The sequence below is a fragment of the Sporomusa rhizae genome, from assembly GCF_041428845.1.
Taxonomy (GTDB): Bacteria; Bacillota; Negativicutes; order Sporomusales; family Sporomusaceae; genus Sporomusa; species Sporomusa rhizae.
Genome location: NZ_CP156925.1, coordinates 2,551,543 through 2,609,213, shown reverse-complemented (window position 1 = coordinate 2,609,213; position 57,671 = coordinate 2,551,543). Strand labels below are relative to the sequence as shown.

54 protein-coding genes and 1 riboswitch (2 of these 55 only partly in view) are annotated in these 57,671 nt (G+C 40.9%); of the genes, 1 reads left to right on the top strand and 53 read right to left on the bottom strand.

Annotation, left to right across the window (positions count from 1 at the left end; all coding sequences use genetic code 11):
- From SRRS_RS12115 to SRRS_RS12065, 11 genes are all read right to left on the bottom strand, one after another.
- On the bottom strand, positions 1-70 hold the 5' portion of the coding sequence (locus SRRS_RS12115; RefSeq protein WP_371369128.1) for a PHP domain-containing protein. 752 nt of this gene lie to the left of the window's left edge; 70 of the gene's 822 nt are visible here — the first part of the coding sequence; it begins with the start codon at positions 68-70; its stop codon lies beyond the left edge, outside the window.
- The gene (locus SRRS_RS12110) at positions 67-1,569 is read right to left on the bottom strand and encodes a leucyl aminopeptidase (RefSeq protein WP_371369127.1); all 1,503 of its coding nucleotides are present in this window, start codon (positions 1,567-1,569) and stop codon (positions 67-69) included. The genes SRRS_RS12115 and SRRS_RS12110 overlap by 4 nt, the downstream gene beginning before the upstream one ends.
- 107 nt (positions 1,570-1,676) lie before the next feature.
- Positions 1,677-1,937, bottom strand: a complete 261-nt coding sequence (locus tag SRRS_RS12105) for a stage V sporulation protein S (protein ID WP_075755210.1) — start codon at positions 1,935-1,937, stop codon at positions 1,677-1,679.
- 186 nt (positions 1,938-2,123) lie between these two features.
- On the bottom strand, positions 2,124-2,645 hold the full coding sequence (locus tag SRRS_RS12100) for a hypothetical protein (RefSeq protein WP_371369125.1): 522 nt from the start codon (positions 2,643-2,645) through the stop codon (positions 2,124-2,126).
- Between the two features lie 164 nt (positions 2,646-2,809).
- Positions 2,810-4,354: a ribonuclease Y gene (rny, locus tag SRRS_RS12095; RefSeq protein ID WP_371369123.1), complete on the bottom strand. Its 1,545-nt coding sequence runs from the start codon at positions 4,352-4,354 to the stop codon at positions 2,810-2,812.
- Positions 4,355-4,522: 168 nt separating this feature from the next.
- On the bottom strand, positions 4,523-4,972 hold the full coding sequence (locus SRRS_RS12090; RefSeq protein WP_371369121.1) for a regulatory protein RecX: 450 nt from the start codon (positions 4,970-4,972) through the stop codon (positions 4,523-4,525).
- The gene (recA, locus tag SRRS_RS12085; protein ID WP_371369811.1) at positions 4,972-6,030 is read right to left on the bottom strand and encodes a recombinase RecA; all 1,059 of its coding nucleotides are present in this window, start codon (positions 6,028-6,030) and stop codon (positions 4,972-4,974) included. The genes SRRS_RS12090 and recA overlap by 1 nt, the downstream gene beginning before the upstream one ends.
- 132 nt (positions 6,031-6,162) lie before the next feature.
- The gene (locus SRRS_RS12080) at positions 6,163-7,737 is read right to left on the bottom strand and encodes a DEAD/DEAH box helicase (protein WP_371369120.1); all 1,575 of its coding nucleotides are present in this window, start codon (positions 7,735-7,737) and stop codon (positions 6,163-6,165) included.
- Between the two features lie 13 nt (positions 7,738-7,750).
- Positions 7,751-8,998, bottom strand: coding sequence for a competence/damage-inducible protein A (locus SRRS_RS12075; RefSeq protein WP_371369118.1), 1,248 nt, complete (start codon positions 8,996-8,998; stop codon positions 7,751-7,753).
- 122 nt (positions 8,999-9,120) lie between these two features.
- Positions 9,121-10,455 (bottom strand): 30S ribosomal protein S12 methylthiotransferase RimO, encoded by a 1,335-nt coding sequence (gene rimO, locus SRRS_RS12070; RefSeq protein ID WP_371369117.1) that lies wholly within the window; start codon positions 10,453-10,455, stop codon positions 9,121-9,123.
- Positions 10,456-10,465: 10 nt separating this feature from the next.
- Complete coding sequence (locus tag SRRS_RS12065; protein WP_371369116.1) at positions 10,466-11,497, bottom strand: ABC transporter substrate-binding protein; 1,032 nt, start codon at positions 11,495-11,497, stop codon at positions 10,466-10,468.
- Positions 11,498-11,703: 206 nt separating this feature from the next.
- On the opposite strand from SRRS_RS12065, the gene SRRS_RS12060 reads away from it, so the two are divergent.
- Complete coding sequence (locus SRRS_RS12060; RefSeq protein WP_371369114.1) at positions 11,704-12,087, top strand: hypothetical protein; 384 nt, start codon at positions 11,704-11,706, stop codon at positions 12,085-12,087.
- 76 nt (positions 12,088-12,163) lie between these two features.
- Here the strand turns inward: SRRS_RS12060 and ltrA are convergent, their stop codons facing one another.
- From ltrA to frr, 42 genes are all read right to left on the bottom strand, one after another.
- On the bottom strand, positions 12,164-13,546 hold the full coding sequence (gene ltrA / locus SRRS_RS12055) for a group II intron reverse transcriptase/maturase (RefSeq protein WP_371369113.1): 1,383 nt from the start codon (positions 13,544-13,546) through the stop codon (positions 12,164-12,166).
- Positions 13,547-13,975: 429 nt separating this feature from the next.
- Complete coding sequence (locus SRRS_RS12050; RefSeq protein WP_371369111.1) at positions 13,976-15,874, bottom strand: YgiQ family radical SAM protein; 1,899 nt, start codon at positions 15,872-15,874, stop codon at positions 13,976-13,978.
- Between the two features lie 28 nt (positions 15,875-15,902).
- On the bottom strand, positions 15,903-16,664 hold the full coding sequence (locus tag SRRS_RS12045; RefSeq protein ID WP_371369109.1) for a helix-turn-helix domain-containing protein: 762 nt from the start codon (positions 16,662-16,664) through the stop codon (positions 15,903-15,905).
- Between the two features lie 5 nt (positions 16,665-16,669).
- A complete protein-coding gene (gene mnmH / locus SRRS_RS12040; RefSeq protein ID WP_371369108.1) occupies positions 16,670-17,713 on the bottom strand; it encodes a tRNA 2-selenouridine(34) synthase MnmH in 1,044 nt (347 codons plus the stop codon).
- A 58-nt stretch (positions 17,714-17,771) separates the two neighbouring features.
- The gene (locus tag SRRS_RS12035; RefSeq protein WP_371369809.1) at positions 17,772-19,877 is read right to left on the bottom strand and encodes a DNA translocase FtsK 4TM domain-containing protein; all 2,106 of its coding nucleotides are present in this window, start codon (positions 19,875-19,877) and stop codon (positions 17,772-17,774) included.
- 177 nt (positions 19,878-20,054) lie between these two features.
- Complete coding sequence (locus SRRS_RS12030; protein WP_371369106.1) at positions 20,055-20,288, bottom strand: YlzJ-like family protein; 234 nt, start codon at positions 20,286-20,288, stop codon at positions 20,055-20,057.
- Positions 20,288-21,079 carry a ClpP family protease gene (locus tag SRRS_RS12025; protein ID WP_371369105.1) on the bottom strand — a complete coding sequence of 264 codons (792 nt, stop codon included), beginning with the start codon at positions 21,077-21,079 and terminating at the stop codon, positions 20,288-20,290. Before SRRS_RS12025 ends, SRRS_RS12030 begins: the two co-directional genes overlap by 1 nt.
- Positions 21,080-21,374: 295 nt before the next feature.
- Complete coding sequence (locus SRRS_RS12020) at positions 21,375-23,039, bottom strand: ribonuclease J (protein WP_371369104.1); 1,665 nt, start codon at positions 23,037-23,039, stop codon at positions 21,375-21,377.
- A gap of 282 nt (positions 23,040-23,321) precedes the next feature.
- Positions 23,322-24,203 carry a 4-hydroxy-tetrahydrodipicolinate synthase gene (gene dapA / locus SRRS_RS12015; protein ID WP_371369102.1) on the bottom strand — a complete coding sequence of 294 codons (882 nt, stop codon included), beginning with the start codon at positions 24,201-24,203 and terminating at the stop codon, positions 23,322-23,324.
- 13 nt (positions 24,204-24,216) lie between these two features.
- Positions 24,217-25,437, bottom strand: coding sequence for an aspartate kinase (gene dapG / locus SRRS_RS12010; protein WP_371369100.1), 1,221 nt, complete (start codon positions 25,435-25,437; stop codon positions 24,217-24,219).
- 10 nt (positions 25,438-25,447) lie between these two features.
- Entirely contained in the window at positions 25,448-26,479 is a 1,032-nt protein-coding gene (locus SRRS_RS12005) for an aspartate-semialdehyde dehydrogenase (protein WP_371369098.1), read from the bottom strand.
- A gap of 52 nt (positions 26,480-26,531) precedes the next feature.
- Positions 26,532-27,326 carry a 4-hydroxy-tetrahydrodipicolinate reductase gene (gene dapB / locus SRRS_RS12000; RefSeq protein WP_371369096.1) on the bottom strand — a complete coding sequence of 265 codons (795 nt, stop codon included), beginning with the start codon at positions 27,324-27,326 and terminating at the stop codon, positions 26,532-26,534.
- Positions 27,327-27,526: 200 nt separating this feature from the next.
- Positions 27,527-27,698: riboswitch (Lysine riboswitch) on the bottom strand.
- Positions 27,699-27,799: 101 nt separating this feature from the next.
- Positions 27,800-28,492, bottom strand: coding sequence for a general stress protein (locus tag SRRS_RS11995; RefSeq protein WP_371369094.1), 693 nt, complete (start codon positions 28,490-28,492; stop codon positions 27,800-27,802).
- 66 nt (positions 28,493-28,558) lie between these two features.
- A complete protein-coding gene (locus tag SRRS_RS11990) occupies positions 28,559-28,834 on the bottom strand; it encodes a YlmC/YmxH family sporulation protein (protein ID WP_371369092.1) in 276 nt (91 codons plus the stop codon).
- Between the two features lie 10 nt (positions 28,835-28,844).
- Positions 28,845-29,168, bottom strand: coding sequence for a hypothetical protein (locus tag SRRS_RS11985; protein WP_371369090.1), 324 nt, complete (start codon positions 29,166-29,168; stop codon positions 28,845-28,847).
- 85 nt (positions 29,169-29,253) lie between these two features.
- Entirely contained in the window at positions 29,254-29,697 is a 444-nt protein-coding gene (gene dut, locus SRRS_RS11980) for a dUTP diphosphatase (RefSeq protein WP_371369088.1), read from the bottom strand.
- 12 nt (positions 29,698-29,709) lie between these two features.
- A complete protein-coding gene (locus tag SRRS_RS11975) occupies positions 29,710-30,963 on the bottom strand; it encodes a M16 family metallopeptidase (protein ID WP_371369085.1) in 1,254 nt (417 codons plus the stop codon).
- 309 nt (positions 30,964-31,272) lie between these two features.
- Positions 31,273-32,148, bottom strand: a complete 876-nt coding sequence (locus SRRS_RS11970; protein WP_371369083.1) for an N-acetylmuramoyl-L-alanine amidase — start codon at positions 32,146-32,148, stop codon at positions 31,273-31,275.
- 30 nt (positions 32,149-32,178) lie between these two features.
- The gene (locus SRRS_RS11965) at positions 32,179-33,408 is read right to left on the bottom strand and encodes a glycosyl hydrolase family 18 protein (RefSeq protein WP_371369080.1); all 1,230 of its coding nucleotides are present in this window, start codon (positions 33,406-33,408) and stop codon (positions 32,179-32,181) included.
- A 124-nt stretch (positions 33,409-33,532) separates the two neighbouring features.
- A complete protein-coding gene (locus SRRS_RS11960; RefSeq protein ID WP_371369077.1) occupies positions 33,533-34,255 on the bottom strand; it encodes a polysaccharide deacetylase family protein in 723 nt (240 codons plus the stop codon).
- A gap of 114 nt (positions 34,256-34,369) precedes the next feature.
- Positions 34,370-36,475 (bottom strand): polyribonucleotide nucleotidyltransferase, encoded by a 2,106-nt coding sequence (locus tag SRRS_RS11955; protein WP_371369074.1) that lies wholly within the window; start codon positions 36,473-36,475, stop codon positions 34,370-34,372.
- 136 nt (positions 36,476-36,611) lie between these two features.
- Positions 36,612-36,878, bottom strand: coding sequence for a 30S ribosomal protein S15 (rpsO, locus tag SRRS_RS11950; RefSeq protein WP_371369071.1), 267 nt, complete (start codon positions 36,876-36,878; stop codon positions 36,612-36,614).
- A 133-nt stretch (positions 36,879-37,011) separates the two neighbouring features.
- Complete coding sequence (locus tag SRRS_RS11945; protein ID WP_371369068.1) at positions 37,012-37,941, bottom strand: bifunctional riboflavin kinase/FAD synthetase; 930 nt, start codon at positions 37,939-37,941, stop codon at positions 37,012-37,014.
- A gap of 179 nt (positions 37,942-38,120) precedes the next feature.
- The gene (gene truB, locus SRRS_RS11940; RefSeq protein ID WP_371369065.1) at positions 38,121-39,002 is read right to left on the bottom strand and encodes a tRNA pseudouridine(55) synthase TruB; all 882 of its coding nucleotides are present in this window, start codon (positions 39,000-39,002) and stop codon (positions 38,121-38,123) included.
- Between the two features lie 2 nt (positions 39,003-39,004).
- Positions 39,005-39,967, bottom strand: coding sequence for a bifunctional oligoribonuclease/PAP phosphatase NrnA (locus SRRS_RS11935; RefSeq protein WP_371369063.1), 963 nt, complete (start codon positions 39,965-39,967; stop codon positions 39,005-39,007).
- A gap of 4 nt (positions 39,968-39,971) precedes the next feature.
- Positions 39,972-40,328 carry a 30S ribosome-binding factor RbfA gene (rbfA, locus tag SRRS_RS11930; protein ID WP_371369062.1) on the bottom strand — a complete coding sequence of 119 codons (357 nt, stop codon included), beginning with the start codon at positions 40,326-40,328 and terminating at the stop codon, positions 39,972-39,974.
- A gap of 29 nt (positions 40,329-40,357) precedes the next feature.
- On the bottom strand, positions 40,358-43,147 hold the full coding sequence (infB, locus tag SRRS_RS11925; RefSeq protein WP_371369060.1) for a translation initiation factor IF-2: 2,790 nt from the start codon (positions 43,145-43,147) through the stop codon (positions 40,358-40,360).
- A gap of 37 nt (positions 43,148-43,184) precedes the next feature.
- Positions 43,185-43,490 (bottom strand): L7Ae/L30e/S12e/Gadd45 family ribosomal protein, encoded by a 306-nt coding sequence (locus SRRS_RS11920; RefSeq protein WP_371369058.1) that lies wholly within the window; start codon positions 43,488-43,490, stop codon positions 43,185-43,187.
- Complete coding sequence (gene rnpM / locus SRRS_RS11915; RefSeq protein ID WP_371369056.1) at positions 43,487-43,750, bottom strand: RNase P modulator RnpM; 264 nt, start codon at positions 43,748-43,750, stop codon at positions 43,487-43,489. Before rnpM ends, SRRS_RS11920 begins: the two co-directional genes overlap by 4 nt.
- Positions 43,747-44,826 carry a transcription termination factor NusA gene (nusA, locus tag SRRS_RS11910; protein WP_371369054.1) on the bottom strand — a complete coding sequence of 360 codons (1,080 nt, stop codon included), beginning with the start codon at positions 44,824-44,826 and terminating at the stop codon, positions 43,747-43,749. The genes rnpM and nusA overlap by 4 nt, the downstream gene beginning before the upstream one ends.
- A 28-nt stretch (positions 44,827-44,854) precedes the next feature.
- On the bottom strand, positions 44,855-45,313 hold the full coding sequence (gene rimP / locus SRRS_RS11905) for a ribosome maturation factor RimP (RefSeq protein WP_371369052.1): 459 nt from the start codon (positions 45,311-45,313) through the stop codon (positions 44,855-44,857).
- A gap of 229 nt (positions 45,314-45,542) precedes the next feature.
- Entirely contained in the window at positions 45,543-49,223 is a 3,681-nt protein-coding gene (locus SRRS_RS11900) for a PolC-type DNA polymerase III (protein ID WP_371369050.1), read from the bottom strand.
- A 37-nt stretch (positions 49,224-49,260) separates the two neighbouring features.
- Positions 49,261-49,932, bottom strand: a complete 672-nt coding sequence (locus tag SRRS_RS11895) for an MgtC/SapB family protein (RefSeq protein ID WP_371369049.1) — start codon at positions 49,930-49,932, stop codon at positions 49,261-49,263.
- Between the two features lie 159 nt (positions 49,933-50,091).
- Complete coding sequence (locus tag SRRS_RS11890; RefSeq protein ID WP_371369808.1) at positions 50,092-51,807, bottom strand: proline--tRNA ligase; 1,716 nt, start codon at positions 51,805-51,807, stop codon at positions 50,092-50,094.
- Between the two features lies 1 nt (position 51,808).
- A complete protein-coding gene (gene ispG / locus SRRS_RS11885; protein ID WP_371369047.1) occupies positions 51,809-52,879 on the bottom strand; it encodes a flavodoxin-dependent (E)-4-hydroxy-3-methylbut-2-enyl-diphosphate synthase in 1,071 nt (356 codons plus the stop codon).
- Between the two features lie 14 nt (positions 52,880-52,893).
- Positions 52,894-53,925: an RIP metalloprotease RseP gene (gene rseP, locus SRRS_RS11880; RefSeq protein WP_371369046.1), complete on the bottom strand. Its 1,032-nt coding sequence runs from the start codon at positions 53,923-53,925 to the stop codon at positions 52,894-52,896.
- A gap of 25 nt (positions 53,926-53,950) precedes the next feature.
- Positions 53,951-55,111: a 1-deoxy-D-xylulose-5-phosphate reductoisomerase gene (locus tag SRRS_RS11875; RefSeq protein ID WP_371369044.1), complete on the bottom strand. Its 1,161-nt coding sequence runs from the start codon at positions 55,109-55,111 to the stop codon at positions 53,951-53,953.
- Positions 55,112-55,330: 219 nt separating this feature from the next.
- Positions 55,331-56,155 (bottom strand): phosphatidate cytidylyltransferase, encoded by an 825-nt coding sequence (locus SRRS_RS11870; protein WP_371369042.1) that lies wholly within the window; start codon positions 56,153-56,155, stop codon positions 55,331-55,333.
- 11 nt (positions 56,156-56,166) lie between these two features.
- Positions 56,167-56,949, bottom strand: a complete 783-nt coding sequence (locus SRRS_RS11865; protein WP_371369041.1) for an isoprenyl transferase — start codon at positions 56,947-56,949, stop codon at positions 56,167-56,169.
- A gap of 114 nt (positions 56,950-57,063) precedes the next feature.
- Positions 57,064-57,231: a DUF362 domain-containing protein gene (locus SRRS_RS11860; RefSeq protein ID WP_371369040.1), complete on the bottom strand. Its 168-nt coding sequence runs from the start codon at positions 57,229-57,231 to the stop codon at positions 57,064-57,066.
- Positions 57,231-57,434, bottom strand: coding sequence for a hypothetical protein (locus tag SRRS_RS11855; RefSeq protein WP_371369038.1), 204 nt, complete (start codon positions 57,432-57,434; stop codon positions 57,231-57,233). Before SRRS_RS11855 ends, SRRS_RS11860 begins: the two co-directional genes overlap by 1 nt.
- A gap of 4 nt (positions 57,435-57,438) precedes the next feature.
- A protein-coding gene (gene frr / locus SRRS_RS11850) for a ribosome recycling factor (protein WP_371369036.1) crosses the window boundary here: on the bottom strand, positions 57,439-57,671 show its 3' end. Its footprint extends 328 nt past the window's final position; 233 of the gene's 561 nt are visible here — the last part of the coding sequence; its start codon lies beyond the right edge, outside the window; the stop codon is at positions 57,439-57,441.

The window sequence follows — 57,671 nt, the reverse complement described above, 5'->3', positions numbered from 1 at the left end:
GCTGAACTACTTCCAGTGGTGACAAACGCCCGTCTGAAGCAGATGTATGGATGTGAAGATCCGCGATCATAACTGCCCCAAATTTACAGCTAATTGTATTAACGTCCGTACACCGACACCTGTTCCACCTTTTAGATTATAACCTTTATCTTTATCAACATCAGAGGTTCCCGCTATATCAATGTGTATCCAAGGTGTCTTATCTGCAAATTGACCTATAAACATACCAGCGGTAATAGTTCCGGCCGGCCTTCCGCCACTATTTTTCAAATCAGCAATGGAACTTTTAATTTGCTCTAAATACTCCTTGTCATTCGGTAATTCCCACATCTTTTCTCCGGCTTGCTGAGCCGCATTAAGCATTGTTTGGCACCATTCACGGTCATTCGTAAGAACGCCGGAGTAAACGTCACCAAGACCGACAACACATGCCCCGGTTAGTGTAGCTATATCAATAAGTTTTGTAGCCCCAAGTTTTTTGGCATAGGTAATAGCATCCGCTAAAATCAACCGTCCTTCGGCATCTGTGTTTAATACCTCAATAGTTTTACCACTCATTGAGGTAACAATATCTCCTGGTTTACAGGCTGTTCCTGATGGCATATTTTCGGTGCATGGCACAACAGCAATAACATTTACTTTTGGCTTTATTTGTGAGATAGCAAGCATTGCAGCTAAAACTGCACCGCCGCCAGCCATATCCCGTTTCATTTCATCCATACTTTGGCTAGGTTTGAGAGATATTCCGCCACTATCAAAAGTAATCCCTTTTCCGACGTACGCAATCATTTCTTGCTGTAACGGATCCCCTTGATATTTTAAGACAATTAGTTTCGGGGCTTCACTACTTCCTTGAGCAACTGCCAATAGTGCCCCCATTCCGTGTTTCAGCATGTCTTTTTTTTCAAGAACACTTAATTCTAGCCCGTATTTATTGGCAATATCGCCGGCATGCTCCGACATTTTTGTAGGAGTCATGTACATAGCCGGATGGTTGATCAAATCTCTGCCATAATTTACGCTTTCAGCGAATATTTTACCAAAGTAAAGTCCTTCTTTGATTGCAGCAAGTTTCGTTTTATCGTTTTCAACAATTATCAAGTTATCAATCTTGTTATTCTCTTCACGGGTTGTTTTGTAGTAGTCAAATTTATATAACCCCATAATTGCACCCTCAACAACTGCCTGCGCGGCTTGGCGACTTTCTAAATCACCGCTGCCTGCCCCGTGTACAATTGTTGCTACTGTTTTGGAACGCAACTTTCTTGCAGTTCGCATGGCAATAGCAGTCGATGCTCGTACTTTGTCCAGTGATAACTCACCTTTTTTACCTAGTCCGAGGATAATAATCCGTTTAGCACCTATCGCACCAAATGTATGTACTACTGTGGTTTCACCAAATTTGCCACATCCCGGATTATCCCGGATTATTTTTCTTATATGACAGTTTAAAGCTTTATCTACAGCTCCGGTTGCACCACCAGGGGCCGTTACATTTTTAAATAAATTAACAATAAGTGTATCACACAAAACATCGGTTACTGAACCATTTATAACTTCAATATTCATTTATTCACCCCTCAAAAATCTGTTATTCTGAATATATTATGCCATAAAACTACTTCTTAAAACAATAAAACCTGCTCACCACTGAACAGGTTTTAGGTATTATCTATTTAACGGGGTTCTACTATTAACTTGATAGCTGTTCTTTCTTCCCCATCAATAAGTATGTCTGTAAAGGCAGGGATGCAGATTAAATCAACTCCATGCGGTGCTACGAATCCCCTGGCAATTGCTACTGCTTTTACAGCTTGGTTAAGTGCTCCTGCACCGATTGCCTGAATCTCAGCACCACCACGTTCTCTCAATACTCCAGCTAAAGCTCCTGCTACAGAATTAGGATTAGATTTTGCTGATACTTTCAAGACGTCCATGTTTTTATGTGCCCTCCTTTGATTAAAAAAAACGTTATTAGTCCCTATGTATTAGATATATTCGGTGTACGGGAAAAAATTCCTTTTTTCATATCCAAAAAAATCTAATTATTACAACAAATTCATGTTTTTATCCAGGGACTACCCTTCAGAGGGGGCTAAACCCCACCTAAAGCTACGTCTACTTTATTTATTAAACACAAAAACACGTCCGTCCTCGCGAATACCGATCAGATTATGGCGTTCATTATATTGTTTACGCATGCTCTCTAACAAATCTTCAATTACCTCTTCCTGTAAAAGGAGATCTTCTTCCAAGATAGAGTCATTTTGATCTGCAGTCAACCGATCAGCAAAACGCTCACGAAGAAGCTTAACCGTCAGGCCTATCTCTCCTTGTGACATGGTGTGTACATCTCGCATGATTGTTAACATCGCAACCTGTTCATACTTACTTAATTCAACATCAATTTTGCTGTCGGTAATGCCTTGAAGTAAGTGGTAGGTTGCTATGCTATTAATAATCAACTGCTTGACACTCTCAAAATCGCCAGCAGTAGGAATACCAGAAATCATAAATGTAAATTTTAACGAATTTGTTTCTGGATTGAAATTAATGGTTCCAATCTCGGGGTAACGTACTAACATAGATATAAGAAGATTAGCTCCATCAGAAACTTGTTCATTGTTCTGGAAGAATTCGGGCATACACTTTCACCGTCCAAAAAAAATAAAATAAAATTGCTTTGCTATGTTTCTGATTAACTTATTCTCTAGAAGAGATTTAAATCCTGCTTTTAAATTGTTGGGAAAAAAGCTAAAAAACGGTTCTACCCAAAGGTAAAACCGTTTTAACTGACTTTATTTAAATTCTACTTGGCATAATCAACAGCGCGAGTTTCGCGAATAACTGTTACTTTAATTTGGCCTGGATATTCAAGTTCACTCTCGATTTTTTTGACAATATCCCTTACCAATCTAACTGCTGACAAATCATCAATCTTATCTGGCTTAACCATAATCCGAATTTCACGACCTGCCTGTATAGCAAATGACTTTTCTACGCCATCAAATGATTCAGCGATTTCTTCCAATCGTGTTAATCGCTTAAGATAGCTTTCCAAGGTCTCTCTGCGAGCTCCCGGCCGCGCAGCGGATACAGCATCAGCTGCCGCTACAAGTACAGCCTGGACAGTTTTGGGTTCTTCATCACCATGGTGAGCACCAATTGCATTAATGACTTCAGCAGCTTCACGATACTTTTTAGCTAAATCAGCACCAATTGTAACGTGAGGTCCTTCTACTTCATGGTCAACTGCTTTACCGATATCATGAAGCAAACCAGCACGTTTAGCTAACATTACATCTACACCGAGTTCGGTTGCCATAACTCCAGCTAAATGTGCAACTTCAATGGAATGCTTAAGTACATTTTGACCATAACTAGTGCGGAATTTTAATCTTCCGAGAAGTTTTATCAGTTCTGGATGCAGACCATGAACTCCAGTTTCAAAAGTAGCCTGTTCGCCTGCTTCCTTAATTTTCTGTTCAACTTCTTTTTGAGCCTTTTCAACCATTTCTTCAATGCGGGCTGGATGAATGCGACCATCAACAATAAGCTTTTCCAGTGCTATTCTAGCAACTTCCCGCCTCACAGGATCAAATCCCGATAAAATAACCGCCTCGGGCGTATCATCAATAATCAAATCAATACCAGTAAGCGTTTCAAGGGTTCGGATATTGCGACCTTCTCGGCCAATAATCCTGCCTTTCATTTCATCATTAGGCAAAGCCACTACAGATACAGTAGTTTCTGCAACATGGTCAGCAGCACAACGTTGAATTGCTAATGAAATAATTTCTTTGGCTTTTTTCTCCGCTTCTTCTTTAGCCTGTTGTTCGAGTTCCTTGATAAGCATAGCCGTTTCATGCTTAATCTCTTCTTCTACATTGGCAAGCAATAAGGTACGAGCATCATCTGAGGTCAACCCTGACAGTCTTTCAAGTTCAGTAAGCTGCTTGGCATAAAGCTCATTGATCTTTTCTTGGCTTTTATCCAAGTCAGATTCCTTGCGACTGAGTATCTCTTCTTTCTTTTCCAAAGAGTCGATTTTACGGTCAAGATTTTCTTCTTTTTGTACTAAACGCCGTTCCAGACGCTGAAGTTCTGTGCGACGTTCCTTTATCTCCCGCTCAAGTTCGCTTCTTAGCTTATGAATTTCTTCTTTAGCTTCAACCAAGGCTTCTTTTTTCTTGGATTCGCCGGCCTTATCTGCATCTTCCAATATTTTTCTGGCTGCAGTTTCAGCAGAAGCGATTTTGGCCTCGGCAATATTCTTTCGTACCCAATAGCCTGCGCCAGCACTCAACAGTCCGACTAAAATTGCGGTTAAAATAATTTCTACTATACGTTCCACCTCCTTTATTTACTGTATTAAGGGTAAAGCCAAGTTAAACTTGGCTTTTAAAAGCAGCTTTTTTGATGCTTAAAACAGCATATAAGCTCTCCTAAAAGTTTACCTAAGTAGATTTCAACTTAATTACACGATTGGATAATTTTATTGTAAATGTTTTTCAAATGTGTGTCAAGGAGACATGTCCCTAAGACGCTCTAAAACTTTGGTCACAGTGGTTGCCTTAAACCCTTTACCCGACAGGTGTCGTATTATTTTACGCATGTCACGACTGCTATCCCGAGCCAGCACTTTTGCTGCCAAATTCATAGCTGCCTGGTATTCTAACATTTCATCCCAATCAGCTAATTTTTCCCTAATTAACTCTGTAGATAATCCCCGACGTTTCAATCTTATGTAGACTTCTTTTAAGCTATACTTGTTTACTTCGGCATATTTAGTTAAAAGCATATCACAAAGCGCGGTATCATTTAGATAACCGCGCTCAATGGCATATTCAATGGCTTGATTTACTGCAGCTTGTTTATAGCCTTGATTTAACAGCTTTTGCTCAAGTTCACACTTGCTGTAAGGTCTGTACCTTAGCAGTTTAATAGCAGCTTCGGATATATTGGTATTCATTAGGCTTCAAAAACCTCATCATTATCTTCACCAAAAGCATCATCTTTACTTAAAGCATTATCCAGCTTAGCATCACCAGCAAGTAAAACATCACGGATCTTCTTATCAATTTCGTCGGCAAGGTTACGATTTTCTTTAAAGAATTCCTTAACATTCTCCCTACCTTGCCCTAAGCGCTGTCCATTATAAGAAAACCATGCCCCACTCTTATTAATAATATCAAGCTGAACCCCAATATCAACCAAGCTTCCCTCACGGGAAATACCTTCTCCATACATTATATCGAATTCGGCCTGTTTGAATGGAGGAGCTACTTTATTCTTAACAACCTTAACCTTTGTGCGGGTGCCGACAACATCGTTACCCTGTTTCAATGTTTCAGCCTTACGAACATCTAAACGCACTGACGAATAGAACTTCAAGGCACGTCCGCCGGTAGTTGTCTCGGGATTACCAAACATAACCCCGACTTTTTCACGAATTTGGTTAATAAAGATGGCGGTAGTACGTGATTTACTGATAATCCCTGTAAGCTTACGTAAAGCTTGGGACATAAGCCTAGCATGCAAACCAACATGGGAGTCTCCCATATCACCGTCAATTTCATTTTTGGGCACCAACGCAGCTACCGAGTCAATAACAATAACATCAATAGCAGCACTCCGCACCAATGCTTCGGCAATTTCAAGAGCTTGTTCACCGTTATCCGGCTGGGAAATTAAAAGATTGTCAATGTCAACACCAAGCTTTTTGGCATAAACCGGGTCAAGCGCATGTTCAGCGTCAATAAAAGCAGCAATTCCATCCATTTTTTGAGCCTGCGCGATAATATGTAAGGCTACTGTTGTCTTACCTGAAGACTCAGGTCCAAATATTTCAATGACCCGTCCCCGTGGTACTCCACCGACCCCGAGAGCAATATCTAGCGGTAAAGAACCGGTAGGAATAACCTCGATATTCATTTTGGCAGCGGCCTCACCAAGCTTCATAATGGCGCCTTTACCAAAATCTTTTTCTATTTGACGCATAGCCATTTCAAGCGCTTTAAATTTATCCATTTCACGATTTTTCTCAAAATCTTTTATCTTATCCATGCATAAACCTCCCCCGACAACTCTAATAACAGTATACAAACATTTGTTCGTTTTGTCAATAATATTGCGCAGTGAGGTAATATCTAAAAATTAATATTAGCGCCCCTTGGCCGGTTCAATATTAATACGATAGCCTTTTATTGTATTTTTGTTCATAACTGACAATACTCTTTCGGCCACCGTTTCAGGCACTTCAACAAAAGTAAACTTATCGTAAATATTTATTACTCCGATAATACTGCCTTCAATGTCAGCTTCTTCGGCTATTGTACGCACAATATCCTGCGGCTGAATTCTTTGTGCTCTTCCAGCATTAATAAATAAGCGCACCATCCCAGGTTCGGCGCCGGTATTACCAAACTGATTTTTTTCAATAACAGCTTGTTCTTTGTAACCTTCTTGAAATAATTTTAAAGCAGCTGCGGCAATATCAATAGGATCATAGTCGGCAGCTAAATCAGCTATGATATTGCTGTACGCATCAAAGCCACCTCTAATAATCGTCTGTGTAAGTTGATTTTTTATAACTTCGGTCTGACGTTCCAGAATATCGGCAGGTGAAGGTAATTGCCGCCTCAATATTCTTGTTTTGACTTCTTTTTCAATGATCTTAAGTTGTCTATATTCACGGGGCTGAATAAAAGTAACTGCAACCCCCTTTTTACCGGCACGACCCGTACGCCCGATACGGTGAACATAGGACTCAGGATCTTGAGGAATATCATAATTAATAACATGGGTAATCTGTTCGATATCCAGTCCGCGTGCAGCAACATCTGTAGCAATAAGTATATCCAGTTTGCCATCCCTGAATTTTTTCATAACTCTATCGCGCTGAGCTTGGCTAAGATCGCCGTGCAGCCCATCCGACATATAACCACGTGCTGACAGTGACGCAACTAGATCATCAACGCCCTTCTTAGTCCGGCAGAAAATAATAACCCGCCCAAAGGTTTCCGAATCGAGTACTCGGCAAAGACCGTCAAGTTTATCGCGGGTTTCATAGTATATCTGATCAATAAGCGGAACAGTGAGCTGTTCTTTACTGATAGTTACTGTTACCCTGTCCTTCATATACTTATTGGCCAAGGCCATAATTTCAGACGGCATGGTGGCTGAAAATAACAATGTTTGACGTTCAGAGGGAACGTGCTGCAGTATACTTTCCAAGTCGTCGACAAATCCCATATCCAGCATTTCATCAGCTTCATCGAGCACCAACATTTTTACATTATCTAATTTAATGGTATTGCGGCGAATATGATCAAGTAACCGGCCAGGGGTCCCTATTACAACTTGGACACCGGATTTAAGTGTTCTAATTTGTCTTTCTATCGCTTGTCCACCATAGATCGGCAATGTTTTAATCCGCTTGAATTTACCGATTTTAGCTAATTCTTCGGATACCTGAATAGCCAATTCCCGCGTAGGGGTTAATACAAGTGCTTGTATCTGTCTGGCTTCAGTAATTCTCTCCATAATGGGTATACCAAATGCAGCTGTCTTACCGGTACCAGTCTGTGCCTGTCCTAGAACGTCATTGCCAGCCAACACCAGTGGAATAGTCTGACTTTGAATAGGTGATGGCTCTTCAAAACCCATCTCCGTAATCGCAGCAGCAGTCTTTCTACTCAAAGATATATTTCCAAATAAGGTTACCGCGTCTTTCAAATATAACAACCTCCTATATACTAAGCAAATATTGTCTCAAATGATTTAGGGCCGCTAAAGCCGTCCGATGTTTTATATTCGTACGTGTTCCATTAAAATGGTGTTCAAAACACGTAAGGCCGGCAGGACCGTCAATAGCAATGTAAACAAGTCCAACAGGTTTATCGGCAGTCGCTCCACCCGGGCCGGCAATCCCCGTAACGGACAGGCCAATCCCTGTCTGGAATTTCTCCCTGATGCCTTGTGCCATAAATTCAGCGGTTTCGCGACTTACAGCTCCTTTTACGGCGATTATATTTTCTGGAACACCCACTTGTTCTATTTTGACAGAATTACTATAACACACGATTGAACCTGTCAAATAGCCTGAACTACCAGCAACATCGGTAATAAGGCTGGTAACGAGACCACTTGTACAAGATTCGGCCAACGCTATTGACAAACTTTTATTCAATAATAAATTGCCAACAACCATTTCTAAAGTCTCTTCATTTGTTCCAAAAATATATTCGTCAAGCTCGGGACGAATTTTATTTTCAAGAGCATCAATTAGTTTTAAAGCCTCCGCCTCATTCTCTGCTCTTGCAGTAATTCGCACGTGAATCTCACCATTTCTAGCTAATAAAGCTAGCGTAGGATTGGATTGGGCTAAAATATATTTTTTTATTCTTTCTTCTAATGATGATTCGCCGATCCCATATGTACGAAGAACTCTTGATACGATAGATCCCTGAATACCAAAACGTTCTATTAAATAAGGAACAATCGATATCTTAAACATAGCTGATAATTCGTGAGGTGGTCCGGGTAAATTTATAATTATTTTCCCTGTTGACTCTTCTTCAACTATAACGCCTGGTGCTGTACCGCAAGTATTGTCAACAATTTTCGCCCCTTCAGGCATCATCGCTTGCCGCAAATTATTATCCGGCATGCAAAGATGTCTTTCAGCAAAATACTTTTCTATCCTCTCTGCGCTTGCTTGATGCAAATACATTTTCCTCTCAAGCAATGAAGCGGTTACTTCTTTAGTAATATCGCCTTGGGTTGGCCCCAATCCCCCACTAGTTATAACAATATCAGCTCGTTCTAACGCTGCTGTTAGAACATTACGCATTCTTTCCCGGTTATCTCCGACAGTTGTCTGATATAATACGCTAAAACCAAGTTCATTTAAACGGGCAGCTAAAAAAGGCGCGTTAGTATTTACTATTTGGCCTAAAAGCAATTCAGTTCCGGTGCTTACTAATTCAACAATCATCTCATTCCCTCCTAACACTAATTGCATTCGCGTACAAATTGGCAATTCCTTTATGATTTAACAAAAAATAGCAGAGCTTGGCAGCCTCTACTATTTTAAGCTTGCATTATATTATTATGCAGCTAGTCTAGCTTCCTCTCCGCCAATAAATCATAAGTAAATCCTTGTACAATCTCTGCTCGAACCATATCTCCCGGAACTAGACCTGCTGCGTTTTCTACAAAAATGCGACCATCTACATCAGGAGCTTCGCGATAAGACCTGCCAAATGCTACTTCAGGCTGTTCCTTATTATGACCTTCAATTAGTATTGTTAGTACTTTCCCTTCCATAGCATGATTCAATTCTTCAGATATCCGGCACTGTAAAGCCATCAATTCATGATATCGCTCTTCTTTAATATCGTCAGGTATTTGCTGCTCAGATTTTCCCGCGGGAGTATCTTCTTCTTGCGAGTAGGTAAACACACCAACACGCTCAAATTTCTGTTCAATCATAAATTGTTTTAATGATTCAAAATGAGTATCTGTCTCACCTGGGAAGCCAACTATAAAGGAAGTACGAATAACTACCCCGGGGATGGAAGAGCGGATCTTGTTTAACAATTTTTCAATATCAGCGCGCGTATCACGGCGATTCATAGCCGACAATATCTCATCATCCGCATGCTGCAGTGGTAAATCAATATATTTGCAGATCCTAGGTTCCTTAGCAATGAGTTCGATCAGCTCATCACTAAAATACTTCGGATAACAATAGAGAAGGCGGATCCACGCAACTCCTTCAATTTTTACCAACTCTTTAAGTAATGTAGTTAGTTGCGGCTTTTCATTTTGGTCGCGCCCAAAACTAGTTGTATCTTGCGCAATAAGGTTTATTTCTTTTACACCCTTCTCGGTAAGTTGTTTTACCTCATTAACAATCGATTCAACTGTACGGCTCCGATACTTTCCGCGTACTAGGGGAATTACACAATAGGAACAACAATTGCTGCATCCTTCCGCTATTTTTACATAAGCACTATAGGAAGGAGTAGTAGTAATCCGGCTCATGTTCTCGTCATAAATAGTGTCTAGATCACCAATGAGTAAAACACGTTCACCAGCTAAAACTGCGTTAACGGCTTCCATAATCCTATGCCATGCACCGGTACCCACAATTGCCGATACTTCATGCAATTCATCTAACAGCTCCTGTTGGTAACGCTGACCAAGACATCCGGCAACAATAATACCACGACATTTGCCTTCCTGTTTAAACTCAGCCATCTGCATGATAGTTGATATAGATTCTTCTTTTGCCGAGTCGATAAAGCCACAGGTATTAACAATTAATATATCGGCATCTTGAGGGTTATCTGTAATTACAATATCATTATCGGCCAAAATTCCTAGCATTATTTCAGTATCTACCAGGTTTTTGGCGCATCCCAAACTAATAAATCCCGCTTTAAGCATTATTGTCCTCCTAGTTTATTCCCAGCCGGGCTTGAACCCATTTATCAAGTAATTTGCGTTGCTGTTCTATCGTATACATATCATGATGATCTAATAACTTTATATTTTTTGCGGAATTATCCAGATTTGTTCGTAGTTCCGGATTAGTCGGTAAAAAATAGAATTTGTGCTGAGCCATTATGGTCTGAGGTTCAGCCTGGGTAAGCCAATCTATAAAACGCTTGGCTTCAGTAGCATGAGCAGCTCCTCTAATTAGCCCCGTTCCTGTCAATAAATAAGCAGTGCCATCCTCAGGATATATAATTTTTACCGGAAAACCATCTTTTTCATAGCGCATAGTTTCGCTACGTACGGCAACAGCAATATCAACTTCTCCCATACTCGCCATCCGGGCTGGTGTCGCTAAAAATTTTGCATATTGAACAATATGAGGATGAATTTTTTTTAGAAAGTTTAAAGTCTGCTCTTCACCATTAGCAGCAACCAAAGTATATAAAAGATTTGCGGCAGCATCCGCTGCAATAAAATCAGTCATACCCAATCTCAAATTGGTATCCGCCGACAAGTCGGACCATTTTGCCGGTTTTTTAGTAACTGAATTAAAATAATCTTGATTTACCGCGAAAACTATAGGATCATACCAAATGCCTACCCAATAGCCGTCTGTATCCTGGAACTTGCTCGGTATTATGTCGGTATACTCTGATTGGTACGGTATCAATAGTGCACTATTTCGAGCTTGCTTCAGCATTCTACGATTAGTAAGAATAAGGTCTGCCTGAGGGCTGGCCGCCTCATCAATTAAGCGATTAAATAACTCCTTTTCGTTAAGAGGAGTAATATTCACCTTAACTTTAGCACTTTTCTCATATTCTTGCGCTAATACAGCTACTTCTTCAACTGGCAACGTTGTATAAACATTAATACTGGTTAGTGCATTTTTATTATCTTTGCCGGCATAACCTACTAAATAAGTAGTACCAGTAATTGTCAGGATAACCAAAAAAAACGATATCCAAAGTAATGGTAAATAACGTCTCATATTGCCTCCGCTTCCTAGTTCACTTAAATTGACAGATAAGGCAAACATATATACTATACCCTTTATTTATTCTTTATGCAAGCCTTAAATTCCTTTTACACATAATGCAGTTATTTAAAACCGATTCCGTCTGGCCTGAAAAGTAATTGATTTTAAAAAAGGTCGTTGTATGATAGAATTAAAATACTATGAAAGGAGTTGTTACCTTGCAAGATAAACTTTCTTTTTGGTCTTTTCTCCATCCGGATTTGACCTTACGATTACTGATTATCATTGGTTTTTTACTCTTAGTAGCAATTGGTTATGCGTTTGGCATTTACGATGGATTTATACATAATGACACAACTGCTACTTTCAACTCTTTGGCCGCTCTACTCTTGTACGCCATTCCCGCCTGGGGCTTACTGAAACTCAAGCGTTGGGCACGTTTATTTGAATTAGTCCTATCCATAATATTTGTAGTCATCGGATTTATAGTCATGTTTGGTTACAATATGACTATGGGTGTTATAACAGTTGTCCCGCATGGACTAATTGCAATATATCTTTTATCTGATGATTGCCGCCGCGCATTTGGCTTAATCGAGTAGGAGCTAAATAATTAATTTATTTAGCGACCTCTCACACCACCGTACGTACCGTTCGGTATACGGCGGTTCAATAATTTTAACGTAAATGAAATGCCTCGTATTTCTTCGCTATGTTCATATAGCCTAGAGATTCGAGGTATTTGTCTGTTAGTGTCCTTTGTAAAATAGCACTTCCCGCAACACGCCAATACCCTAACCGTGTATTGGCATACTGCCAAGCTCTATTCCTATCCAGTCCCAGCTTTTGTAGATTCACAAACTTAGTCTGAACTTTCTTCCATTGCTTCCATAGATACATTCGCAGCCTGCGCCGTATCCATTTGTTCATTTCTTTCATGTTATTGCTCATGTTTGCAATGGAAAAGTAGTTCAACCAGCCTGTTGTATATTTCCTCAGTTCTTGCAGTGTGTCTTGGATTGCCCACCCACGACTTCGGTTGGTTATTTCCTTGATCTTCTCTTTGAAACGTTTCAAGACTTTCCCATGCGGACGTATTCCGATTTGTCCCGCTACCTTATGCAATGCAAATCCCAGAAACTTCACCCTCAGCGGACTGCCGATTTGGCTTTTCCGCTGATTTACTTGTAACTTCAAAGTTCCCTCAAGGAATTTCACACAACTCGCCATGACCCGCTTGGCTGCACGTTCCGTCCTGACATAGATATTGCAGTCATCTGCATATCTTACGAACTTATGTCCGCGCTTCTCCAGCAGTTGGTCAAATTTCGTCAGGTAGATATTGGATAGCAGTGGTGACAGGTTTCCTCCCTGCGGGGTTCCCGATGTACTGGGGCTGACTATACCGCCTTCCATGACTCCACTTTTCAGGTATTTCCGGATTAAGACGATGACTCGTTCATCCTTGATTTCTTCACGGAGCATGTTGATAAGCATGTCATGATTTACCGTATCGAAGTACTGCGCCAGGTCAATGTCTACTACTTTCGTGTATCCTGCCCTATAGTATGCTTCGGCTTGCTTTATCGCCTGATGCGCATTTCTGCCTACTCGAAAACCATAACTTCTTTCTGAAAATTTCTTTTCAAAGATGGGCGTTAACACTCGGGTTATGGCTTGTTGTATTAACCTGTCTAGTACGGTCGGTATTCCTAGCTTTCGGGTTCCTCCATCCGGCTTAGGTATTTCTACCCTTCTCACGGGTTGAGGGGTGTATCTTCCGGTTCGCAGGGATTCAAGAAACTCTTCTTTATTGTCTTTCAGCCACTGCTTCATATCTCCAACCTGCATGCCATCCACTCCGCCTGCACCTTTCTTGCGCAGTACCTGGGCATATGCTGCATTGAGATTGTTTCGGTCTAGTATTTCTTCTAACAGATTTACGCGGTTCTCTTTTGCATCTTCCAGTGTCGTCATGCTCCGCGCTCCCTTGTTACTCTCTGCTTCCAGCATACCCTGGCAAGGGCAGCCCATTTTACTGGTTTTCTGCTCTCTTAACATGACTTCACCTTCCTTTGCTCAAGAACTCGATTATTGTTCAGTCCTTCTCGAAAAACCTTCGGTACTATGACCTCTGCTGACTTCTCACAGTAAATCTTATTTCAACCATGCTTCGATTGAGTTATCTTCACATGTCTGTGAGATCTCCCCGGGTAAGAACGCAATCTTTCTCTCCATCTATCTGCCACATTTACAGCGCAAACTTTCGGATAGTTTCGGGCTTCGGTTTGTTATGCAACCTTACCCAGTTTACACTGCCTTATATGTGATTTCTGTTCGTCAGACCAGAGATTTGCCGCCGACTTCCTTCAGATTCCACCTCGCGGTGGACACCCTTGTCTTGAGCTATGCGCTTGGCACTATCTACCCGCGCTCGGGACTTTCACCCGTTAGATTGCGCCCATGCCGGGCGCACATAAACAAAGCAGACTAGATTTTTCTAGTCTGCTTTGTTTTACTATGTTGGGTTCTAGAGGGAGCCAAACGCCGTTTTTTGTTCCAATTTTCAGGTTGCGATACAGCAATATTCTGCTTGTTCCGTGGCGGCCGGATTAAGCATTTTGCTTCATATCCGATTAAATCTTGCCGGCCAGCTTTGACAAGAGCTTCCCGCACTAACTCATAATTTTTAGGGTTCCGATACTGCAATAATGCTCTTTGCAATCGCTTATCATGTGGAGTTTTGGCAACATATACCTTCTCTTCTGTTAGTGGATTAATACCCGTATAATACATACAAGTTGACAGACTGCCAGGGGTAGGAATAAAATCTTGAACTTGCTCGGGATTATAACCGGTATCCCGAAGGAATTCAGCCATTTCAATGGCTTCTTTAAGGCCAGAACCAGGATGACTGGACATAAAGTAGGGAACTAGATATTGTTCTTTCCCTAAATCTTTATTAACTTTTTCATAGGCTTTTTTAAATTTCAAATAGGTTTCTTTTCCAGCTTTGCCCATTAATTTTGTGACCTTGGGTGAGATATGCTCAGGAGCTACTTTTAACTGGCCACTGACATGATGTTCACACAATTCACGCAAAAATTCCATATCGTTCGCAGCCATCAAATAGTCATACCGCAATCCTGAACGGACAAAAACTTTCTTTACTCCCGGAATTTTTCTGATTTCCCTAAGCAGTTGTAAATATTCAGTATGACTCGTATCTAAGCTTTTGCAGGCATTAGGAAATAAGCATTGTTTGCCTCGACAGGTTCCTCGATCCATCTGATGCTCACAGGCGGGCTGGCGAAAATTAGCGGTAGGACCACCTACATCATGAATGTATCCTTTAAAATCTGGCATTTTAACAATTTCTTGGGCCTCACGCAATATAGACTCTGTACTTCTTGCCTGGATTATCCGGCCTTGATGCGCATATAGGGCGCAGAAAGAACAACTGCCATAACAGCCGCGATGGCTAACGATACTAAACTTAACTTCTTGTATAGCTGGAATACCACCAGCCGCTGTGTACGAAGGATGATATGTTCTTTGATACGGCAAATCATATATTTCATCCATCTCCGGAGTAGTAAGCGGCATAGCGGGCTGATTCTGTACTACAAACTGCTCACCATGACCTTGAGCCAAAGTTTTACCCCGGATAGGATCCTGTTCTAGATATTGAAACTTAAACGCATTTGCAAAATCTTTTTTACTATTGACAACATCTTGATAGCTTGGTATCTCGATATAATCCCAGAGATGCTCTAGCGTTTCGGTACGATAGCACGTTCCTGCTATATCCCGGATATTTTCAATACTAATGCCGGCTGATAATTGCGCGGCTACCTCTTTAATTTGTTTTTCTCCCATACCATAGATCAACAAATCGGCCCTGCTATCAACTAAAATTGACCGGCGTACACTGTCTGACCAATAATCATAGTGGGCAAACCGTCTCAAGCTGCCTTCAATTCCGCCAATAATAAGCGGAGTATGTTTCCAAATTTCCCGGATACGATTGCAATAAACAATTGTCGCCCGTTCTGGCCTAAGTCCTGCTTGGCCACCGGGCGAATAATTATCGGTACTGCGATATTTTTTTGCCGCTGTATATTTATTAAGCATGGAATCAAGATTGCCAGCTGATACTAAAATTCCAAGTTTAGGCTTTCCTAAACGTTTGAAATCATTTGTTGATCTCCAATCCGGCTGAGCAATTATTCCTACCTTGTAACCTGATTTTTCCAATAGCCTGCAGATAATAGCTGGTCCAAAACTAGGATGATCAACATATGCATCCCCGCTCACAAATAAAAAGTCCAGTTGATCCCAGCCCCGTTTGGACATATCGTCCTTAGTCATTGGTAAAAAATTTGTCATATCGGTATGATTAACCTCATTCCTATTACTATTGTGCAACACCTGTCAACGTAAATGTTTTAACGACAACGTCTCCATTTCCGCCAATTTTTCCTACTGGGCTACTATTGTACGTTAGATCAACAGCACCCGCATTACCAAATTTAGCGACCAGTTTGTTGGATGCTTCCCAAGTCAATGCTTCGCCACTTTTAGGAGTTCCTTCATATATCTCTTTACCATCTGCTATTATTTGTGTCCAACATTGGGAATTATATTTTGCTGTTACAACCACTTTATTTGCTGTTTTTGTCGGTGCCACAGATTGATTAGTTGGAGTTTGCGGGGGAGTCTGCTGCTGCATTGGTTGCTTAGGCTGTTCCGGTTGCTGCTGGGCGGTCGATTGAGGTGGTACTGGCGCCGGTTTTTCACTTCCGTTTGACCACCAAACTAATCCGGCTACTATGCCAGCTGCAACAACTACAACTCCAAGCCATTTCAAAGCGTTACCACTCTTTTGAGAAGTTGCTGCGACAGGTTCTTCCTGGATTGCTGGTGGTGGAGCATCTTCTGTTGTCTGCACTTTACTTTGACGATATATATCCATTACTTGTTGCGCGTCAAGTCCCAAAAAAGTAGCATAGTTACGGATAAAACCCTTTAAATACACTTCACCAGGGATAATCCCGTAGTTTCCTTCCTCGATAGCATTAAGATACAAGGCCCTAATACTTATAGCATTTTCAACATCTTTAATTGATAGGTCTTTTTTTAAACGTTCGGCGCGTAAAAGTTCCCCTACTGTTTGCAAAACAACTACCTCCCCAACTGTTGTAAGTATTGGACTATTTTTTCAGTCGCCTGCTCCATGTCATTAGCCTTAACCCATAAATCGTAATTATCTATGTCTGATTTTTCGTAACCGTACATTGGATCGTAGTAGTCTATAAGAAGTGTTCTTACAATTTCTTGTATTTTGCCTGTGTTAAAATCAGTCAATAGCTGGTCTGTTTTTTTATTGCCAAGGCGTCTGCGCAACGATTCTATGCTAGCAGCTATTGCTTGGCAATTATCGTTGTATATATCCAAATATTCTTCAATTAACCGTTCTACTCTTACTTCTATATCAGTAGATATCAATATTTTTTTACCTTGCTTCATAGCATCAAACAAACAATCTGGCAGATATACGTTGCCTATACGTTTACTTTCGCACTCAACAACTATATACGGCTTATTATTTAGCTTTTCAAGCGCTGTTAGTAAGGCAGCGTCAAAATTTTGCGCAGTCGCCGGCTTACCTAAGCCAATCTGGCCAAAAACTGATCCCCGGTGATTAGCCAGGCTTTCCAGGTCGATTACGGGAATATCACGATCAGCTAATCTTTTTAAAATTGCGGTCTTCCCAGTTCCCGTTGAACCGCAAAGAACTACTACTCGCGGCTTGACTTCAAAATCGTTTAGTTTAGTTAAAAGGTATTGACGATACGCTTTGTAACCACCCAACAGTTGTGATGCAGAAATCCCCATCATTTCGAGTATGCTTACTATGGATTTAGAGCGCATACCTCCTCGCCAGCAATATACTATAACTTGTTGTCCGCTTTTATAGAACTGGCGAATTTGCCCAACAATACTTGGCAACTTTGCTGAAACATAAGCTAATCCTAGCTCTTTTGCCTCTTCGGGTCCAACTTGTTTATAAGTTGTGCCAACCTCAACTCTTTCGCTATTCTCAAATAACGGAATATTTATAGCATTAGGAATGTGCCCCACTTCATACTCGACAGGGGAACGCACATCAATAAAGACCGGATTGTCAAGGGTTACGGCCTCTTCTACTCTAATAATACTATGCAAATTAAATCACCACTACTATTCTACCCTGTCCCCAAATGCTATAAGCATAAAAAGAGAGTTATTTCTTAAAATATCTTGAATAAACTTGTTCTGATGTCATGATAATTTCTCGTGCTTTACTGCCAAGATTGGGTCCCACAATCTTCATCTCTTCCATTGTATCAATGAGTCTTGCGGCACGTGTATAGCCGATACGAAATTTGCGCTGCAACATGGATACCGAGGCTTGCCCCGTTTCAAGCACCATAGAGACAGCTTCTTCAAGAAGCTCATCTTCAAAATGGGTCGTTTCCTCTTTACTGGAACTGCCTGTTTCAACTGTGGTTATGCCATCGTTATATTCAGGTTCTGCTTGTTCCTTAATGTAAGATACCAAGTCTTCCACTTCGCTATCCCCGATAAAGGCCCCCTGTATCCTTATTGGTTTTGAAGCCCCTACAGGGTAAAATAGCATATCGCCTTTTCCTAAAAGTTTTTCGGCTCCGGGCATATCCAGAATTGTTCGCGAATCTACCTGAGATGAAACAGCAAAAGAAATCCTTGAAGGTACATTGGCCTTAATAGTACCGGTAATAACATCTACGGAGGGACGTTGCGTTGCAAGCACCAAATGTAATCCGGCTGCTCTTGCTTTTTGAGCTAACCGGCAAATAGCGTCCTCTACGTCAACTGGAGCAACCATCATCAAATCGGCAAGCTCATCAATAATTATTAAAATTAGCGGCAACTGCCCTTCCGGGTGAAGTTCATTATAGCGGGCAATATCACGTACTCCTGAAGTCGCAAAAACTTCATAACGGCGTTCCATTTCTTGTACTGACCAGTTTAGAGCTGATGCTGCCTTTTTTGAGTCAGTTACAACCGGAGTTAATAGATGTGGAATCCCATTGTAATTCGACAATTCTACCATCTTAGGGTCAATGAGCACTAATTTCACTTGGTCGGGACGAGATTTAAATAGAATACTTGTTATTAACGTATTGATACAAACACTTTTACCAGAACCAGTTGCGCCCGCAACTAATAAGTGCGGCATCTTTGCCAAATCAGCAACAATTGGCTGACCTGCAATATCTTTTCCTAAACCTACCGTCAATCCGGAAGAGGATCGTTGAAATTCATCTGTTTCTAGCACTTCTCGCAACGCAACACCGGATAGTTCTTTGTTAGGCACTTCAATTCCGATAGCGGCTTTGCCGGGAATAGGCGCTTCAATGCGGACTCCTGACGAGGCCAGCTTTAGTGCTAAATCATCCGCTAGGTTAACTATCTTACTTACTTTTACACCAGGTGCCGGCTCAAGTTCATACCGGGTAACAGTAGGCCCTTGGCAAGTATTTATAACCCGGGCGCTGACGCCAAAACTGTCCAGGGTTTGTTCTAATATACGTGCATTATCAGTAACCTCTTTAGGCACTTTATTGAGGCGTGGACGATTAGGCTTTTTCAAAATTGAAACAGGAGGTAAGCCGTAATCGTTATTTGTGGACGCCGGAGACTTATCAACTGCAAATGAAACCTGCTCAGACTGCACCTTAGGAATACTGCATTCATCTTTAGGCTTAGGGTTTTCTTTTTTAGTGGGACACAGGTCAAACTCAGGCTGGTTATCCCTTTGCTGATCGTAGAATTTAGGCTGACTTGGCGGTTCCTCTTGATCAGAGAAAACGTTTTCCGCCGAGGCCGCTATAGCTTCCTTAGCCGAGGCTAAACTCTCAACTGCCCGATCTTTAGCAGTTACTAGCGTTTCAGCTAATGACCACTTTGTAGTCATAATAATGGAACAAAGCATTAACGCAGAAAGTACAATAATTGAACCATGTACTCCCAATAATTTACGTAAGGAAAAAAGTATCATACCCCCGGTAAATCCACCGCCGGAAACTAAGCTATCGGGCAGTATTTCCTGGCCTACAGGAATTTTAATATGATGATAAATAGCTAAAGTCACAACATATAGCAATAATAGGCCCCAAAATTTGATTGTGTAACAAATTGAATTTTTTGCGACAATATATTTTAGCCCGACAATAAATAGTACTAAAGGTACGATAAAAGCACCTATTCCGAACGTATATTTGAGCATTTTAGCAATAAATAGCCCTAATGGACCAACATTTAAACCTAATATGCTAATGAATGCCAGCAGCCCACCGGTCACCATAGTAATACCAAATAATTCATGCCTTAATTCAGGAGTTAAATGGGTCAACCATTTAGGCAAAACATACCACCTCTAAAAGTTTCTGTTCTACACAACGACAAAAACTCCTTTATTTTAGATGAAAAACTTGGTTAGCCGAGTATAAAACCAGTTTTTTATAACAAAGAAACGCTCTCGTTATGAGAGCGTTTCTATCACCGGTTTATAAGCGATAACGGTACCGGGCTGTAAGTCGCCTGATAGATAGTCTTCGGGATTGGTGGAGAGCAAACGAACTACCCTTAGTTGAGTAGGTGACAATCTTTCCGCCATTACTTTTTGACCATAGTAGTCGATTTCTTCATAGGCAGAAGCTTGACTGTTCGAGTCAGCAAAAATCAGTTCTTCCGGAACAATTGTCCAGAGAGTCATTACTGCTTCAGCCCCTTGCCGTCTTTATGTTCTTTGTAGGCGGTTATAAGCTCCTCTAACCTACTTAGGGCTTGAGATACACCGCCTATTTCATCGATGAGGCCATATCTCACAGCATCATTACCGCCGACAGATGTACCGATATCCCGGGACAACTCACCGGTTTTAAATAATAGTTCTTTCCACTTTTTCTCACTGATATTAGAATGGCTAACAACAAATCGATTGACTCGTTCCTGCATCTTTTCAAGGTAATCAAACGAACTTGGTGCACCAATTACCAAACCGGTAAGTCTGATTGGATGAATTGTCATGGTTGCGCTTTCGACTATAAAGGAACGAGTAGCTGATACAGCAATCGGCGCACCAATGCTATGCCCGCCGCCGACAACGATAGAAACAGTGGGTTTAGACATACTTGAGATCATTTCGGCAATAGCAAGTCCAGCTTCTACATCTCCACCTACAGTATTAAGGATAAGGAGCAACCCGTCAATCTCGTTTGATTGCTCTATCGCTACCAATTGAGGCATTACGTGTTCGTATTTTGTCGTTTTATTTTGCGGCGGAAGTACCATATGACCTTCAATCTGCCCAATTATAGTCATTACATGAATATTAGTTTTAGCAGTTGGTATTTCGGTAGCTCCTAATTCCTGAATGTTTTCAGCAGGTCCTGATTTTTTAGCTTGCCTGCTTCGTTTGGGAGTTTCACTTGGAGGCGGAGTTACGTGCGGTTCTTCGGGATTAACCCCTGGAGGTGCAATTACCGGATTATCATTAACTATCATTTAAGTATCCCCCTACTGATTAGCTTATCCTTATAGAAAGTAAGCTTTCATCTGGATAAGAACAAGATCTAGTACTTTTGCTAAAGTCATGTTCATAGCAATCTTCCTATCCTGATCCAAAGTTTAGCTTTCCGCTTGGATATGTTAGCATCGGTTTGCCCCTAGTTTAGTTACAAACCGCGTTTTCTTTATCACATATAGTATTAAGCTCTAATGAGAATTTCATACGGAGTAAACCAATATAAAAAGCCTTGATATACTTCGCCGAATAGCGAAATATGATCAAGGCTCTTGTTTACACTTCCATAATTATCGGCAAAATCATTGGGCGGCGGCGGGTACGTTCATATAAATATTTACCTAACGTATCACGAACATTGGATTTAATTGCAGCCCATTCGGTAACACCATTAAGCTCACACTTTTCCAAAGCTTGTTTTACCCGTTCTTTAGCATCTTCCATTAGTTGCTCAGATTCACGAACATATACAAAACCCCGCGACACAATATCTGGTCCTGCAGCCACTTGACCGCACTGTTTGTCCATAGTAACAACAACTATTAGTATGCCATCCTGAGACAGTTGTCGACGATCGCGAAGAACAATATTACCTACATCTCCTACTCCCAATCCATCAACAAGCACATTGCCTGAAGTAACCTTTCCTGCTATACAACCCTTTTCCGCAGTGAATTCCAAAACTTGGCCGTTTTCAGCAACAAAAATATTTTCTTTAGGCATTCCAAGCGACTGTGCTATTTTTGAGTGCTTTATCAAATGTCGATATTCACCATGTACTGGAATAAAAAATTTGGGGCGTATAAGGTTATGCATTAGCTTAAGTTCTTCCTGGCTTGCGTGCCCAGATACATGAATACCTGAAGTCGATTCGTATACAACCTCGGCACCTTGCTTGAAAAGATAATCAATGGTACGGGAAACCAGTTTTTCATTACCCGGTATAGGTGTAGCCGAAATAATTACAGTGTCACCTGGAATTATTTCAACCTTTTTATGATCAGACATTGCCATTCTGGTTAGAGCTGACATAGGTTCCCCTTGACTACCGGTTGTTAAAATAACTACACCAGATGCCGGATAATTATTAATTTCATCGATATCAATGATAACCCCATCCGGCACATTTAAGTAACCAAGTTCTAAAGCAATATTAACTACATTAACCATACTGCGACCAAGAATTGCAACCTTACGCCGGTACTTGCATGCGGTATCAATAGCCTGTTGAATACGATGAATATTAGAAGAAAATGAGGCTATGATAATCCGTTCTCGCGCATTACGAAAAGTCTCATCAAAGGTTACCCCTACTGATTTTTCGCTCTGAGTATAGCCAGGCCGTTCGGCATTAGTACTATCAGCAAGTAAAACCAAGACACCTTGATCACCTAGTTCGGCAAATCTATGGAAATCAGTTACTTTTCCGTCAACAGGAGTCTGATCCAGCTTAAAATCACCAGTATGAACAATTACACCAACAGGAGTCTTTATGGATAACGCCACCGCATCCGCAATGCTATGACTTACCCTAATAAAGCCAACCTCGAAATTGCCAATCTGTATTTTATCGCCTGGTTTTACCGGAATTAAATGATTTGCCGGAACATTACTTTCTTTTAAACGTCCCTCTAAAATTCCGAGCGTCAAACGAGTACCATATACCGGCACATTAAGCTGTTTTAATACATAAGGCAAAGCACCGATATGGTCTTCGTGACCATGTGTTAATACAATAGCCTTTACTAAATCGCGGTTGTCCAGTAAATAGGTAATATCCGGTATAACCAGGTCAATCCCCAGCATGTCGTCTTCCGGGAACATTAAACCTGAATCAATAATTATTATTTCATCACCGTACCGAACAACCGTCATGTTCTTGCCAATTTCCCCCATGCCGCCCAAGGGAATTAATTGGACCTTGTTTGGTTGTCTTGCCAAAAAAACATACACCTCCGCTAATCTAAATTGTTTTGTTCTAATAAGTTGTAAACCGCCCGTTCGTTTAAGCATCAAACAAAAAAAACCGGCCGTCCAGTCCACTTGTGAATAATTATAACCCATTTAACTTCCTGTGACAACAAGTGGCAAATCTCGCTCGACAATATTATATGCAATTACTGGCAATACATGCAAAAACCGGTAGCTTCCGCTACCGGTTTAACTTGCTTTTATTTATATTCCTCTATCGTTAAGGTTGCACGTATACCATGTTTTTCCTAATTATAGAGCCCCTACTGTTTTCATTACACTTTTTATCTGCTCTACTTCAGCATCAGTAGGCGGAACTAAAGGTAATCTTAACGGTCCCGCATTTAGACCAATTAAGTTCACAGCCGCTTTGATAGGTATCGGATTTGTAGTAACAAATATAACTTTGAAGAAAGGTATAAGCTCTAGATGAATTGCTTGTGCTTTTGCCATATCACCAGCAAGAAAAGCCGCAATCATTTCTTGCATGCGTTTTCCTACAATATGCGAAGCTACACTGATTACTCCGTGACCGCCAACAGCCATTGCAGGCAGTGTCAGACCATCATCACCGCTGTATAATAAAAAGTCATTAGGAGTTATACGCATAATCTCGGACATTTGATCTAAACTGCCGCTTGCTTCTTTAACAGCTACAATATTTTTAATTTCGGCAAGACGCGCAACCGTAGAAGGTAAAATATTAGAACCAGTGCGTCCGGGAACATTATAGATAATCAGTGGCAGATTAGTGGACTCGGCAATCGCTTTGAAATGCTGATAAAATCCCTCCTGCGGTGGCTTATTGTAATAAGGCCCGACAAGCATAGCGCCGTGTACACCAATTTTTTCAGCCTCTTTTGTTAATTCAATAGAAGCCTTGGTGTCATTTGAGCCTGTTCCGGCAATAATAGTAGCTTTGTCACCGACCGCTTCCATAACTGTCGCATATAATTTTAGCTTCTCTTCTTTACTCATAGTTGCGGCCTCACCGGTACTCCCGGCAACAACCAATCCATCAGAACCATTATCGACTAAATATTTAGCCAGATTGGCAGCTTCTGTATAGTTTACACTGTAATCATTATTAAACGGGGTTACCATTGCTGTTAAGATCCGCCCGAAATTCGTCATAAAACTCTCCCCTTTAATTTGATAAACCGAATTTTTCATGAAGAGCTTGAACTGCAGCTCCAACATCGCTTCTTGGAACTAGTACGGAGATTGAAGTATGCGAGTCAACAGTCTGCAAGATAACAATTCTATTCGATGATAATGCTTCAATAAAACTTGCCATAACTCCAGGCACTTCTCGCATCCCGCCGCCAACTACAGATACTTTGGCACAATTCTCCAGAACTGCAATTTCGTATCCTTGCTGCCTGAGTTTCATTGATGCTTGCTCCGCATGCTCCGCATTAATAGTAAACATAATTTGTCCAGGATGAATATTAATCAAATCCACACTAATGCCATTATCAGCCATTGTTTTAAAAACTTTAAAGCTAGCGTCCCCGCCCATAGAATCATCAAGATGTACTTTTATCTGAACAATATTAGTCAAATAGGTTACACCTGTTGCTACCCGGTCAATTACCTCAGCCCCATCAGGGTCCTCCTTAGCAATGTTAGTAATAAGGGTACCCGCTGCATCGGTAAACGTCGATTTAACTACCAATGGAATATTCTTTTGCATTGCAATCTCGACAGCGCGAGGATGAATGACCTTCGCTCCTTGATGAGCGAGCTGGCAAACTTCCCCATAACTAATACATTCAAGAATTTTAGGGTTATCGACTATTCGGGGGTCGGCCGTCATTATTCCATCAACATCTGTATATATTTCCACTAATTCAGCATTAAGAGCAGCTCCCAGAGCAGATGCTGTAGTGTCACTACCGCCACGTCCTAAGGTAGTAAATTCATATTCAGTTGTCATACCCTGGAACCCGCACACAACAGGTACTTTTCCTTGTTTTAAGAGGCTATTTATCCGGGTAGGATCAACTTTCAAAATCCGAGCATCAGTAAAATTAGTATCGGTAATAATCCCGGCGTGTCCCCCTGTAAGCATTACCGCATCCATGCCCGCAGCCTGCAGTGTGCCAGCCATAACAACTGCTGAGATCATTTCACCGCAATACATAATTTGGTCAAGTTCGTGTGCAGCGATATTTTTATTGGCGGTCTTGGCAACACCAATCAACGTGTCAGTAGCGTAGGGAGCACCTTGCCGTCCCATTGCCGATACCACAACTACCGGACTATATCCCTGGGAACGCGCCTTTTCAATCTTACGTAGCACAAGTTCCCGCACTTCGGGTGAAGCTACCGACGTTCCCCCGAATTTCTGGACAATTATACGCATTTTCTACACCTCAAATTAAATTATGCTCGATCATATACTCAGCAATCTGTACAGCATTAAGCGCTGCACCTTTCCGAATTTGATCACCCACTACCCACATATTCAGGCCATGTGTCACAGTCTTATCTACGCGGATGCGGCCAACAAATACTTCATTCTTATCAGAAGTATATAAAGGCATTGGGTACAGCATTTCAGACGGGCTATCTTGTACAATTACACCAGGGAACTTAGCGAGTAGTTGTTTTGCTTCTTCAGGAGATAATGCATCAGCTAACTCTATGTTGATTGATTCAGAATGACTGCGATATACCGGCACTCTTACAGTCGTAGCGGTTATTCCTATAGAATAGTCATTTAAAATTTTGTGAGTCTCATGTACCATCTTCATTTCTTCTTTTGTATAATCATCTTCCACAAAAACATCAATTTGGGGCAACAGGTTAAATGCTATCTGATAATGTTTTGGTAAACTAGCACTTGGCAGAATATTAGCTTCAACAGAACGCCCTGCTACAAGTGATTCTACTTGATCTGTCAGCTCATCTATCGCCTCTTTACCTCCACCGGACACTGCCTGATATGTCGACACAACAATTCTTTTAATTTTAGCAGCATCGTAGATAGGCTTCAAAGCCATAACCATAATAATAGTGGAACAGTTTGGATTAGCGATAATTCCTTTATGATTTTTTATAGCTTCCGGATTAACTTCTGGTACTATCAATGGTACATCAGGGTCCATACGGAATGCGCTGGAGTTATCGATAACAACGGCGCCCCGCTTTGCAGCCTCGGGTGCTAGCGTTTTACTTATTGAACCGCCGGCAAATAAAGCAATTTGTACATCTTTGAAAGAATCTGGTGTTGCCTCCTCGACTATGTAACTTCTACCCATAAATTCAATTGTTTTGCCGGCAGAGCGTTCAGAAGCCAACAGCTTCAATTCATTAAATGGAAAATTACGTTCCTCTATTAGTTTCAAAAACTCTTGGCCAACAGCTCCAGTTGCTCCTAAGATTGCTACATTATACTTTTTCATGCAAATCACTCCCCCATAATTTTAACATTATCTTGTGCTACTTCGCCAAACTTTAGCCCATTATATGCTCGAGACCACAAATCAGTCCATCAACAGTCAGTACTTTTTTACAAGCCAGTACAACACCTGGCATAAATGATTCGCGGGATATTGAATCATGACGAATTGTCAGCGTTTGACCTAACCCGCCAAAAATGACTTCCTGATGAGCAACATAGCCTGGTAGTCTAACACTGTGCAGCCTAATCCCGGCCAAATTGCCGCCTCTGGCGCCGGTTAACTTTTCTACTTCGTTAGGATGTCCTTGGCGCATCTCACCACGGACATTAGCAATTAACTCTGCAGTTCTAAGCGCAGTTCCCGAAGGAGCATCCAACTTCTGGTCATGATGCATTTCAATAATCTCAACCTGTGGTAAATATTTTGCCGCTTCCTGCGCTAATTTCATCATCAGAATCGCACCGATTGAAAAATTTGGCGAAATAATTGCATTTACCTTAGAAGTTGTACATAGTTCACGAATTTCATTAATATTTGCTTCTGTTAGACCAGTAGTGCCAACAACTGGGCATACTCCATTCTTAATAGCATGTGTTATATTATTCATTACTGATTCGGGGTTAGTAAAATCAACCATAACCTGGGGTTTTGTTTCATTAATAACAGTAATTAGGTCATTGCCCACAGTTACTCCTGTTTTTCCGGCACCAATAATGTCTCCTACATCAGCAAAGTCCGAGTTTATATCCACGGCTCCAACTACACTCAACTGTGGATCTTTATGAACCGCCTGTAATACTTCCCGTCCCATCTTACCATAAGCACCGCATACCATCACTCTAATCAAGCGCTATGCACCTCCTGTTAAAGATAACTTGACTAAACCAAATCCGGCAGGAGCAACCCGCTCCCATCCAGTTTGACCTATACCAAAAGAATATAACTCTTGGAAGAATAAATAAAAAGCAGCCAGTGAGCGCATTTCTCACTGGCTGCTAATACAGCCTTTTCTGACCATAGGAAAATATATCTATACTTCCCCCGACCAGATGAGATAGCGCTCCACCAAGTTATGGTGACAGTCTTAAACCTATTTGATGTAAGACCAGTAAGAAGACTCGGCAGTCTCTTCTTACTTCGGCGGTTACCCCTTTCCTTTCAGTTCATTGATGCCACTCTCCCTGAAAGTACTCTTGACTCCCGCACCTCTACTTCATCCTGTACAGGATGTTGCTTATTCATTTTATACACATTTTATACTAAAGGTTCCAACATTGTCAATAAATATTGAAAAACTGTAATAAACCTTACTAAAAGGCTCTATTTAACTGCATGCATCTCAACATCTTTAGCGCCGTTTTGTCTAAGAAGCTGAGCCGCTTGATTCGCTTTACTTGCATCAGCACGAATAACCGCAAGTATTCCGCCCTGAGCTACTTCCTGTTCATACCGTCTGCCTGCCTCTGCCGGAATACCCCAGTCAATTAAACCACCAGCAATACCGCCAGCCACTGCTCCACTCAAAGCAGCTGCGATTGGGCCTGCCGCAATTACTGGTCCCACGCCTGGGATAGCCAAAGCACCGGCACCTAAAAGCAGCCCCCCGATACCACCGAGGGTTCCTCCTGTTAGAGCACCATCAGTAACGTCATCTTCATAAAATTCGTCATCCTGCCGATTTCTCTTATTATGATTCTTAGATACAATATTAATTTCTTCTGTTGTAAATCCTTGATTTCTAAGGGCACTAACCGCTTGTTCAGCATTAGACTTAGAGTTAAATACTCCTATTACGCTTTTCACGTTTTGCTGATTGCCTTGTTGTGATGCATTAGCGCTGGCACTGGTATTAGCATTAGCATTGGTATTGGCTTGTTGGTTTGCATTGCTTCCTGTCTGCGTTTGAGCATTTGTATAACTACTGACCAAGGCGCTTCCTGCCTGTCCCGAAGTTTGAGACATCGTTTGGTTTGAAGTCTGATTGTTCATATTACCATTATTTGTCATTACCATCAATAAAACCTCCTAACATTAGTCTTATATGCAACCTAATGTTAGGTTTGACCAGCAGCAAACTTTTTATTCTCGGCTAAGCCTTGAATAAATGCGGTCATAAGCATTATTCAAATCGACAATTACCACTTCATCACCAATGCGCTTAATAGCTTGCCAAGGGATCATGGTTATCTGACCATCGCCCAGAAAGTTAAAAATTGCCTTTTTCTGAGGCAATAACACCCCCCCGATAACACCCGTCCGACTGTCGAAAGTAAGTTCACACTCACCAATAATACCTAATCGAGCACCATCTCCCAAATTAATAACTTCTTTACCAGCCATTTCACTTATGCGCATACCTTCACACCTACTTACCACCAAAGATTTTGATAAATACCGGCTGAATAACCGCTACGCCGACAGCAGTCATTGCCAGAGGATCGAAAGCAAGAATACTAAGGGTTATTCTTTCCGGCAGATCAATTTTTAAAAATGAAACAATCATTACCAAGGAAAGATATACTCCTCCGGCTGTAGCTACTAAATCTTGTATAGCAGTAGAAACAGGAGATGGCTTGGGTTCAAATTTTGGTGCAGTAGAATCTAGAGATGCACGGAAATGATAGACCCGTAACCAAATTGATCCCAGAACCATAAGCAATATTAGAACCAACATTGCCCATGTATACATGGTAGCACCCCCTAACTGCTTCTACCAATGTATATGGCGTTCTAGAATAAGTTATGAAAAAACTTCCGAAATAACCTATTTATAGTTATAGCCCGGTACTTCCTAGCCCACCCGAACGAATTTCTGTGACATAATCATTATCGGTTTTCAAATATTTATAAAAAATACCTTGTGCTATTCTAGTTCCTTTTGTTACAGATACAGGCTCAGCACCATGATTAAATATGCCAATAAAAATATGACCTTCATTTTCTGAATTATTATAGTAATCAGCATCAATAATTCCTTGCCCGTTAATTAGGCTTAAACTATGCTTTACAGCTAATCCGGACCGAATATAAATACCTAAATATTCGTCATCTTGCATATAAGCTTTTATTCCGGTCAGAATCAGGGTAACTTCACCAGGAGTTAATGTAACATCCTGGGCGGCAGTAATGTCATAGCCGGCGCTCCGGGTCGTTTTACGCACAGGTAAACTTATATTGCAGTTTTTATATTGAGTTACTACTTCAAAACCTCTTATCATTTTATTTGCCTCTCATATATCTAAATTTGCAGTAATGCTTGTATTATCAACCGGCCCTAAGGCTGTAAAACATAAATTTCCACTGGAAAACATCTTAGCTATCATTCGATTGACATCTGATAAGGTTACCTTATCAATTTTAGTTACAACCTCTTCCAAAGATATGAACTTTCCTAAAGTAACTTCCATCTTGCCAATACGTGACATTCTACTGCTCGAGCTTTCTAAGCCTAAAAGCAATCCTCCCTTTATCTGCTCTTTGGACTTAATTAACTCCTGTTCTGTTATACCTTGTTTCTTCAATTCTTTCAAATTTTCCACAATCAAGTCTAATACCTGGTTTAAGTTACTGGGCCGCGTTCCGGCGTATATGGTAAGCAGTCCCGCATCCCTATAGTTGCTTTGATAAGAATAAATAGAATATGCCAGACCTCTTTCTTCACGAATAGTTTGGAACAGTCGGGAACTTATTCCTCCGCCTAAAATATTATTAAGAATATGCACCGGATAAATTTCCGGATTATCCTGGGGTACGCTTAAAGTCCCTAAACATACGTGAACTTGTTCCGTGTCTTTATTAATAATTGTATTAGAAGGCACAAAGGTTGGCGCGCTTATGTCGAACTTTCTCCGTTGACCTTTCCAATCGCTAAAATAACGGGATGTCAACTTTACCAATTCATCATGGGTTATATTTCCAGCTGCTGCTATTACTACATTATCCGGAGTATAAAAATCCCGGTAATATGCCCTTACTATATCCTGATTGAACCTTTCAATTGAATTAATTGTACCCAAAATATTTCTTCCCAGCACATGGTCAGGCCAGATTGTATCTAAATGAATGTCGTGAACTAATTCATCCGGTGAATCCTCGTACATGTGAACTTCTTCAAGTACGACTTGTCGCTCCTTATCAATATCGTCTTCAGCAAATTTGGATGCTAACAGCATGTCACTTAAAATATCCATAGCCAAATCAGCATGAGAATCCAAAACTTTTAAGTAGTAGCAAGTGCATTCCTTAGCGGTGAATGCATTAAGCTGGCCACCCACGGCATCTACAGTTTCGGCAATATCTTTAGCAGAACGACGGGCTGTTCCTTTAAACATTAGATGTTCAATAAAGTGGGACACACCATGATTTTGATCCTCTTCAAATCTTGAACCCGTCGCAATCCAAGCTCCCAGGGTAACTGATTTTACATACGGAATGGTTTCAGATACAACGCGTATTCCATTAGGTAGTACTGACTTTTGATACATAAATTCTCCTTCTTCAAAGCCAACATCAGGCTCTACAATTTCGCTATAAATGTTTTAACTACTATCTGCTTCTATTTAATATAGCATTTGCCAAGTTAAATATATTCTTTATTATACCTAAATTTACTAAAGAAAAAAACAGAGATATTCGTTTACGCTTATCTCTGTTCCAAAATAATTATAAAGTAAACTTATCTTCAGATGGGGATTTTTCCCCATCTGAAGGTTAGTCGCCTTATCCAGACTTAACCGCTCTCAACTTCCACTTAGGGAAGAAAGAGTCTTAGAGGGGTTAGTCATCGGATGAAGCTAACTGTTAAAATACTTGACTATCCCATTAAAGATTCCTTGCGCAATTTTATTCCGGTAACTATCGTCCCGTAACTTAATAGCTTCGTTAGGATTACTAACAAAACCCATTTCTACTAATATACTTGGCATTGTGGTATTACGAAGTACATAGAAAGTAGCAGGAGAAGTACCTTTATCAACTGCACCGGTTTCTCTAATAATGTTGTCTTGAACCTCTAATGCCAGCTTAGACGACTTACCGCTAGGGAAAAATGTCATAGTACCGTAAATAGAGGGATCGGGATTCGAATTTGAGTGGACACTAACAAACATGTCTGCATTGTTATTTTCGGCAATATCTACCCTTTTAGCTAATTCCTGTCCTAGTGAGCTACCCTCAGGTGCAACTGTTCGGTCTGTTTCTCTAGTCATAACTACTTTTGCACCGGCTCTTGTCAGTTTGTCTCTTAATTTAAGACTAACGGCTAAATTATTATCAGCTTCTTTAGTACCGTTATCTACCGCACCAGGATTACTGCCGCCATGTCCTGGATCAACGACTATAGTTTTTCCCCTTAAGACACCACTGTCGCCATTGGAAACTGTTCCGTCGTTAGGCGGAAGCGGGGTTACTTTTACCGGACTGTTTGGTGTAGTTGTGGTCGCCTTTCCACCACCGAAAATATTTAGTATCGGCCCAAGAATCTTATCAAACAGTAAATCGAAGATCTTTTCAAAAACATTTGATCCGCCATCATATCCCTGAACGGTTGAGGCTCCCAATGTGCCTATAACATTATCTAAAGATGCGGCATAACTCACTTGTACAGGAGCTATTATATTAAATACTAAAACGAAAAGCATAGCTAGTACCAATATCTTATTGCTATACACAACGAACCTCCTATTTACATTTTGTAGAGACTACTTATTAAACTGCTTCCTTAAAACATTCCAAGCTGATGGATCTTCTTCACCAAGCTTCCACATAGCAGCACCAGCAATATCATATTGATTAATAAGTGCCAGCTTTTGGTTTAAGCTTTGGCTATTTTCAAACCAAATGGTATGAGCTGTACCATCGGTCGCAGTATAACTAAAATACGGTGATTGGGAAGCGTCATCCCACTGAACCGTTTTGCCGTAACGCTGCGCTAAATCCATAATCGCTTTATATTCTAAGGACTGCACTCCCTGGGCTGACCAATCATAGCCATAAGCGGCAATACCTAAATAAAGCTTGTTTTTAGGAATAGCTTTTAGCGCATACTTTAGATTTCTTTCCACCCAATTAATATCGGCAATCGGACCTGCCCCGCTCCATGTCCCGTGATTGTCGTAGGTCATAATCATAATTTTATCGGCATATTTCGCCAGTTCAGCATAATCATAAGCAGCGGCTACATCATTAGTTTCGTCCTGTTTAGGGAAAACATCAATGGAAACTATATACCCCTGCGGTTTAAGACGGGCGTAAAGCTCACGCATAAAGGCCGTCAAATTATCCTTATCTTCCGCCGGTACCATCTCAAAGTCAACGTTGACTCCGTCAAGGTTATATTTTTTGATATACTTTTCAAAATTGTCGATAGCTCTGGTTCTCAGAACTGGATCCGCCAATACCGTATGCACTGGCGTTGTTCCCGTATCTTGCTTAGCATTATTAACTAAAAGCAGTACGGTCATGTTATTTTGATGAGCTGTTTTGACCACAGAAGCATGGTCATTGCCCCCTCTGTCAGTAACACTCCCATCAGCCTGCATAGTCGCCCAAAACGGCGCAATTGTTTTTATTACATCAGCATTTTTAACCATGGAGTTGTAAGAAGAAGTATCTTCCCCCCACCACTCAGCATAAAAACCGACTAAATCTTTGGACGAAGTTAATCCACTGCCAGAATTTCCTTTAGTCGATCCGCCTGCGGGAACACTATCTGATTTACCCAGCAAATTCCCCAATAATAGCCCAAGCAGAATATTTAGAAATCCCTTATCTGTACTCAGACTTTTTGTACCACCGGCGTCAGTAGTTCCCGTAGTTTGTCCAACTAAATCCGATATTGAGAAAGCATATGCCGGAGCCACCGGCAGCATAATGCTTATCATGAAAGCCATCATGATTATGCATGATACAAGATTCTTATGCTTGCGCATTGTATCAACCTCCTTTAACCAGATAAGCATAATAACGACATGTTATATACTTATGTAAACTAATACTATCACAATTACAATATTTTATCAATAAAAAAAGCAGGCTTTTGCCTGCCTATTTATGCTATTTTAATACATCAGATACTGTCGTAATTGTATATCCACGAGCTTTTATTTCACTAATGAGACTGGGAAGAGCCTGTGCCGTTGGTGCAGTTGGATGCATTAAAATGATAGCTCCGTTATGCAGCTTTTTCAGCACGCGTTCTTTAAGAACTTCCGGCGGTGGTCTTTTCCAATCAATGGTATCAATACTCCACATTATAGTAGTATATTCTAATTCCTTTGCGGCCAATAGCACGGTATTGTTATATTCGCCATACGGAGGCGCATATAAGTTTGTTTTTATACCGGTAATATTAGCCACCAGTTCTTCTGTTTTAACGATTTGTTCTTTATTTTTCTCTTTGCTTAAGTTGTTAGGGTGAGGATGACTATATGTATGATTTCCCAGCTCATGCCCTCTATTGGCTATATCCTTCAGTACTTCAGGATATTTATTTGCCCAGCTTCCGCCGATAAAGAAAGTTATATGAACATTGTTTTCATCCAATGTTTTTAGCATATCGGGAAGATATTCTTCTCCCCAAAATACGTTACACGCAAAAGCTACTTTTGGTTGAGACTGATTTCCCTGAAATATTGGCGTTGGCGCATCGGATAGCTGTGTTGTAGCCAAAAACGGTTGAAGATTACCTGACAACATGGCTACCGTCATAAAAACCCCTACAGCAAAATAAACATACCAATGGCGGATTTTTCCTACAAATACCATCTTACACTGCATACTCATCAACTCCTGCCAGCAACTCACATGTATTACAGTGTATTAATGCTAATAATCATTTATGAGCAAAAAAGAAAAAGACTTGACATATTGTCAAGTCTTTTTCTTTTATACTTATTCGCCTTCAGTCCGGCTCTCTTTTGTTTCAGGTTTTAACAGTTCTTTACGGGATAAATTGATACGACCCTGACGATCAATTTCAGTTACTTTAACCATAATTTCGTCACCAGGTTTTACAACATCTTCCACTTTGGCGACACGCTCACGCGCAAGTTGAGAAATATGAACAAGCCCCTCTTTTCCTGGGAGAATCTCAACAAACGCACCAAAATTCATTAGGCGGGTAACTTTCCCTGTATAGATTCCGCCTACTTCTACATCCCGTACTAAAGTTTCAATGATGTGCACTGCTTTTTGACCGGCCTCAACATCGACAGCCGCAATAAATACCTTGCCATCATCTTCAATATCAATGGTTACACCTGTCTCTTCGATAATCTTTTTAATTGTCTTTCCGCCTGGTCCAATAACATCGCGAATTTTATCCGGATCAATTTCCATAGTAATAATACGCGGAGCAAACGGTGAAAGTTCTTTGCGAGGTTCTTTAATAGCTTCAAGCATTTTGCCCATTATATGCATCCGTCCGCGCTTGGCCTGAGCCAAGGCAGCTTCGAAAATTTCCTTAGTAATACCGGAGATTTTCATGTCCATTTGCATAGCAGTAACACCCTTGGCTGTTCCAGCTACTTTAAAGTCCATATCGCCAAGCGCATCTTCCATGCCCTGAATATCTGTTAAGATTGTATAATTATCGCCATCTTTAACTAAACCCATTGCTACACCGGATACAGGAGCTTTAATCGGAACACCAGCATCCATTAGCGATAATGTGCTGCCGCAAACGCTGCCCATAGAAGTCGAGCCGTTAGACTCCAAAACCTCTGATACTAAACGAATTGTATATGGAAACTCAGCTTCTGAAGGAATAACTGCCAACAGAGCTCTTTCAGCTAACGCACCATGACCAATTTCTCGGCGGCCAGGGCCGCGTGAAGGCCGGGTTTCGCCTACACTAAAGGATGGGAAGTTGTAGTGGTGCATATAACGCTTGGATTCCTCTACGCCAAGACCATCTAAAATCTGCTCATCCCCGATGGCTCCCAAAGTAGTAACTGTAAGTACTTGCGTTTGCCCACGCGTAAATAAACCCGAGCCATGAGTGCGGGCCAAAAGGCCTACTTCGCAAGTAATAGGCCGCACTTCTTCAATTTGACGGCCGTCCGGACGAATCTTATCTACAGTTATCATTCTCCGTACAATTTCTTTTAGAATCTTCTGGAGCATGTAATTAATTTCTTTGGCATTGTCAGGATAAATCTCTAAGAAGTGATTTATAGCCTCATCTTTAACCTGTTTAATATTTTCCTCGCGTTGCAGTTTGTCAGAATTAGACACAGCCGTTTTTAGCTTATCAGTTACAAATTCCCTAATGGCAGAGCCAATTTCCGCCGGGACTTCATACAATGGTTTTTCCTTCTTGGGTTTACCAATTTTCGCAATAATATCTTCTTGGAAAGCAACTATTTCTTTGATAGCAGCATGACCAAATAAAATAGCTTCAAGCATTGTTTCTTCCGATAATTCGCTAGCACCTGCTTCTACCATTAGAATGGCATCCTTGGTGCCGGCAACTGCTAAATTAAGATCACTTTTCTCTTGTTGTTCTACGGTAGGATTCAAAATAAATTGATTGTTTATTAATCCTACACGGACACCGCCAATTGGTCCATCAAATACAATGTCGGAAACACCTAATGCACAGGATGCACCTATCATTGCAGGGATGTCAGGCGGATTATTTTGATCAACCGACAATACAGTAGCCACTACATGAACATCATTACGCAATCCATCAGCAAACAACGGCCTGATTGGTCTGTCAATTAGACGTCCTGCTAAAATAGCTGCTTCACTTGGGCGTCCTTCCCGCTTGATAAATCCACCGGGAATTTTGCCTACGGAATACAACCGCTCTTCATAGTCAACCGTTAACGGAAAAAAGTCAATACCCATTCTCGGTTCAGCCGACTGGGTTGCAGTTACCAATACAGCCGTATCACCATACCGTACCAGTACAGCGCCACTAGCTTGCTTGGCCAATTTACCCGATTCAATGACCAAGGTTCGGCCACCTAATTCCATTTGGAATTTGTCCATATTTTGTTTTCCTCCTCTGATAAACCCTCTTTTCTTTTAACAAAGATTAATTGTTCGACATTTTTCTTATTATTCCCTTTTTTATTTTTCTTTAACCTGGAAAATAAATAAAAAAAGCGGATATATCCGCTTTTTATTACTTACGCAAGTTAAGTTTTTCGAGAATCGAACGATAACGTTCAATATCGCTTTCACGCAGATAGTTCAAAAGACCTCTACGCTGACCAACCATTTTTAACAGACCACGACGAGAATGATGGTCTTTTTTATGTTCTCTTAAGTGTTCAGTCAAATAATTGATACGCTCAGTCAGAATTGCAATCTGAACTTCCGGAGATCCGGTATCATTTACATGCACGCGATATGTTTCAATAAGTTTTTGCTTATTTTCAGGTGTCAACACGATGGTTCACCTCCTTTTTCTACTTATCCCCATTAGCCAAAGATATCGCCGGAGACTCGACTATCCTCGCTATGGTTATCTAGTGAATTACTCACTAAAAATTATATTAACACAAAAATTAGCATATGTAAACCTATCCAGCACTAAAATAATGTTTTCGAGCGAACTCAATATCAGTCTTCATTTGTTGTTTCAATTGCTCTATATTATTAAAGGCAATTTCCCCGCGTATACGGTCAATAAATTCCACTTTTAACTGTTGCCCGTAAATAAAACGGTCAAAATCTAAAATATGTACCTCAATACGGCGAATTTGTCGAGTAAATGTGGGATTATTCCCAATATTAGCAACGCCTTGCAGTTTTGCTCCGGTTTCATCAATAGCATTTACCGCATAGACACCATCTGCGGGGATTAATAGCTTCTCGGGAATTGCCAGATTAGCGGTAGGAAACCCTAATTTAGTACCTCGTTGATCGCCCTTGACAATCTTTCCGCAGATCGAGGGGAGGCGGCCAAGTAAATATGCAGCTTGTTTAACTGCACCATCACCAATCAACTGCCTGATAGAAGTACTGCTTATAATACTTCCTTCAATATCGACCATTTTTACAACATCCACATCAAACCCCTGTGTAACTCCAACACTTGTTAGCATCGCAGGTGTCCCTGTTCCGCGATACCCATAGGTAAAATTTTCACCAACGATAATGTGACCAAGATTAATGTTACTAACCATAAGTGAAATAAATTGGTCGGGAGATAATTGCAAAAGTTCGTTAGTAAAGGGAATATTGTATAAAATATCGACACCTAATTCGGCAATTAAATTGACTTTCTCCTGATTAGTGATAATTAACGGCGGGCATCGTTCCGGATTAATGACGCTGAGAGGGTGATTGCTAAAAGTAAATACAGAGCTTAAACAATTATCATTTTTCGCTTTTTTTACAGTGTTCGAAATTATCGCTTGATGTCCAACATGGACACCGTCAAAAGTGCCCAAAGCCATGTAAATACGGGGATAATGACGTATGTTTTTTATCTGTGTAAAAACTTCCATAGTTTCGAAATTCTCCTCGTTACCACTTTCTGGAAAAACAAAGCTCTCTATAGTAATCTACGGTTCCCAACAGATGCAATCAGTCTTTTAGGTGAAGAAAACACGGCTTGCACCGAGCATTAATAGCTAAATTCTGCCTTAAAATATTCTTCTTGTAGGCAAGGCAATGGTCCGGAACGTTACCGATCCGGACTTAATATTTTAACCGGGGTTATAGTTGGATAATCACCGGTTCCATATTCCCCCAGGCCTATACCTATGAATTTATTCCGAAAATCATATATCTTTACTAAACCTTCAACAGTCCCGTGATAAATAACAGTACGGCCGTTTTTGATAGCACCGGCATCTCTTTCCTGTAGCATTACAGCCGGAAATTGTGTGAGAACCGTATCTGCCTTCTGTATCACTTGCTCCTTATTCGCTGCAATTTCCTCTAAAGTTCGTGACTGTTCCAAATGAAAATTCCCGACCCGCGTTCTTACTAAGAAACTCATAACTGCTAAGCAATTTAATCTTCGACCAATATCTGCGCATAAGGTCCGGATATATGTCCCCTTAGAACACGTAACATCAAACACTAAGCCATGTTCATACTCCGCTACAAGCGCAATAGAACTAATGGTAATACTTCGTGGCTTTCGTTCTACCGTCTCTCCCGCGCGAGCAAATTCATACAGCTTTTTACCGCCGATTTTTACAGCCGAATACATAGGTGGAATTTGTTCATTTACCCCAATAAAAGATGCCAATGCTTCCTTTATTTTAATTACGTCAGGCTTACTAAAAGGACTACTATTTATAATCTGGCCTGTGTCATCACCGGTATCTGTCTCAAAACCGAAAGTTAGTTCAGCCCGATAGCTTTTATCAGCATCTGCTAAATATTCAATAAGTCTAGTTGCATTACCTAAAAATATTGGCAAAACGCCTGCTGCCCCTGGATCCAAAGTTCCAGCATGACCAACACGCTTTATACCATATAAGCGACGAATGAATGAAACAACATCATGCGAAGTCATCCCTGGTGGTTTAAGAACATTAATCAACCCATTACTCATAATTAATGTCCCGCAAACAGCTGCGCTTTTGCCGCTTCTACAACCAAATATTTTGCCCTGTCAAGATTCTCTGCAATAGTGCAGCCAGCCGCACGGGCATGGCCACCCCCGCCAAAAGACAGGGCTAATTTACTCACATCCGCTGTTTTTGAGCGCAAGCTTACCCGAATATTATTAGTATCTGCTTCCTTAAACATAATGGCAATATCGACGCCATCAATATTACGGGGATAATCGATAAAACCTTCCGTTTCATCTTTTAACTTTGACGCAAGCTCTTTAGTTAGTGTTATTGAAGCTATTTGCCTGGCTTGCCCACATTCAACTATTTCAAGGGTTTTAAGCACACTTGGCAGCATTTCAACAACAACGCGCGGCTTGGTATCAAGCTGTTCCGAAATAACGTTAGGCTTTGCGCCTAATGCCACTAATTCAGAAGCAAATTGCAAGGTATCCGACGAGGTATTCGCATAGCGGAAAAAGCCGCAGTCAGTAGCAATTGCTGTAAATAAAGCTTCGGCCATACCGCCGGTGATATTCGCATTTTCTTGTTTAAATATTTTAAAAATCATTTCCCCGGTAGCCGCGGCTCGACTATCTATATACCAATAATCGGCGAATTTAACATTAGATATATGATGATCTATATTAAGTATTGGTGCCTTAACAACAGTACTTACTTTGCCAACTCGCTCCAAATCACTAGCATCAAGCACTACGAATAAATCAGGCGTAACGGGAGTGATAGGCGGCTGCTCAATTTTTCCCGAACCGGAAAGAAACTTAAAAGCCCGTGGCACTTCATCATCAATTATCATTCTGACTTTTTTACCTTGCGCGGACAAATATTCGTAGCAAGCAAGGAGTGAGCCTAAAGCATCGCCATCAGGATGAATATGAGTAGTAAGTACTATGTCGTTAGCCTCGTTTAACAGCTTGGCGCTATATTCAATAGACACTTCCATACTGTTACTGATTGCCTTCTTCCTGCTTAATTTTTAAGATAAGCTCTTGAATCCGTGCACTATATTCCAATGTTTCATCCAAATGCAGTGATAATTCCGGAGCAAATCTCATCCGAATTCGCTTTCCGACTTCGGAACGAATATAACCTAATGCTTTAGTTAAACCAGCCCATGTTCCGGCTTTTTGCTCATCGCTTCCCATAAGGCTGATATAAACTTTTGCACTGCGTAAATCACCAGTGGCTTCAACCCTAGTTACAGTCACAAAGCCAATACGTGGATCTTTAAGCTCTGTCAGGATAATCTTACTAATTTCTTGCTTAATAAATTCTTGAACTTTTTCTACCCGCAGTTGTCCCATTATAATTCCTCCGCTATCTAAACATACTGTTAAGCCCGCGGGGCGACTTCTTCCATTATGAAAGCTTCAATAATATCGCCTTCTTTGACATCGCGGAACTTTTCAATAGTTATACCGCACTCATAGCCTTGTGCAACTTCCTTAACATCATCCTTAAAGCGGCGCAATGACTCAAGTTTGCCTTCATGAACAACAATACCGTTTCTTAAGAGACGCACTTGAGCAGTACTGGTTATTTTTCCTTCTACAACATAGGAACCAGCTACAACTGCTTTAGGTATAGAAATTACCTGGCGAACTTCGGCACGTCCTAACACCGCTTCTTTAAATTCGGGTGCCAGCATACCGGTAATTGCAGCTTCCACATCATTAATAGCATCATAAATAACCCGATATGTTCTGATATCTATTTTTTCAGTGTCTGCGGCCTTACGGGCATTACCATCAGGACGAACATTAAAACCAATAATTAGCGCATTCGATGCAGCAGCCAGCATAACATCTGATTCATTAATTGCACCGACGCCCGCATGGACAATACTTACCCTTACTTCCTTATTCTTGATGTTTAATAAAGATTGACGCAGAGCCTCGATTGACCCCTGAACATCTGCTTTAACTACAATGTTCAAGTCCTTTATGCTGCCTTCTTGAATTTGTTTAAATAAATCATCAAGAGAAACTTTTTGGGACTGTTTAATTTCTTCACTGCGTTTTTTGGCCAACCGTTTTTCTGCTACAGCCCTTGCTGTTCTTTCATCAACAGCTACTAAATTATCACCAGCCTGAGGAACGTCAGCTAAACCAAGCACCTCTACCGGGGTTGCCGGTTCGGCTTTCTTAATCTTTTCACCACGGTCATTTGTCATTGCCCGTACTTTACCATAGGCAGTACCAGCAATTATGGTATCACCAATTCTAAGTGTTCCCTTTTGTACCAAAACAGTTGATACTGGTCCACGGCCTTTATCCAGTTTAGCTTCAATAATTGTTCCATAGGCTAAACGATTGGGATTTGCCTTAAGATCGAGCATTTCAGCTACTAATAAAATCATTTCCAGCAGATCGCTAATACCTGTCTTTTGGTGGGCTGATACAGGTACCATAATAGTATCGCCGCCCCAGTCTTCAGGTATCAGTTGGTGCTCGGCTAATTGCTGTTTTACTCTGTCAGGATTTGCTCCCGGACGGTCAATTTTATTAATTGCGACAATGATAGGTACTTGCGCCGATTTAGCATGATTGATAGCCTCAATGGTTTGTGGCATAACTCCATCATCAGCGGCAACTACTAAAATAGCAATATCGGTAACTTGTGCGCCGCGAGCCCGCATAGCGGTAAAAGCTTCGTGTCCCGGTGTATCTAGGAAGACAATTTTTTTGCCTTGGCACATGACTTGATAGGCACCAATATGCTGCGTTATTCCGCCGGCTTCTTGCGAGGTAACATGAGTTTGACGAATACCATCCAAAAGGGATGTTTTACCATGGTCAACATGACCCATAACAGTTACAACCGGAGGACGGTGAACTAGATCTTTTTCATCATCTTCAATTTCAGGAATTTCTGTCGGATCTTCTTCCGGCGGAATAGCCTCAACAGCTACACCGAACTCACCGCCCAGAATACAGGCTGTATCGAAGTCAACTTCCTGATTAATACTGGCCATAGTTCCCAGCATCATCAGCTTTTTGATCACTTCGCCAACTTCCCGTCCCATCTTTCCGGCCAAATCTTTAACAGTAAGTGACTCGCCAATTTTAATACTTTTTGGTTTTGGCATTTCCGCTTTGACCGGAGCCGGTTGATTACGATTCTGTTGATGTCTATGTTGATTAGAACGTTGTTGAGAATTTTTATTACCATATCCGGATCCGTTATTATTACGGGGATTATTGTTTTGCGAACGTCTGTTATTGTTGTTAAATTGATTATTTTGCTGTTGGTTTTGCGGTCTAGATTCCGTTCCTACTTGCCGGTTTCCTTGTTGATTCGGATGCTGTCCAGCTGCTTGCGGCCTCTGCGGAGGGCGCTGTTGGTTATTATAGTTCGGCCTATTTTGTTGCTGCTGCTGATTATTATAACCCGGTCTGTTTTGTTGCTGCTGTTGATTATTATAACCCGGTCTGTTTTGCTGTTGCTGTTGATTATTATAACCCGGTCTGTTTTGCTGTTGCTGTTGATTATTATAACCCGGTCTGTTTTGCTGTTGCTGTTGATTATTATAACCCGGTCTGTTTTGCTGTTGCTGTTGATTATTATAACCCGGTCTGTTTTGCTGTTGTTGTTGATTATTATGGACCGGTCTGTTTTGCTGTTGTTGTTGATTATTATGGACCGGTCTGTTTTGCTGTTGTTGTTGATTATTATGGACCGGTCTGTTTTGTTGCTGTTGTTGATTATTATGAACCGGTCTGTTTTGCTGCTGTTGTTGATTATTATGAACCGGTCTGTTTTGCTGTTGTTGTTGATTATTATGAACCGGTCTGTTTTGCTGTTGTTGCTGATTATTATGGACCGGTCTGTTTTGTTGCTGCTGCTGATTATTCGAAGTTGCTTCTTTGGAACTGGTTTGAGCAACTTTACTTTGTTCAGCCTTAGTTACATTTTGCATTGGCTGGGTCATTTGCTGCGAAGCAGTTTGATTAGTGTCCCCTGTCTTCCTTGCAAAAGTTCTCTCAATAGCCACTTTCGCATCTTCATCCACACTGCTCATATGATTCTTTGCAGTAATATTATGGCGTCCTAAAATATCTATAATAACCTTACTGGTTGTACTATATTCTTTAGCTAATTCATATACTCTGTATTTGGACATTGATCCACCCCCATTTTCTTTCTCTCCCAAGGATAACTCACTCTTCTATAGTACGAACTATCGGTTTGACAAAACCGTTATCATTAACGGCCACAGCCGCCCGCAATACCTTGCCAATAGCACCACCCAGCTGTTCTTTGGTTAGTACATAATAAATAGGAATATCACGATTTTCCGCTTGATATTGATATTCTTTTTTTGTAGCAGGCGAGGCATCATTAGCTACTATTAAAAGTTTGGCTTTCCCTGATTTAATTGCACCTTGTACGGCAAAGTCGCCAGAAACTATTTTTCCCGCTTTTTGCGCTAAACCCAGAACCGATATCAGCTTTGACTCATTCATTTTATAATCTCAGCTCTAAGCGCGTTGTACACAGCTTCATTAATCTGATGCTTAAGCGCTTTTTCCAAGCGTTTTTCCTTAAAAGCGTTTGTTAAGCACTGCTCACTCTGGCACATATAAGCACCCCTTCCAGCTTTTTTGCCAGTGGGATCTAATACAATTTCTTCTTCAGGAGTTCTTACCACTCTTAGCAGTTCTTTTTTAGATTTCATTTCTTGACAGCCAACGCACATTCTAAGAGGGATTTTTTTGGTTTTCACACCAATTCCTCCTGAATTGAACTTACGGGTGAACTTGATAACTGAGTGGCTTGTGATTCACTCTTAATATCAATTTTCCAACCGGTAAGCTTCGCTGCCAGTCTTGCATTTTGTCCTTCCTTGCCAATAGCTAATGATAATTGAAAATCAGGTACAACCACTCTGGACATTTTTTCTGCTTCTTGGACATCTACTGAAAGCACTCTTGCCGGACTTAACGCGTTGGCTATATATTTTGCCGGATCGGCATTCCATTTAACAATATCTATTTTTTCGCCTTTCAGCTCGTTAACTATCGTTTGGACCCGCATTCCTTTGTGGCCAACACAGGATCCAACCGGATCAACTGTTTCATCTCGAGAATAAACTGCAATTTTAGATCTTAAGCCAGGCTCTCGTGCCACTGATTTTATTTCGACTACACCATCATGAATCTCGGGTACTTCCAGCTCAAATAGACGTTTTAGCAAACCTGGATGTGTCCTTGATACTAAAATTTGTGGTCCTTTGGTTGTTTTTTTAACTTCGACTATGTAGGTTTTTAATCTGTCGCCATGTTTATACATTTCATTGGGAATCTGTTCGGAAGGCGCTAAGATAGCTTCCGCCTTACCTAAATCGATAAATACATTTTTCTGTTCTATCCGTTGAACAATACCTGTTACGGTATCACTTTCACGATTGGAAAACTCTTCGTAAATCATACCTCTTTCAGCTTCTCTGATCCGTTGAACAACAACCTGCTTTGCCGTCTGTGCGGCAATTCTCCCAAAATTCTTAGGTGTAACTTCTAATTCAACGATATCTTCAAGCTCATAACGCGGATCAATAGACTTGGCTTCGTCAAGCGATAGTTCAAGGCGCGCATCGGTAACATTTTCTACAACGTTCTTTCTGGCATACACATGTATTTCGCCGGTAGTTCTATCCAGCGATACTCTTACGTTCTGCGCCGAGCCAAAATTACGTTTGTAAGCTGAAATCAACGCTGCTTCGATAGCATCAAACAGTACTTCAGGCGCAATTCCTTTTTCTTTACCTAATTGTTCAAATGCCTGCATAAATTCTGCATTCATATAATTCCCCCCTATTCAGTTTTTACTGCTAAAACACTATATGTAATCTTATTTGTGCCGTTTTATCCTTCGGTATGTTAACAGTTTGGCCATCAATATCCATCCGGATATCACCATCGAACAGACCAATCAGATTGCCTATGAATACTTTTTGGCCGTTAATTGGCTCATATGTTTTTACTTCTACTTTATCTCCGGCATGCCGTACAAAATCTCGTTCTTTCTTTAAAGGACGATCTAAGCCTGGCGAAGAAACTTCTAGATAATAATGATCTTTAATCAAATCAGTTTCATCCAATTTAGCTTCAAGGCGTTCACTTACCCACTGACAATCATCAATTTCCATCCCGGACTCTTTATCTAGAAACACCCTTAGATACCAGTCATGTTCTTTTACATATTCAACATCAACTAACTCTAGTTTACTACCGGCAATTATGTCCGAAACAATTTTTTCAACAGCTGACTCAATTTCCTCTTTAGACATCTTATAACACCTCCATTGAAACGACCCAAGAGCCGCGATAGTTCTTACTTTTTATTGTTGCCTAATATCTTACCCCTCATACCTAATTATGGTAAGATCTATTAGTGCTAAAATACGATGAAAGAGTGGGTGACGGTACCCCACTCTTAAAAACGTCAAATACTTTTCTCCTGCAATTATTATACCATTAAAATGGTAATGTTACAACCAGCTTAATCAATTTTGTTGATTAAGCAAATAACATGATTTGATTTGTGTCATCAAGCCCTTCTAAACAACCATGTTTTTTCAAAATATCAATAACTGTTTTAGAAACTCTGCTCCGCGACCGTAAATCTTCAATCGAAGAAAATGTCGTGTTCTTACGGGCAGCAACAATGTTTTGCGCAGCTGAGCCGCCTACACCTTGCAGAGAACCAAGCGGTGGTAAAAGACCATTTTCTACTATTTGAAACTTAGCCGCATCAGATTTATACAAATCAACCTTCGAAAAACTAAAGCCGCGTAAATACATTTCATACGCCATTTCCAGGATTGTATGAATACTTTTCTCTTTAGTGGACATAGCATTTCCTTTTTCCTCTAAAGCTGTGAGTTCGGCCTTGATTACTTTTTCACCCTTAACTATTAGATCTGCATCAAAATCATCAGCCCTAACGGTAAAATAGGAAGCGTAGAATGCTAACGGATAATGTATTTTGCAATAGGCTATACGAAAAGCCATCATAACGTAAGCTACGGCGTGTGCTTTAGGAAACATGTATTTAATCTTTTGGCAGGACTCAATATACCAATCAGGGACGTTTTGCGCCCGCATTTTTTCAACATCATCCGGTTTTATTCCTTTGCCTTTACGTACACCTTCCATAATCTTAAATGCTACAGATGGTTCAACACCTTTATGGATAAGATAAACCATAATATCATCCCGGGCAGAGATGGCTTCAGATAGCTTGGCGGTACCATTTTTTATAAGATCCTGAGCGTTGTTTAACCATACATCAGTACCATGAGAAAAACCACTTATTCGCACCAGTTCACTAAATGTTTTCGGTTTAGTGTCTTCCAGCATCTGCCGTACAAATTTAGTACCAAATTCCGGTATGCCAAAGGTAGCTACTGTACTGTTAAGTTGTTCGGGCGTAAGATTTATAGCCGTAGTTACTGAAAATAAACTCATGGTTTCCGCATCATCAAAGGGAATTGTCTTCGCATCTATTCCCGTCAAGTCTTCCAGCATTCTGATTACTGTAGGATCGTCATGACCCAGAATATCAAGTTTTACTAAACGGCTGCTAATAGAATGATAATCAAAATGAGTGGTAATGGTAGATGAGTTCTTGTCGTCCGCTGGATATTGGATAGGAGTAAAATGATGCACGTCCATATCCCGTGGTACAACCATGATTCCGCCAGGATGCTGGCCTGTAGTTCTCTTAACTCCGGTACATCCGCCAAGCAAACGATTTATATGAGCATTACGGGAAACCTGCCCTTTTTCGTTTAAGTAATTTTTAACAAACCCATACGCAGTTTTTTCAGCGATTGTAGCAATGGTGCCAGCTCGAAATACGTTATCGCGACCAAATAGTTCCTCTGTGTATTTATGAGCTACCGGTTGATAATCACCGGAAAAGTTAAGATCAATATCAGGAACCTTGTCCCCGTGGAATCCCATAAACACTGCAAAGGGAATATCATGTCCGTTTTTTATCATCTTGGTCTGACAGCGCGGGCATAGTTTGTCCGGCAAGTCAAAACCGCCGCCATAACTTCCATCAGTAATAAATTCACTGTGTTTACATTCCGCACAGCGCCAATGCGGTGGTAAGGGATTAACTTCAGTTATTCCGGTCATAGTAGCAACAAATGACGATCCGACTGAACCCCTCGATCCAACAAGATAACCGTCATCCATTGATTTTTTTACAAGTTTATGGGCAATAAAGTATAGGACGGCAAACCCGTTATTAATTATCGAATTAAGCTCATACTCTAAGCGCTGTGATACAATTTCAGGCAGCGGTGTCCCATAGAGTGATTCGGCTTTTTCATAAGACATGGATTTAATTTCTTCTTCGGCACCTGGTATCTGCGGAGAATATAATTCTTCCGGTATTGGCTTTATTGATTCAATAAGTTCATTAATTTTTAAAGGTGTTTCTACTACGACTTCATACGCCTTTTCCGGTCCAAGATAAGTAAATTCGTTCAGCATTTCGTCGGTTGTCCGGAAAAATAGCGGTGGTTGTTTGTCAGCATCATCAAATCCCTGTCCGGCCATAAGGATTCTGCGGTATACTTCATCTTCCGGGTTTAAAAAATGCACATCACAAGTAGCAACCACCGGTTTGTTCAGCGTTTCGCCAATCTCACATACTTTTCTATTAATGTCACGCAGACCTTCTTCATCTGCGATTTTTCCTTTTCGCAGCAGAAATTCGTTATTACCGGTTGGTTGTATCTCCAAGTAGTCATAATAACTAGCAATTTTAATTAACTCTTCTTGACTAGCGCCCTGAATCATAGCATGGATTACCTCGCCGGCTTCGCAGGCTGAACCTAATAATAAACCTTCCCGGTGCTCGTCAAGTATTGCGCGTGGAATACGTGGTGTCCGATGCAAATATCTTAGGTGGGAAATGGATACTAGTCGGTATAAATTGCGAAGTCCAACATTATTCTGCGCCAAAATGATAATATGACGAGCCTGATTAATATCGTCTTCAAATAAATAGCCTTCCATACCGTAAATAACTTTAATACCAAGGCCTGACGCTTCTTCATATGCCTCTGGAAAAGCTTGCACTACACCATGATCGGTAATAGCAACCGCAGGATGACCCCACTTAGCCGCCGTCTTTACTAAGTTTTTGGCAGAAACCACTGCATCAAGCGCACTCATACGAGTATGGGCATGCAGTTCGACCCTGCGCACAGTCGCAGTGTCTTGGCGCTCGGCAGCTTTTTCTCCCCGGCACATGCTATCGGCAAACAAAGTCAATTCATTAGCAAACCGGTCATATTGAACAGTACCTTTTACTGTTACCCACATTCCATTTTTAATAAGTCCGGCGGACTTTTCATATTGTTCTTTGTTATCAAAAAATACTTTGCCGCTAATACCATCTGTCGAATCGACAAGGTCAAAGGTCAGTAGAAAGCGACCCGATTTTAGCTCTTTTAACTCATGATTGATAATTTGGCCTGCAAGAATTACGTTACGAGCCTCTTCTTGAATCGCTTGTATTGGCTGAACCGAATCGGCAGCTCCCCGGATATTGCGTCCAAATATTATTGGGCTTTCATTAGCCTTAGGCTTATCCTGTGGTGCCGCTGCCTCAATTAGGGCCTCCTTATATTCAGGAGTTAATAAAGCATCATCGCATTCCAGGGGTTCTTCTACAATTGAAGTAGTAAAGTTAACCTCGCACACACAATCAAATTCTTTCAGAACAAAAGCCTTAATCGCCCGCTCTACACCGCGCTCAGCTAAAATGGCAGTCGATAAGTCACCTACAGTTTCTATCGTAAGTGTTTCTTCGTCATAAGACCAAGAAGCATTAAGCAGCAAATGTTTAGTACCGTAATGCCCCTGGGTAATATATTCAACAAATTGACGCCAGTTCTCTGTTAAATATTTCTTAAGCTCTTTGACTTCCAGGGAAAAAACAACCTTTGTCAAACCACACTTTTGGCATAGATGCTGAGAAATAGCGCCAAATAGTTGCTCTGGTATAGGTTTAGCAGCCGCTACATGTATTGCCCAGGTCTTAGCGGAAGAATCTATTTCTACTTTTTTAACGCGAGCTTTTTTTAGTGATTCCCGATTACCCCCATCAATTGGGAGTTGTTCAACGAACTGAAAAAAACTTTGACAATTCTCAGGTATAATACAATAACTAGACATTTAACCTCTCCCCATCAATAACAGGTCACAAGCTATTTTAACACGATTTATCAATGGAAAGCACGCCGTCTATTTCGGTTAGTTCAGCAAATATTTGTATCATATCGGCATTTGCCGGGATTTTTAAAACAAACTCGAGGTTTATCACTTTTTCCTCCTGAATATGCTGCATAGTTATATTTTTGATTCCTATGCCATTTTTACCAAAAAGCATTCCCACTTTACCAAGTTGCCCGGGTTGATCGCGCACTACCATTTTAATTCTATCACAGTATTTATTAGCCCAATGCCGTCGCTCCAGTTGTCCAAACAATACTAAGGTTAGAAATACTAGTGCAGTTCCGGCCACAGCGGCAAAGAACTGCCCACACCCGATGGCCAATCCAATACCTGCTACTACCCACAAACTTGCTGCCGTAGTGAGTCCTGTCACAGTAACTCCTTCTCTTAGGATTGTTCCCGCACCCAAGAAACCAATCCCGCTAACTACTTGAGCAGCAATTCGTGCAGGATCTTTTGTAACTCCCTCATAACCGGAGAAACCGTAAATTGATACAATCATCATCAGAGTCGAGCCTACACACACGAGGATATGGGTACGCAAACCTGCCGGACGCTCCAGGCTCTCCCGTTCCATCCCGATCAAGCCACCAAGAATACAAGCAATTGCCAATCTTAAAACTATATCGATTTCGTTAATTGAAGCCATCTTATCACCTCACTTCAAGTTAGTAAAAATTGAATGACTTCAGTCAAACAGCTTATAAAAACCTACATAGCCATTTCCTGGCCAAAATGAACTGTATACCAGGACAAAAAAAGCGTGATAACTGGGTATCACGCTTTAGAAAAAACAGTTGCTCTAATTTTATAGTTTCTCTAACAATTCTCGAATACCTTTTACGTATTCCTCATGATTAAAATAAAATGTTTCTCCGGTACGCCGAGCTTTAACTTCTATTTGATCTTCATCTATTGCCTTGGGTCCTATTGTAATTTTTATAGGATAACCAATAAGATCAGCGTCTTTGAACTTAACACCAGGGCGTTCATTGCGATCATCAAATAGCGCTTCGAACCCTGCTTCGTTTAACTCGTTATATATTTTTTCTGCCAAAGCCATTTGCGCCTGATCTTTATTACTAATTGGAATAACTATTGCATGAAAAGGCGCGATAGGCACAGGCCAAATGATTCCATTTTCATCATTATTCTGTTCAATAGCTGCAGCCATTGTCCGGCTAACGCCTATCCCGTAACATCCCATAACCATCGGCTTTTCTTTACCGCCATCGTCAATAAATGTAGCTTGCAACGAAGTACTGTATTTTGTAAATAGTTTAAATACCTGACCAACTTCAATACCCCGAGCGGTTTTAACAGGGGCACCGCAACGAGGACAAGGATCATTTGCTTGAATGAGTCGGATATCAGTAACTGTCGACGGGGTAAAATCACGTAAAGGATTAACATTTATATAATGAGTATCTTTTTTATTAGCACCGCATACAGCGTTATGCATATTCATAACACTAGTATCAGCTACAATAATAATATCCTTACTGCTTTCAATACCAACCGGCCCTATATAGCCGGCTTGACTGCCAATTACATTTGAAATAGCTTCCTCATTAGCCATTTCAAGTTGAATGCAGCCAACTTTATTTAATAACTTAATTTCATTCACTTCATGGTCACCGCGAACGAGAGCCAGTACCACAGCACCGGTATCTGTGCGGAAGGCCAACGTTTTAATAGTTTTTTCCGGACTTACTTCTAAATAGTGGCTTACCTCGCTGATTGACTTCATATCCGGAGTATCTTTTTCGGTTAAAGGCAGACGCTCCTCAGCGGGGGCACTAATTGGGTGAAGTTCGGCTTTCTCAACATTAGCAGCGTAATCGCAGTCACCACAATAAACGATACCGGCTTCACCGGAATCAGCAATTACCATAAATTCGTGTGAGCCGCTGCCACCAATAGCACCGGAATCGGCTTCTACTGCACGAAAAGTCAAACCGCAGCGGTTAAACACCCGCGTGTAGGCATCATACATTTTGTTGTAATTTACATCAAGACCGGCTTCGTCACGGTCAAATGAATAAGCATCCTTCATAATAAATTCACGACCACGCATGAGACCAAATCTTGGTCTAATTTCATCACGATATTTATTTTGAATTTGATAAAGCATAAGCGGTAATTGACGGTAAGAACGTACATCACCACGAACAATGGTAGTGATCATTTCTTCGTGGGTAGGACCTAGGCAGAAATTACGGTTATGACGGTCTTTCAATCGGAACATCTCATCACCATAGACGCTCCACCGGCCGGTTTCTTGCCACATTTCGGCAGGCTGAATAATTGGCATTGACAGTTCTTGGCCACCTTTGGCATCCATCTCTTCGCGAACTATTGTTTCAATCTTTTTTAGTACACGCCATGCCAACGGCAAATAGGAATAAACACCTCCGGCAGCTTTACGAATCAAACCGGCTCTGAGCATTAGTTTATGGCTAACTACTTCGGCTTCGGCAGGAGTTTCTCTTAAAGTAGGTGCAAATAATTGGGAAACACGCATATTACTCATTAACCTCCTTATCAAGTTTATCAATTTCAGCAAATAAAGCTGTTACAAGTTCACTTTCCGGTACTTTACGAATAATTTCCCCTTTTCTAAATAACAGGCCTTCGCCTTTTCCGCCAGCAATTCCTACATCGGCTTCTTTTGCTTCCCCGGGCCCGTTTACAACGCACCCCATTACTGCTACGGTAATAGGATTTTTAAAGGATTTCAGTTTGTCATCTACCATCTCAGCAATATCTACCAAATTAATTTGGCAACGCCCACATGTTGGACAAGATACTAACGTAGGACCGTATTGTCTTAGCCCCAAAGACTTAAGAATCTCATTGGCCACACGAACCTCTTCTACAGGGTCACCGGTTAAAGAAACTCTGAGAGTATCGCCAATGCCCTGTGCCAATAACGCGCCAATACCTACAGCTGATTTAATGACACCTGAACGTATTGTCCCGGCTTCCGTTATACCAAGATGCAATGGGTAATCAACTGTCTCTGACATAAGCTGGTAAGCACGAATTGTCAAAGGTACGTCATGAGCCTTGAGCGAAATCTTAATATCATTAAAATTGTGCTTTTCCAAAATACGAATATGACTTAAAGCGCTTTCCACCATAGCCTCTGGCGTTGGATGGCCGCCATGCTTTGCCAGCAATTCCTTACTTATTGAGCCGGCATTAACGCCAATACGAATAGGAATTTGACGCTTTTTAGCCTCTTTGACAACCGCTGTCACGTGTTCGTGGTCGCCCATATTGCCCGGATTTAACCGAAGGCCATTAACACCACGTTCCATGGCAGTAAGAGCCAGACGGTAATCAAAATGTATATCAGCAATAAGTGGTACATCTACAAGAGATTTGATTGAACTAATTGCTTCAGCAGCGTTTATATCCGGTACTGCAACCCTAACAATATCGCACCCGGCAGTAAGTAGTTGTTTAATTTGCTCAACAGTAGCTTGAACATTGTCAGTTCTGGTGTTTGTCATAGATTGTACTGATATCGGAGCATTGCCGCCGACAGTAACTTCACCAATTTGAATTGGACGTGTTTTTCTTCGCTGCATACTTCATCACCGGCTTAAAATAATTTTAATCGCGAAATGTCTTTAAAAGTTGCCACAACAAATAAAAGCATTAATAAGGCAAACCCTACCATCTGAATAAATTGCATCTGGTTTTTATTAAGAGGCTTACCTCTAAGACCTTCAACCGCTAATGTAACAACATGCCCGCCATCTAAGACAGGAACAGGTAAAAGATTAATCAAGCCTAAATTAATACTTAAAAAAGCGGCAAATTGCAGTAACGGAATAATCCCCAGCTGCGCAACTTCGCCTGCCATCTGAGCAACACCGATTGGTCCGGCTACATCCGCAGCAACTTTGCCTGTAATCATTTCGCCTATACCAATAAGCATACTTTGTGCCACTAAAAAGGTTTGTTTCGTGGCTAACCCAACAGACTCGAGCGCTCCCGGTTGATATTTATTAATTTGCGGAGTAACACCTATAATTCCCCGTTTACCCTTTTCATCATATTCCGGAGTTAAAATAGCTGTTTTATTGTTTTCACTGCCGCGTGAATAGTTTATCTGGAGTTGTGTACCCGCACTACCTTGAATTACGCTAACAAATTGCCGCCAGGAGTCAATCGGTGTTCCGTTAACCGCTATTACCCTGTCCCCGGGCTGCAGATCTGCCATGGCTGCCGGCTTATCGGTAAAAACATTTCCCAGTATTGGCTCATTGGATGCAGTCTCAATACCTGCACTCATAAAAACGGTAAAAAGCAGTATTACAGGTAAGATAAAATTCATAACTGAACCGGCTACAATAACAAACATTCTCGCCCAAATCGGTTTTGCATTAAATGAACGTTCATCTTGCTCTTCGTCAGGATCCATTCCGGCAATTTTATTAAATCCACCTAATGGAATTATGCGAATAGAATAAATTGTTTCACCGATTTTTTTGCTTACCAGCTTGGGGCCAAAACCTATAGCGAATTCATCTACCCGCATACCGACACTCTTAGCAGTAATAAAATGGCCAAGCTCATGAAATAAGATCAATAATCCAAAAACAAAAATTGTCGCAATAATAGTAGACAATTTTCCACCAACCCTTCAGTATTGGTTACATTTTTGTTAAGTCTTTCACTACCAAAAGCGCATATTGTCGAGCCGATTTATCAGCAGCATGTATTTGCTCTAAATCGGGATTAGCAATAAGTACATGGTTTTCCATAGTATACCTTATTACTTTCGCAATATCAAGAAAAGCAATTTCTGAATTTAAAAAGGCATACACTGCTATTTCATTGGCAGCATTAAAAACACAAGGTAAAGTACCCCCTGTTTCACCAGCCATATATGCTAACTTCAACGCCGGGAAATTGTCTGTATCAGGATTTTCAAAAGTTAGTGCAGATAAAGTAGTAAAATCAAGACGGGGAAAATTGGAAGCTACACGTTCGGGATAAGATAAAGCATATTGAATCGGTAGACGCATATCAGGCATTCCCATCTGCGCTATTACACTACTATCAATAAACTCAACCATAGAATGAATTATACTTTGAGGATGAACACAAACGTCTATCATGTTATAGTCCACACCAAATAGCCATTTTGCTTCGATAACTTCCAGCCCTTTATTAGCTAATGTAGCAGAATCAATAGTGATTTTGCGTCCCATAGACCAATTAGGATGGCGCAAACAATCTTCTATAGTGACATTTTCTAATTCAACTGCCGTACGCCCTCGAAAAGGTCCACCGGACGCCGTTAAGATAATTCGTTTAATGTGTTTACTTTCGTCCCCTTGCAAACATTGAAAAATTGCACAATGCTCACTGTCAACAGGATAAATATTAACATTATTCTCTTTAGCTAGCGACATAACTAACTGACCTGCCGCCACTAAGGTCTCCTTATTAGCTAAAGCAATATTTTTTTTTGCTTTTATGGCAGCAATTGTTGGGTTCAGCCCGGCAAAGCCAACAAGCGATGTTAAAACAGTGTCTGCTTGATTACATGTAGCTGCTTCCAATAGACCTTCTTCACCGGCTACTATTTTTGTTTGGCCTTTATAGCTGCGTACCATACGATCTGCCGCTTGCTTATCTACCAGTACAGCAATTGGAGGCTTAAAATAATCAATCTGCTCCGCCAATAATTTTTCGTTTTGGTAAGCAGCCAGAGCAGCAACTTTATACTTATCCGAGTTAGCGGCAATAACATCCAGCGCTTGAGTACCTATTGATCCGGTACTTCCTAAAATTGAGACATGCTTCATAAGGTATCTCCTGACAAGTTTTTTAAAGGCGATAAGTAGACTTAGCTTCAGACGGGGTTTTAACCCCACCTGAAGGTTAGTCGCCCTTATCCAGGGATTTAGCCACTCATCTGTGCCCGTAGGGGTATAACTCCCGCTTGGAGAAGAAGGAGTCTTAGAGCGGGTTAGTCACAGGATAAAATAGACTTAACTTCCGATGGATTTCCCATTAGAAAGGAATCATAAAATAAAAGCGTTTATGTAGTAATACACAATAGGCACTGAAAACATTATTGCGTCAAAACGATCAAGCACGCCGCCATGTCCAGGCAAAATATTACCAGAGTCTTTTACCCCGCTAAACCTTTTTAACGCAGACTCTACAAGATCTCCTAATGGTGCAACTATTCCTACAAGTAAACCGATTACCAGTAGATGCGTCAATGGCACCGGCGTTATTGAACCTATAGCCATAACACCAACGACGCTCCCAATTAAACCACCAGCAGCCCCTTCATAGGTCTTTCCGGGGCTAACAGCCGGACAGAGTTTGTTTCGCCCTAGCATTGAGCCTACAAAGTAGGCTAAGGTGTCACTGGCCCAAGTGCCAATAAAAGCTAGCCAAAGATAAGCAGCGCCTATTGACAATTCACCAAAGGCTGTAAGTATAAAATCATATTGATCAGTAAAACGAAGTAGTATCAAATGAGAGAATGGTAAACTAATATATAGTGCTCCCAAAATAGTGAAAGCAGCTTCATTAATGCCAAAACTCGCATGGGAAACTACTGTTTTTGCCATAGAGGCTGCAATAACCAGTAATACAACTGCAAGCATTTCTTGCATGTTCCCCAACCACGCACAGCACATAATTAAACCAATCCCTGCAAAACCAATAGCATACTGGACGTTTATATTTTTTACCTGCATCATTTTAAAGAACTCATGCCACGCAACAAGCGCGAGTAATGTTACAGCCATAGCAAATAACCACTGCCCGTAATTAATGACATATATGGCTATCGGTATTCCAATGATTGCTGTTAAAATTCGTGTACCAAGCACAGTATAGGCACCTACCGTTTTTTTGTATTTTTAATTCCGCCAAATCTTCGTTCTCTTTGCTGATAATCGCATATAGCCTGAATTAAATCTACTGGCTTAAAATCAGGCCAATTAGTTTCGGTAAACCAAAATTCAGTATATGCCATTTGCCATAACAAAAAATTACTAATACGAAAATCTCCGCTTGGCCGAATTAACAAGTCTGGCGCAGGAAGATTTGCAGTGTATAAATATTGTTCAATGGTTGAGTCACTAATCTCTTCTATGCTAATTTCTTGTTTTAATACTTTCTCACTAATTATTTTAACAGCACGCGTCAACTCTGCCCGTCCGCCATAGTTTACCGCAAGGTTCAAAACTAAGCCGGTATTGTGAGTTGTTAGCGCCTGAGCTTTTTCAATTTTCTCCTGTAGGGATTTCGATAACCCCTCAATATTTCCGATAAATTTTATCCGTACATTATTTTTATTTAACTCATTAATTTCATTATCAAGATAATCCGCCAGTAGGTTCATAAGTAAACTTACTTCATCTGCTGGCCGCCGCCAGTTTTCCGTAGAAAAAGCATAGGCGGTTAAAACCTGTATCCCAATATTGGAAGCGGCTTTTACAATTTCTCGCAAAGTTTCCGCACCAACTCGATGACCAAAGGTGCGGGGCAATCCCTTTTTCTGCGCCCACCTTCCGTTGCCATCCATGATTATAGCTACATGCTTCGGGACTCTTGAATGGTCAATACCTTCGTAATCGTTATGCTGTTTCGTATCTGATTTACCAAACCACTTCTTCCACACACTAAGCCCTCCGGTAAACTTTAGCTATAGTTATTACCAAAATTATCTCCAATACATAATAATGTTAGCCACCGAATATCAAATTTAAACCCCCTCTTGCGAGGGGGATTTAAATTATTCCGGAGCTTTAATTGCATCACTAGGGCAAACTGCAGCGCAAGCGCCACACTCAACACACTCATCAGTGATAACATAAATGTCACCTTCTTGAATAGCGCCAACCGGGCAGGTAGCGGCGCAGGAACCACATGCAACACAATCTTCTGTAATTTTGTAAGCCATTATTTAGACACCTCCTTTCCCATTTTAGCAGCAGCCATTAAATTTAAAATACCATCAGCATCTAATTGCTGCCTGACAACATAAAGTTCGTCTTCAAGCGGGAAAACATTTCTCGAAGGCTTTGTAACAGTAACTGTATAGTTAATTTTAGCCTGTTCCAACTTGTCGATGACTTGAGTTAACGGTTGCGCAACTGTATCCAAACTGCTACACTTCCATTATTTCTTTTTCTTTTGCAGCCATTACTTGGTCTACTTCTTTAATATACTTATCTGTCAATTTCTGGATGTCATCTTGTGCTTTTTTGGCTTCATCTTCAGAAATTAATTTGTCTTTTTCGCCTTTTTTTATATTGTCATTTGCATCACGCCGCAGATTACGAATAGCGACCCGGCATTCTTCCGCCTTTTTATGTATTACCTTTACAATTTCTGAACGGC

Bases quoted from the DNA above. Each gene is read 5' to 3' on its own strand.
- recA (WP_371369811.1), bottom strand. From the start codon at position 6,030: ATGGATAAATTTAAAGCGCTTGAAATGGCTATGCGTCAAATAGAAAAA.
- ispG (WP_371369047.1), bottom strand. From the start codon at position 52,879: ATGCAGCGAAGAAAAACACGTCCAATTCAAATTGGTGAAGTTACTGTC.
- SRRS_RS11895 (WP_371369049.1), bottom strand. From the start codon at position 49,932: ATGGCTTCAATTAACGAAATCGATATAGTTTTAAGATTGGCAATTGCT.
- SRRS_RS11995 (WP_371369094.1), bottom strand. From the start codon at position 28,492: ATGGTAATGACAAATAATGGTAATATGAACAATCAGACTTCAAACCAA.
- ltrA (WP_371369113.1), bottom strand. From the start codon at position 13,546: ATGTTAAGAGAGCAGAAAACCAGTAAAATGGGCTGCCCTTGCCAGGGT.
- SRRS_RS11945 (WP_371369068.1), bottom strand. From the start codon at position 37,941: ATGGAAGTTTTTACACAGATAAAAAACATACGTCATTATCCCCGTATT.
- SRRS_RS11875 (WP_371369044.1), bottom strand. From the start codon at position 55,111: ATGAAGCATGTCTCAATTTTAGGAAGTACCGGATCAATAGGTACTCAA.
- SRRS_RS12025 (WP_371369105.1), bottom strand. From the start codon at position 21,079: ATGATAGTTAATGATAATCCGGTAATTGCACCTCCAGGGGTTAATCCC.
- rimP (WP_371369052.1), bottom strand. From the start codon at position 45,313: ATGTCTAAAGAGGAAATTGAGTCAGCTGTTGAAAAAATTGTTTCGGAC.
- SRRS_RS11960 (WP_371369077.1), bottom strand. From the start codon at position 34,255: ATGCAGTGTAAGATGGTATTTGTAGGAAAAATCCGCCATTGGTATGTT.
- rimO (WP_371369117.1), bottom strand. From the start codon at position 10,455: ATGCTTAAAGCGGGATTTATTAGTTTGGGATGCGCCAAAAACCTGGTA.
- SRRS_RS11890 (WP_371369808.1), bottom strand. From the start codon at position 51,807: ATGCGTGTTTCCCAATTATTTGCACCTACTTTAAGAGAAACTCCTGCC.
- SRRS_RS11990 (WP_371369092.1), bottom strand. From the start codon at position 28,834: ATGCGCATAAGTGAAATGGCTGGTAAAGAAGTTATTAATTTGGGAGAT.
- SRRS_RS12035 (WP_371369809.1), bottom strand. From the start codon at position 19,877: ATGGTGACCGGTGGGCTGCTGGCATTCATTAGCATATTAGGTTTAAAT.
- infB (WP_371369060.1), bottom strand. From the start codon at position 43,147: ATGTCCAAATACAGAGTATATGAATTAGCTAAAGAATATAGTACAACC.
- SRRS_RS12100 (WP_371369125.1), bottom strand. From the start codon at position 2,645: ATGCCCGAATTCTTCCAGAACAATGAACAAGTTTCTGATGGAGCTAAT.
- SRRS_RS11975 (WP_371369085.1), bottom strand. From the start codon at position 30,963: ATGTATCAAAAGTCAGTACTACCTAATGGAATACGCGTTGTATCTGAA.
- dut (WP_371369088.1), bottom strand. From the start codon at position 29,697: ATGATAAGAGGTTTTGAAGTAGTAACTCAATATAAAAACTGCAATATA.
- dapG (WP_371369100.1), bottom strand. From the start codon at position 25,437: ATGCGTATAATTGTCCAGAAATTCGGGGGAACGTCGGTAGCTTCACCC.
- SRRS_RS11965 (WP_371369080.1), bottom strand. From the start codon at position 33,408: ATGCGCAAGCATAAGAATCTTGTATCATGCATAATCATGATGGCTTTC.
- SRRS_RS11900 (WP_371369050.1), bottom strand. From the start codon at position 49,223: ATGTCTAGTTATTGTATTATACCTGAGAATTGTCAAAGTTTTTTTCAG.
- SRRS_RS11860 (WP_371369040.1), bottom strand. From the start codon at position 57,231: ATGGCTTACAAAATTACAGAAGATTGTGTTGCATGTGGTTCCTGCGCC.
- rbfA (WP_371369062.1), bottom strand. From the start codon at position 40,328: ATGGGACAACTGCGGGTAGAAAAAGTTCAAGAATTTATTAAGCAAGAA.
- SRRS_RS12110 (WP_371369127.1), bottom strand. From the start codon at position 1,569: ATGAATATTGAAGTTATAAATGGTTCAGTAACCGATGTTTTGTGTGAT.
- SRRS_RS12050 (WP_371369111.1), bottom strand. From the start codon at position 15,874: ATGACAAATTTTTTACCAATGACTAAGGACGATATGTCCAAACGGGGC.
- SRRS_RS12090 (WP_371369121.1), bottom strand. From the start codon at position 4,972: ATGAATACCAATATATCCGAAGCTGCTATTAAACTGCTAAGGTACAGA.
- SRRS_RS12065 (WP_371369116.1), bottom strand. From the start codon at position 11,497: ATGAGACGTTATTTACCATTACTTTGGATATCGTTTTTTTTGGTTATC.
- dapA (WP_371369102.1), bottom strand. From the start codon at position 24,203: ATGACGAATTTCGGGCGGATCTTAACAGCAATGGTAACCCCGTTTAAT.
- SRRS_RS12005 (WP_371369098.1), bottom strand. From the start codon at position 26,479: ATGAAAAAGTATAATGTAGCAATCTTAGGAGCAACTGGAGCTGTTGGC.
- truB (WP_371369065.1), bottom strand. From the start codon at position 39,002: ATGAGTAATGGGTTGATTAATGTTCTTAAACCACCAGGGATGACTTCG.
- nusA (WP_371369054.1), bottom strand. From the start codon at position 44,826: ATGAATGCAGAATTTATGCAGGCATTTGAACAATTAGGTAAAGAAAAA.
- SRRS_RS12105 (WP_075755210.1), bottom strand. From the start codon at position 1,937: ATGGACGTCTTGAAAGTATCAGCAAAATCTAATCCTAATTCTGTAGCA.
- SRRS_RS11985 (WP_371369090.1), bottom strand. From the start codon at position 29,168: ATGTATACATGGGCAATGTTGGTTCTAATATTGCTTATGGTTCTGGGA.
- SRRS_RS12030 (WP_371369106.1), bottom strand. From the start codon at position 20,288: ATGACTCTCTGGACAATTGTTCCGGAAGAACTGATTTTTGCTGACTCG.
- SRRS_RS11935 (WP_371369063.1), bottom strand. From the start codon at position 39,967: ATGGAAGTGTCTATTGAATATAGCGCCAAGCTGTTAAACGAGGCTAAC.
- SRRS_RS11955 (WP_371369074.1), bottom strand. From the start codon at position 36,475: ATGGACAAATTCCAAATGGAATTAGGTGGCCGAACCTTGGTCATTGAA.
- SRRS_RS11920 (WP_371369058.1), bottom strand. From the start codon at position 43,490: ATGAATGAGTCAAAGCTGATATCGGTTCTGGGTTTAGCGCAAAAAGCG.
- SRRS_RS12075 (WP_371369118.1), bottom strand. From the start codon at position 8,998: ATGATTGTTGAATTAGTAAGCACCGGAACTGAATTGCTTTTAGGCCAA.